The sequence below is a fragment of the Telluria sp. Soil_C_11 genome (assembly GCF_057657395.1).
In genome coordinates, this window is sequence record NZ_JBDGIN010000005.1 from 165,201 (window position 1) to 222,714 (window position 57,514).

Annotated in this window: 49 protein-coding genes and 1 tRNA gene (2 of these 50 only partly in view); 22 read left to right on the forward strand and 28 right to left on the reverse strand. The window is 63.2% G+C overall.

Features of this window, described 5'->3' with window-relative positions; all coding sequences use genetic code 11:
• Positions 1-394, forward strand: partial view of a cardiolipin synthase gene (gene cls, locus AC3A6M_RS11065; protein WP_487852772.1) — the end only. Its footprint begins 989 nt before the window's first position; the window shows 394 of its 1,383 coding nt (coding positions 990-1,383); its start codon lies beyond the left edge, outside the window; it ends in the stop codon at positions 392-394.
• Between the two features lie 147 nt (positions 395-541).
• Here the strand turns inward: cls and AC3A6M_RS11070 are convergent, their stop codons facing one another.
• From AC3A6M_RS11070 to AC3A6M_RS11080, 3 genes are read right to left on the reverse strand one after another with little or no spacing between them, the layout of a single operon-like run.
• Positions 542-1,378, reverse strand: coding sequence for a metallophosphoesterase family protein (locus AC3A6M_RS11070; protein WP_487852773.1), 837 nt, complete (start codon positions 1,376-1,378; stop codon positions 542-544).
• Positions 1,353-2,315 (reverse strand): diacylglycerol/lipid kinase family protein, encoded by a 963-nt coding sequence (locus AC3A6M_RS11075; RefSeq protein ID WP_487852774.1) that lies wholly within the window; start codon positions 2,313-2,315, stop codon positions 1,353-1,355. Before AC3A6M_RS11075 ends, AC3A6M_RS11070 begins: the two co-directional genes overlap by 26 nt.
• A complete protein-coding gene (locus tag AC3A6M_RS11080) occupies positions 2,312-3,043 on the reverse strand; it encodes a phosphatase PAP2 family protein (protein WP_487852775.1) in 732 nt (243 codons plus the stop codon). The genes AC3A6M_RS11075 and AC3A6M_RS11080 overlap by 4 nt, the downstream gene beginning before the upstream one ends.
• A gap of 150 nt (positions 3,044-3,193) precedes the next feature.
• Here AC3A6M_RS11080 and AC3A6M_RS11085 point away from each other — a divergent pair, with 150 nt between their 5' ends.
• From AC3A6M_RS11085 to AC3A6M_RS11100, 4 genes are all read left to right on the forward strand, one after another.
• Positions 3,194-3,406 carry a hypothetical protein gene (locus AC3A6M_RS11085; protein WP_230029527.1) on the forward strand — a complete coding sequence of 71 codons (213 nt, stop codon included), beginning with the start codon at positions 3,194-3,196 and terminating at the stop codon, positions 3,404-3,406.
• Positions 3,407-3,509: 103 nt separating this feature from the next.
• Positions 3,510-4,532: a sulfate ABC transporter substrate-binding protein gene (locus AC3A6M_RS11090; RefSeq protein WP_487852776.1), complete on the forward strand. Its 1,023-nt coding sequence runs from the start codon at positions 3,510-3,512 to the stop codon at positions 4,530-4,532.
• 319 nt (positions 4,533-4,851) lie between these two features.
• The gene (locus AC3A6M_RS11095; protein ID WP_487852777.1) at positions 4,852-5,886 is read left to right on the forward strand and encodes an SDR family oxidoreductase; all 1,035 of its coding nucleotides are present in this window, start codon (positions 4,852-4,854) and stop codon (positions 5,884-5,886) included.
• 28 nt (positions 5,887-5,914) lie between these two features.
• Positions 5,915-6,955: an SDR family oxidoreductase gene (locus AC3A6M_RS11100; RefSeq protein ID WP_487852778.1), complete on the forward strand. Its 1,041-nt coding sequence runs from the start codon at positions 5,915-5,917 to the stop codon at positions 6,953-6,955.
• 148 nt (positions 6,956-7,103) lie between these two features.
• Here the strand turns inward: AC3A6M_RS11100 and AC3A6M_RS11105 are convergent, their stop codons facing one another.
• Together AC3A6M_RS11105 and AC3A6M_RS11110 are read right to left on the reverse strand one after the other, a co-directional pair.
• Positions 7,104-7,541 carry a hypothetical protein gene (locus AC3A6M_RS11105; protein WP_487852779.1) on the reverse strand — a complete coding sequence of 146 codons (438 nt, stop codon included), beginning with the start codon at positions 7,539-7,541 and terminating at the stop codon, positions 7,104-7,106.
• Between the two features lie 49 nt (positions 7,542-7,590).
• The gene (locus AC3A6M_RS11110; RefSeq protein ID WP_487852780.1) at positions 7,591-8,541 is read right to left on the reverse strand and encodes a porin; all 951 of its coding nucleotides are present in this window, start codon (positions 8,539-8,541) and stop codon (positions 7,591-7,593) included.
• Positions 8,542-8,754: 213 nt separating this feature from the next.
• Here AC3A6M_RS11110 and AC3A6M_RS11115 point away from each other — a divergent pair, with 213 nt between their 5' ends.
• On the forward strand, positions 8,755-10,092 hold the full coding sequence (locus AC3A6M_RS11115; protein WP_487852781.1) for an alpha-amylase family glycosyl hydrolase: 1,338 nt from the start codon (positions 8,755-8,757) through the stop codon (positions 10,090-10,092).
• A gap of 15 nt (positions 10,093-10,107) precedes the next feature.
• Here AC3A6M_RS11115 and AC3A6M_RS11120 read toward each other — a convergent pair whose 3' ends face one another.
• The 3 genes from AC3A6M_RS11120 to AC3A6M_RS11130 are packed head-to-tail and all read right to left on the reverse strand — an operon-like array spanning position 10,108 to position 11,133.
• Complete coding sequence (locus AC3A6M_RS11120; protein ID WP_487852782.1) at positions 10,108-10,518, reverse strand: hypothetical protein; 411 nt, start codon at positions 10,516-10,518, stop codon at positions 10,108-10,110.
• 19 nt (positions 10,519-10,537) lie between these two features.
• The gene (locus tag AC3A6M_RS11125) at positions 10,538-10,795 is read right to left on the reverse strand and encodes a hypothetical protein (RefSeq protein WP_487852783.1); all 258 of its coding nucleotides are present in this window, start codon (positions 10,793-10,795) and stop codon (positions 10,538-10,540) included.
• A gap of 8 nt (positions 10,796-10,803) precedes the next feature.
• On the reverse strand, positions 10,804-11,133 hold the full coding sequence (locus AC3A6M_RS11130; RefSeq protein WP_487852784.1) for an ArsR/SmtB family transcription factor: 330 nt from the start codon (positions 11,131-11,133) through the stop codon (positions 10,804-10,806).
• Positions 11,134-11,271: 138 nt separating this feature from the next.
• On the opposite strand from AC3A6M_RS11130, the gene AC3A6M_RS11135 reads away from it, so the two are divergent.
• Positions 11,272-13,401: a TonB-dependent receptor plug domain-containing protein gene (locus tag AC3A6M_RS11135; RefSeq protein WP_487852785.1), complete on the forward strand. Its 2,130-nt coding sequence runs from the start codon at positions 11,272-11,274 to the stop codon at positions 13,399-13,401.
• Positions 13,402-13,407: 6 nt separating this feature from the next.
• Here AC3A6M_RS11135 and AC3A6M_RS11140 read toward each other — a convergent pair whose 3' ends face one another.
• Positions 13,408-14,139 carry a transcriptional regulator gene (locus AC3A6M_RS11140; RefSeq protein ID WP_487852786.1) on the reverse strand — a complete coding sequence of 244 codons (732 nt, stop codon included), beginning with the start codon at positions 14,137-14,139 and terminating at the stop codon, positions 13,408-13,410.
• Between the two features lie 66 nt (positions 14,140-14,205).
• On the opposite strand from AC3A6M_RS11140, the gene AC3A6M_RS11145 reads away from it, so the two are divergent.
• Positions 14,206-15,705 carry an amidase gene (locus AC3A6M_RS11145; protein WP_487852787.1) on the forward strand — a complete coding sequence of 500 codons (1,500 nt, stop codon included), beginning with the start codon at positions 14,206-14,208 and terminating at the stop codon, positions 15,703-15,705.
• A 24-nt stretch (positions 15,706-15,729) separates the two neighbouring features.
• Here AC3A6M_RS11145 and AC3A6M_RS11150 read toward each other — a convergent pair whose 3' ends face one another.
• Both AC3A6M_RS11150 and AC3A6M_RS11155 read right to left on the reverse strand, forming a co-directional pair.
• Entirely contained in the window at positions 15,730-16,167 is a 438-nt protein-coding gene (locus AC3A6M_RS11150) for a hypothetical protein (protein ID WP_487852788.1), read from the reverse strand.
• A complete protein-coding gene (locus AC3A6M_RS11155) occupies positions 16,164-16,670 on the reverse strand; it encodes a lysozyme (RefSeq protein WP_487852789.1) in 507 nt (168 codons plus the stop codon). The genes AC3A6M_RS11150 and AC3A6M_RS11155 overlap by 4 nt, the downstream gene beginning before the upstream one ends.
• A 146-nt stretch (positions 16,671-16,816) precedes the next feature.
• Here AC3A6M_RS11155 and AC3A6M_RS11160 point away from each other — a divergent pair, with 146 nt between their 5' ends.
• The 9 genes from AC3A6M_RS11160 (at position 16,817) to AC3A6M_RS11200 (ending at position 31,873) form a co-directional block, all read left to right on the forward strand.
• Positions 16,817-18,571 carry a class I SAM-dependent methyltransferase gene (locus AC3A6M_RS11160; RefSeq protein ID WP_487852790.1) on the forward strand — a complete coding sequence of 585 codons (1,755 nt, stop codon included), beginning with the start codon at positions 16,817-16,819 and terminating at the stop codon, positions 18,569-18,571.
• 10 nt (positions 18,572-18,581) lie between these two features.
• Positions 18,582-19,109, forward strand: coding sequence for a DUF2726 domain-containing protein (locus AC3A6M_RS11165; RefSeq protein ID WP_487852791.1), 528 nt, complete (start codon positions 18,582-18,584; stop codon positions 19,107-19,109).
• Positions 19,110-19,335: 226 nt separating this feature from the next.
• The gene (locus tag AC3A6M_RS11170; protein WP_487852792.1) at positions 19,336-20,580 is read left to right on the forward strand and encodes a tyrosine-type recombinase/integrase; all 1,245 of its coding nucleotides are present in this window, start codon (positions 19,336-19,338) and stop codon (positions 20,578-20,580) included.
• Between the two features lie 175 nt (positions 20,581-20,755).
• A complete protein-coding gene (gene cas3, locus AC3A6M_RS11175) occupies positions 20,756-23,221 on the forward strand; it encodes a CRISPR-associated helicase Cas3' (RefSeq protein ID WP_487852906.1) in 2,466 nt (821 codons plus the stop codon).
• Positions 23,222-23,246: 25 nt separating this feature from the next.
• Positions 23,247-23,960 (forward strand): type I-C CRISPR-associated protein Cas5c, encoded by a 714-nt coding sequence (gene cas5c / locus AC3A6M_RS11180; protein WP_487852793.1) that lies wholly within the window; start codon positions 23,247-23,249, stop codon positions 23,958-23,960.
• A 1-nt stretch (position 23,961) separates the two neighbouring features.
• Complete coding sequence (cas8c, locus tag AC3A6M_RS11185; RefSeq protein WP_487852794.1) at positions 23,962-25,872, forward strand: type I-C CRISPR-associated protein Cas8c/Csd1; 1,911 nt, start codon at positions 23,962-23,964, stop codon at positions 25,870-25,872.
• The gene (gene cas7c, locus AC3A6M_RS11190) at positions 25,872-26,747 is read left to right on the forward strand and encodes a type I-C CRISPR-associated protein Cas7/Csd2 (protein ID WP_487852795.1); all 876 of its coding nucleotides are present in this window, start codon (positions 25,872-25,874) and stop codon (positions 26,745-26,747) included. Before cas8c ends, cas7c begins: the two co-directional genes overlap by 1 nt.
• A gap of 2,921 nt (positions 26,748-29,668) precedes the next feature.
• Positions 29,669-30,676 (forward strand): hypothetical protein, encoded by a 1,008-nt coding sequence (locus AC3A6M_RS11195; RefSeq protein ID WP_487852796.1) that lies wholly within the window; start codon positions 29,669-29,671, stop codon positions 30,674-30,676.
• Positions 30,677-30,946: 270 nt separating this feature from the next.
• Positions 30,947-31,873 carry a hypothetical protein gene (locus AC3A6M_RS11200; RefSeq protein ID WP_487852797.1) on the forward strand — a complete coding sequence of 309 codons (927 nt, stop codon included), beginning with the start codon at positions 30,947-30,949 and terminating at the stop codon, positions 31,871-31,873.
• A gap of 3 nt (positions 31,874-31,876) precedes the next feature.
• Here the strand turns inward: AC3A6M_RS11200 and AC3A6M_RS11205 are convergent, their stop codons facing one another.
• From AC3A6M_RS11205 to AC3A6M_RS11250, 10 genes are all read right to left on the reverse strand, one after another.
• Positions 31,877-32,572 carry a hypothetical protein gene (locus tag AC3A6M_RS11205; RefSeq protein ID WP_487852798.1) on the reverse strand — a complete coding sequence of 232 codons (696 nt, stop codon included), beginning with the start codon at positions 32,570-32,572 and terminating at the stop codon, positions 31,877-31,879.
• Positions 32,573-32,939: 367 nt separating this feature from the next.
• Positions 32,940-35,105 carry a YfjI family protein gene (locus AC3A6M_RS11210; RefSeq protein ID WP_487852799.1) on the reverse strand — a complete coding sequence of 722 codons (2,166 nt, stop codon included), beginning with the start codon at positions 35,103-35,105 and terminating at the stop codon, positions 32,940-32,942.
• A gap of 3 nt (positions 35,106-35,108) precedes the next feature.
• Entirely contained in the window at positions 35,109-35,423 is a 315-nt protein-coding gene (locus AC3A6M_RS11215) for a CHC2 zinc finger domain-containing protein (RefSeq protein ID WP_487852800.1), read from the reverse strand.
• Complete coding sequence (locus AC3A6M_RS11220; protein ID WP_487852801.1) at positions 35,420-35,641, reverse strand: helix-turn-helix transcriptional regulator; 222 nt, start codon at positions 35,639-35,641, stop codon at positions 35,420-35,422. Before AC3A6M_RS11220 ends, AC3A6M_RS11215 begins: the two co-directional genes overlap by 4 nt.
• A gap of 245 nt (positions 35,642-35,886) precedes the next feature.
• Positions 35,887-36,594 (reverse strand): hypothetical protein, encoded by a 708-nt coding sequence (locus AC3A6M_RS11225; RefSeq protein WP_487852802.1) that lies wholly within the window; start codon positions 36,592-36,594, stop codon positions 35,887-35,889.
• Positions 36,595-36,719: 125 nt separating this feature from the next.
• Positions 36,720-36,809 (reverse strand) — tRNA-Ser (locus tag AC3A6M_RS11230).
• Between the two features lie 118 nt (positions 36,810-36,927).
• Positions 36,928-38,982 (reverse strand): putative bifunctional diguanylate cyclase/phosphodiesterase, encoded by a 2,055-nt coding sequence (locus tag AC3A6M_RS11235; RefSeq protein WP_487852803.1) that lies wholly within the window; start codon positions 38,980-38,982, stop codon positions 36,928-36,930.
• Entirely contained in the window at positions 38,975-40,159 is a 1,185-nt protein-coding gene (locus AC3A6M_RS11240; protein WP_487852804.1) for an HDOD domain-containing protein, read from the reverse strand. The genes AC3A6M_RS11235 and AC3A6M_RS11240 overlap by 8 nt, the downstream gene beginning before the upstream one ends.
• 102 nt (positions 40,160-40,261) lie before the next feature.
• A complete protein-coding gene (locus tag AC3A6M_RS11245) occupies positions 40,262-40,891 on the reverse strand; it encodes a response regulator transcription factor (protein WP_487852805.1) in 630 nt (209 codons plus the stop codon).
• Complete coding sequence (locus AC3A6M_RS11250) at positions 40,884-42,254, reverse strand: cache domain-containing protein (RefSeq protein WP_487852806.1); 1,371 nt, start codon at positions 42,252-42,254, stop codon at positions 40,884-40,886. Before AC3A6M_RS11250 ends, AC3A6M_RS11245 begins: the two co-directional genes overlap by 8 nt.
• Before the next feature lie 199 nt (positions 42,255-42,453).
• On the opposite strand from AC3A6M_RS11250, the gene AC3A6M_RS11255 reads away from it, so the two are divergent.
• From AC3A6M_RS11255 to AC3A6M_RS11270, 4 genes are all read left to right on the forward strand, one after another.
• Entirely contained in the window at positions 42,454-44,520 is a 2,067-nt protein-coding gene (locus AC3A6M_RS11255; protein WP_487852807.1) for a carbon starvation CstA family protein, read from the forward strand.
• Positions 44,521-44,522: 2 nt separating this feature from the next.
• Complete coding sequence (locus tag AC3A6M_RS11260) at positions 44,523-44,720, forward strand: YbdD/YjiX family protein (RefSeq protein ID WP_487852808.1); 198 nt, start codon at positions 44,523-44,525, stop codon at positions 44,718-44,720.
• A gap of 196 nt (positions 44,721-44,916) precedes the next feature.
• On the forward strand, positions 44,917-47,748 hold the full coding sequence (locus AC3A6M_RS11265; protein WP_487852809.1) for a hybrid sensor histidine kinase/response regulator: 2,832 nt from the start codon (positions 44,917-44,919) through the stop codon (positions 47,746-47,748).
• A gap of 1 nt (position 47,749) precedes the next feature.
• Positions 47,750-49,912, forward strand: coding sequence for a putative bifunctional diguanylate cyclase/phosphodiesterase (locus AC3A6M_RS11270; protein ID WP_487852810.1), 2,163 nt, complete (start codon positions 47,750-47,752; stop codon positions 49,910-49,912).
• Here the strand turns inward: AC3A6M_RS11270 and AC3A6M_RS11275 are convergent.
• Positions 49,875-52,310 (reverse strand): penicillin acylase family protein, encoded by a 2,436-nt coding sequence (locus AC3A6M_RS11275; protein WP_487852811.1) that lies wholly within the window; start codon positions 52,308-52,310, stop codon positions 49,875-49,877. The genes AC3A6M_RS11270 and AC3A6M_RS11275 overlap by 38 nt on opposite strands.
• A 170-nt stretch (positions 52,311-52,480) precedes the next feature.
• Between AC3A6M_RS11275 and AC3A6M_RS11280 the strand changes: the two genes are divergently transcribed.
• Positions 52,481-52,780, forward strand: a complete 300-nt coding sequence (locus tag AC3A6M_RS11280; RefSeq protein WP_487852812.1) for a hypothetical protein — start codon at positions 52,481-52,483, stop codon at positions 52,778-52,780.
• On the opposite strand, the gene AC3A6M_RS11285 is transcribed toward AC3A6M_RS11280, so the two are convergent.
• From AC3A6M_RS11285 to AC3A6M_RS11310, 6 genes are all read right to left on the reverse strand, one after another.
• Positions 52,692-53,567: a DUF2334 domain-containing protein gene (locus AC3A6M_RS11285; protein WP_487852813.1), complete on the reverse strand. Its 876-nt coding sequence runs from the start codon at positions 53,565-53,567 to the stop codon at positions 52,692-52,694. The genes AC3A6M_RS11280 and AC3A6M_RS11285 overlap by 89 nt on opposite strands.
• Entirely contained in the window at positions 53,554-54,705 is a 1,152-nt protein-coding gene (locus AC3A6M_RS11290) for a glycosyltransferase (protein ID WP_487852814.1), read from the reverse strand. Before AC3A6M_RS11290 ends, AC3A6M_RS11285 begins: the two co-directional genes overlap by 14 nt.
• A 136-nt stretch (positions 54,706-54,841) precedes the next feature.
• Positions 54,842-55,432 carry a recombination mediator RecR gene (gene recR, locus AC3A6M_RS11295; RefSeq protein ID WP_487852815.1) on the reverse strand — a complete coding sequence of 197 codons (591 nt, stop codon included), beginning with the start codon at positions 55,430-55,432 and terminating at the stop codon, positions 54,842-54,844.
• Positions 55,433-55,454: 22 nt separating this feature from the next.
• Complete coding sequence (locus AC3A6M_RS11300; RefSeq protein WP_487852816.1) at positions 55,455-55,745, reverse strand: YciI family protein; 291 nt, start codon at positions 55,743-55,745, stop codon at positions 55,455-55,457.
• Positions 55,745-56,071 carry a YbaB/EbfC family nucleoid-associated protein gene (locus tag AC3A6M_RS11305; protein ID WP_487852817.1) on the reverse strand — a complete coding sequence of 109 codons (327 nt, stop codon included), beginning with the start codon at positions 56,069-56,071 and terminating at the stop codon, positions 55,745-55,747. Before AC3A6M_RS11305 ends, AC3A6M_RS11300 begins: the two co-directional genes overlap by 1 nt.
• A gap of 40 nt (positions 56,072-56,111) precedes the next feature.
• Positions 56,112-57,514 carry the 3' portion of a DNA polymerase III subunit gamma/tau gene (locus tag AC3A6M_RS11310; RefSeq protein WP_487852818.1) on the reverse strand. 805 nt of this gene lie beyond the right edge of the window, so only the last 1,403 of its 2,208 coding nucleotides appear in the window; its start codon lies off the right edge, out of view; it ends in the stop codon at positions 56,112-56,114.

Below are 57,514 nucleotides of genomic sequence, written 5' to 3' on the forward strand. Positions count from 1 at the left end.
CGCCGCCAAACGCGGCGTGGACGTCAGGCTGGTGCTGCCGGGCGTGTCCGACCACAGCCTGATCCGCTACGCCGGCCAGGGCTTCTACGACCAGCTCCTGAAGGCCGGTGTGAAGATCTTCGAGCTGCAGGTCGCGGTGCTGCACGCGAAGACGGCGGTGATCGACGGCGCCTGGTCGACCATCGGCTCGGCCAACATCGACCGCCGCAGCTTCCTGCACAACTACGAACTGAACGTGGTGGTGATGGACCCGGCCTTCGGACGCGACATGGAGAGCGCCTTCAACGAGGACCTGCGCGATTCGAAGGAGGTCACCCTGGAGCGGTGGAAGCACCGGCCGTGGAAGGACAGGATCCGGGAGTGGGTGGCAAGGCTGGGGGAGTACTGGATTTAAGCCCGGTACCTTTGCTCCGTCGTCCCCGCGAAGGCGGGGACCCAAGTTTGCACGCGTTACGCCTGCTCGTGCAGCTTGGGTCCCCGCCTGCGCGGGGACGACGTTGAAGGCGCGGAGCGACGCCGGCGCGGAGCGACGCCGGCGCGGTTAAATCCCCGCCGCCAGCATCCCCTCGTTCACCTCGGCCCAGACATTCCCGCTCCGCATGAACTTCTCCGTCGCCAGCAGCTGGAACTGCTTGTGCACGGAATCCCAGCCGTAGCGGTCGACCTCGATCTTCTGCGACTCGATCCGGATCACGTTGAAGGAATTGACCTCGCCGCGGCCGCGGGTGGAGGTTGCGGTGCCGGCCTGCACCACCAGCGCCGCGTACTCGCTGATCTTGTAGCGCGCCTGGGTGTTGCCGGCGTGGCTCTGGTGCAGGTGGCCGGCCATCAGCAGGTCGACCCCGACGTCCGCGAACGCGTCCATCGCCATGTGCGCGCGGTCGACCAGGTCGTCCTCTTCGGCGCCCTTCGGCAGGTCGAAGGGATGGTGGGTGACCACCACGCGCGTGACTTCCTGCGGCAGGCCGGCCAGGGTCGCGCGGATCTTCTCGACCTGTTCCTTGTTGACCCGTCCGTCCTTCCAGGTCAGGGAGCGCGCCGTGTTCACGCCCAGCACCGCAATCTCGTCGTCGATGTAGACCGGATCGAGGTCCTCGGTGATGTAGCGCTTGTAGCGTTCGAGCGGCAGCACGAAGCGGCGGAACACGTTGTACAGCGAGATGTCGTGGTTGCCGGGGACGATGATCTGCGGGCCCGGCAAGGTGTCGAGCCAGGCCCGTGCTTCCTCGAACTGCTCGCTCTTCGCCCGTTGCGTCAGGTCGCCCGACACCACCACCACGGTCGGGGCGATCTTGTGGACCAGGTCGCGCAGCGGGCCGAGCAGCTCCGGATCGACGCGGCCGAAATGCAGGTCAGAGAGGTGAACGAGTGTGCGCATGGTTGTCCGTTTCCTTTTCCATTGTCGTTGTTGTGGTGTCGATTGTCGCAGCCGGCACCAGCACCGTCAGTGCGCCAGGCCGCACCCGGTAGCGCAGCGGCGGATTCATGAGCGTGACTTCGCCATCGGTGGCGACGTGCAGGTGCTTGTGGTGGGTGTCGATCTGGAAGCTGGCGGCTTCCAGCACGTCGAAGTCGCGCTCGCTGCCGAGCTTGCCGAGCAGGGCGTCGAAGGCGAAGCGCAGCAGGCCCAGGCGGGTCGGGTGCTGGGCCACGTAGAGGCTCAGCAGGCCATCGTCGAGACGGTCGCGCTCGCCGATCGCCAGGCCCTGCATGGTGTAGCGGTTGTTGCCGATGAAGACGAAGGGCGTGCGGCGCGCCAGCGTTTCGCCGCCCACCGTCAGGCGCATCGACAGGAAGGGATAGCGGCGCAGCGCGGCGACGGTCGCCCACAGCGCCGCCGGCCACTTGCCGCGCCCCAGGCGGCGCTGCTGCTTCTCGCGGTCGCGCACGATGTCCGGGTACAGGCCCAGGCTCGAATTGTTGAGGAAGACGCGGCCGTTGACCTCGCCGACATCGACCTGGCGCGGCCTGCCTTCGGCGAGGTTGCGCACCGCCTCGTCCAGGTCGAGCGGGATGCCGAGGTCCTTCGCGAAATGGTTCAGCGTACCGAGCGGCAGCACGCCGAAGCGCACCCCGCTGCCCGCCATCACGGAAGCGACGGCGTTGATGGTGCCATCCCCTCCCCCGGCCACCACCAGTTCGGCCCCGCCTTCCAGCGCGCGGCGGGCGGTGGCGATCATCTCCTCGCCGTCCTTGGCCAGCACCAGTTCGGCGTCCAGGCCGGCATGCGCCAGCTTGGCGCGCAGCTCGGCGGCGGCGCTGTCGTCGTGGCCCTGGCCGGCGCCGCCGTTGACGATCACGGTGACGGGCTTCATGCCGCTACCTCGCGCCCGCGCGCCCGCGCGATGCGGCGCCGCTGCAGGGTCGATATCGCCGTGATGCAGACCGCCAGCCAGGCCGCGCCTTCCGCGGCGGCGGCCAGTACGTCGGACAGATAGTGCACGCCCAGGTACATGCGCGACAGCGCCACCAGCATCACCATCAGGCAGCAGGCCGTGATGACGGCGGCGCGCCTCGGCCAGCCCGGCACGCGGCGCACCAGGTAGCAGGCGACGAGGCCGTAGAACACGGTCGCGGCCGCCGTGTGGCCGCTCGGGAAGCTATAGGTCGTCAGGGTCAGCAAAGGATCCTCCAGGGTGGGACGCGCGCGCCGGAACACGTGCTTGAGGGCGACATTCAGCAGCATCCCGCCGGGCACCGCCACCAATACCACGACCAGCCAGTAATGCGCCTTGCGGTACCAGAACCAGACCGCCAGCAGCGCGCCCATGATGCTGGAGCCGAGGATGCCGTTCCAGTGCGTGATGAACAGCATGGCGTCCGTGAAGCCGGCGCTGGCGTGGGCGCGGAACCAGTGGGCCAGGCGGACGTCGACCAGGGTGATGGTGTCGCCTTCGACCACGTCCTCGGCGATCTCGCCGAAGGCCCAGGCCGCGCACAGGATCAGGACCACCCCGATGGTGAAGTGGATGCCCATCTCGCCTTCCGGGGAGAAGCGGGCGGCAAGGAAGCGGTGCAATCGGTCCGGCAGGTGTTTCAGCATGCAGCTCCTTTGTGTGCGTTGGCGAAAAAACTACAGTTGCGAAATAGAACTGGTTTTTTGTACAGTAACTGTGGATTTATACAGTAGTTGTGATATTCTGAATGCACTTGAGCAAGACTTTGAATAACACCAATCGAAAAAGGGATCCTCATGACTACTCTGAACAGCTCCTTCGGCATGGAATACGCACCGACCCCGTTCCTGGTCCGTCTTGGCCGCCGCGAGATTCTCGTCACGCGTGATTTCCGCAAGCGTTTCTATGCAGTCAACCCCATCATCGAATTCGACACCGGCGTCGTGCCGGGCCACCTCGAAGTGCTGCTGTTCCGCCGCTGGTTGCTGATCCTGTCGAAGGCGCATTGAAAAGCGCTCCATTAAAAAGCGCATAAGGTTGTTCGTTTAAATTCGTTTTCTTTCGCTGGGCAGGACCCTACGCTAGGGCATCCTCACTGTTCGAAAGAAAACGATGTTCCATAAAAAAATCGCCACTGCGCTGGCCTTCGCGCTGTTTACCGGCCTTGCCCTGGGCCATTCCGCCGCCCTCGCCGCGGACATCACCCTGCTGAACGTGTCGTACGACCCGACCCGTGAGCTGTACCAGGATTTCAACCAGGCCTTCGCCCGCCAGTGGAAGGCGAAGACGGGCGACAACGTCACCGTCAAGCAGTCGCACGGCGGCTCCGGCAAGCAGGCGCGCTCGGTGATCGACGGCCTGTCCGCCGACGTCGTCACGCTGGCGTTGGCCTATGACATCGATGCTATCAGCGAACGTGGCTTGATCGCGCACAACTGGCAGCAGCGCCTTGCCCACCGCAGCGCGCCGTATGCCTCGACCATTGTGTTCCTGGTCCGCAAGGGCAACCCGAAGCAGATCCGCGACTGGGCCGACCTGGTCAAGCCGGGCGTGTCCGTGATCACGCCGAACCCGAAGACCTCGGGCGGCGCGCGCTGGAACCACCTGGCCGCCTACGGCTACGCCCTGCGCCTGCCGGGTGCGACCGAAGCGACGGCGCGCGATTATTTGGCCAAGCTGTACAGGAACGTGCCGGTGCTCGACTCCGGCGCGCGCGGCGCCACCACCACCTTCACCGAACGCGGCATCGGCGACGTCCTGCTGGCCTGGGAAAACGAAGCCCTGCTGGCGGTGAAGGAACTCGGCCCGGACAAATTCGAGATCATCGCGCCCTCGAGCAGCATCCTGGCCGAACCGCCGGTGGCCGTGGTCGACAAGGTGGTCGACAAGCGCGGCACCCGCGCCGTGGCCGAAGCCTACCTGCAATACCTGTACAGCGCCGAAGGCCAGCAGATCGCGGCCAGGCACTACTACCGCCCGGTGGTCGAGCCGTATGCCAAGCAGTACGCGGCACAATTCCCGGCCATCAAGCTGTTCACGATCGACGAGGTGGCGGGCGGATGGACCAAGGCGCAGAAGGCGCACTTTGCGGATGGTGGGGTGTTCGATCAGATCTATCAGCCGGGCAGGAAGTAAGAAACCCGGTCGCCCCCGCAACCTTTACCGTCGCCCCCGCAACCTTTACCGTCGCCCCCGCAACCTTTACCGTCGCCCCCGCAACCTTTACTGTCGCCCCCGCGACCTTTACCGTCGCCCCCGCGAAGGCGGGGGTCCAAGTTCTGCATGCGTTTCGTTAGCGCACACACCCTTGGATCCCCGCCTGCGCGGGGACGACGTATTTGAATCGCGGGGACGACGTATTTGAATCGCGGGGACGACGTCTTAAAAAAATGACTTGAAATCCCGGTTAGGAGCACGATTGTCGTGTTCACAAGCCAAACAAGAGGAGCAAGTCATGTCAGTGCAATTACGCAAGATCGACGAGCAGGTGATGGTCATCACCGGCGCCACCAGCGGCATCGGCCTGACCACCGCGCGCATGGCCGCCGAGCAAGGCGCGAAGCTGGTGCTGGCAGCCCGCAACGGCGAGGCGCTGGACACGCTGGCCAGCGAGCTGCGCCTCAAGGGCGGCAAGGTCGCCACCGTCACGGCGGACGTCGGCAAGCCGGAAGACGTCGAACGCATCGGCGCCACGGCGATGGAACGCTTCGGCCGCATCGACACCTGGGTCAACAATGCCGGCATCTCCATCTTCGGACGCAACGAGGACGTGGCGCTGGAAGACATGCAGCGCCTGTTCCAGACCAATTACTGGGGCGTGGTGCACGGCTCGCTCGAAGCCGTCAAGCACATGAAGACGCGCGGCGGCGGCGCCATCATCAACCTCGGCAGCGAACTGTCGGACCGCTCGATCCCGCTGCAGGGCCTGTACGCGGCCTCCAAGCATGCCGTGAAGGCCTTCACCGACGCCCTGCGCATGGAACTCGAGAAGGAAGGCGCGCCGCTGTCGGTCACCCTGATCAAGCCGGCCGCGATCGACACCATGTTCACCGTGCACGCGAAAAACTACATGGAGAAGGAGCCGGCCCTGCCGCCGCCGATCTACGCGCCGGAGATCGTCGCCCGCTCCATCCTGTACGCGGCCCAGCATCCGAAGCGCGACGTGTTCGTCGGCGGCGCCTCGAAGGCCATCTCGTCGGCCGGCTTCGCCATGCCGCGCGCGCTCGACAAGGTCATGAACGCGACGATGTTCAGGCAGCAGCAATCCGACCAGCCCAGCGCCCCCGACCGCCGCGACGCCCTGCACCAGCCCGACCCGCACAACGCGCTGCGCCAGCGCCAGGGCATGGACGCCCACGTGGCCGAGCACTGCCCCTACACCGCGGTCTCGCTGCGCGCGAACAAGATCATGCCCGCCCTGCTGGGCGCCGGCGCCCTGTTCGCCGCCTGGAAGCTGGCGCGCCGCCCCACCCTGCGCAGTGCCTACTGAATGCAAAAAGAATAGGAGAGAAGCAGCCATGTCAGTCAAACTCAAGAAACTGAACGAGCAAGTGATGGTCCTCACCGGCGCCACCAGCGGCATCGGCCTGGTGACGGCGCGGGCCGCGGCCGAAGCCGGCGCCAGGCTGGTGCTGGCGGCGCGCGACGGCGATGCGCTGGACACGCTGGCGCACGAGATGCGCCAGCGCGGCGTGGAGGCGGTCACGGTGGCGGCCGACGTCGGCAACCCGGCCGATGTCGAGCGCATCGGCCAGGCGGCGATCGAGCGCTTCGGCCGCATCGACACCTGGGTCAACAATGCCGGCATCGGCGTCTACGGCAGCCAGGAACAGACCTCGCTGCAAGACATGCAGCGCGTCATGGCGACCAATTTCTGGGGCGTGGTGCACGGCAGCCTGACGGCCGTGAAACTGATGAAGCAGCATGGCGGCGGCGCCATCATCAACGTCGGCAGCGAAGTGTCGGACCGCGCGGTGCCGCTGATGGGGACGTATGCGGCGTCGAAGCACGCGGTGAAGGCCTTCACCGAATCGCTGCGCATGGAACTGGAAAAGGACCAGGCGCCGCTCTCGCTGACCCTGGTCAAGCCGGCCAGCACCGATACCCCGTTCACGGCCCACGCGAAAAACTACATGGAACACGAGCCCGACCTGCCGCCGCCGGTCTATGCGCCGGAGCTGGTGGCGAAAGCCATCCTGCACGCGGCCGAGACGCCGGAACGCGACCTGTTCGTGGGCGGCCGCGCGAAGCTGGTATCGACGCTCGGCGCCGTGCTGCCGCGCCCGCTCGACGGCCTGATGCGGGCGACGGCGTTCCGCCAGCAACAGCAACCGGACCAGCCGAACCGCCCGGACCGGCGCGATGCCCTGTACGCGCCCGATCCGGCGCGCGAACTCCGTCAGCGCAACGACCTGCCGCACAAGACCGCCGAACGCAGCCTGTACCAGGCCTACCAGTTGCGCTCCACGCCCGTGAAGACAATGCTGGTGGGCGGGGCGCTGCTGGCGGCGTGGGGACTGATGCGGCGGCCGGCACCGCGGAACGTGTGGCACGCCTGATGGAACCGTGGGCACGAGGTGCCCACCCTACGCTTTACCGAACACGCGCCCCGTAAGGTGGGCACCACGTGCCCACGCGGACGTGCGCATTACGCCCACCAACGAAAACGGGCGGTTCGCACCGCCCGTTTTTTCGTCCTGCTCCCGCTTACTTGCCGGGCGCCGGTCCGCGCGGCGGCTGGCTGCCGAGAAAGTCCACGTCCTCGTCGGTCAGCGGCAGGTTCGGGATCGACTCGATGTGGTCGGTGTCGATGTCGTTGCCGTCCTTGACGCGCAGGTCGCGGCCGGCCGCGGCGCGCTCGCCGGTGCCGCCGAAGTCGCTGTCGCTCTCCAGGTTCGGATCGCCCATGTCGGCGCCGGCGCTGTCGTGGGCATAGCTTTCCTCGTTGTCCGAGGTCGTGCCCTTGTCCAGGTCCAGCATCTGGTCGGGGTCGAGGTTGGCCGCGAAGCCCGGGCCGCCGACGACGTCGCTGCCGCTGTCGGTCACGTCGCTCGGGCCAAGGGCATCGACGCCGTGGCCTTTGCCAAGGCTACGGTCTGGTGCGCCCGGGAAGTTATCCGGGTCAAGTGTGCTCGAGCCAGTCATATATCCTCCGATTCAATGCAATAAGTCATAAGGTCAGGCTACCCCAAATTCAAAACGCATGGCGCATGCCGACGTTCACTGCGGAACTTCCGCTGGGGTGCACGCCGCTGATCAGCAGGCCGTTGCCGTTGGTGGTCACGGTGCGCGAGATCGCCGCGTAGAAGTCGGTCTTGCGCGACACCACGTAGCTGGCGCCCACCGCGAACTGCCGGGCGTCGCGGTTGGCGGGGTCGCGGTCGTTCTTGCGGATGAAGGACGCCAGGAAGGTGGTCGAGCGCGTCATCGGCACCGCCACGCCCACCAGGGTGTCGCGGCTGTCGGTCGAGGACGTGCTGGCCACCCCGGCGCCGTAGGGGTTGTCCGGGTTGTACAGGGGCGAACTGCCCCAGCCGCGATTCGCCGCATAGGCCGCATAGGCGGTGCCCCAGCGCATGCGCAGGTTGGCGGCGATCAGCGAGTTCTTCGCATCCATGTTCGCGCCGGCCAGGTCGTACAGGTGGACCTGGGCCACGTGGCGGTTCTGGTGCGCGGCGCGCAGCGAGAAGGCGCCCATGTCGACGCCGACCGTCATGCCCCAGGCGCGGTCGGCCATCGGATCGCCGCCAAGGGTATCGACGGTCCAGGATGCGCCGGTCGAGAGCTGTCCGCTACGGCTGCTGTAATAGCGCACGTTGTCGTTGGCGCGCAGGCCGTTCGCCGCGACCAGGTTGCTGGCCTTGCCGGCCGTGCCGGTATGGAAGGGATCGCCGACATCGGCCACGCTCAGGTATTCCAGGTTGTACTGGCGGCCCAGCGTGAAACCCTCGACGTCCCCGAACGGGGACTGGAGGTCGAGCTGGCCGTAGGCGTGGCGTGGCGGCGTGGCCCAGTCCGCGCTGTGGTTGCGGCTGGGCACGCCGGTAAAGACGGCGATGTCGTGTCCTCCCCCGGCCGCGTCCTGTGCGAACGCGAACCGGGCGGCTCCACAGAATACGATGGCGATGATGGGCGGCGTCTTCATGGCTAATCCTCAGTACGCTTACACAGTAGCCCGTCTTTACTCCCCTGCTCTGTCCAAAATCGCACAAAGGGCGCAAGAACTTGGCTCGTGTCCTTGTCGGCGTATTCCGACGTGGCAACTTGCACCGGTGGCGCTCTCGTCCTAGGCATCGAGCCCTTTCCGGTATAGAATCGGCAAACCAGTATGTAACTAAACTACAGGAAAACGACGATAATGAGACAACTCACCCGTACTCTTGCTACAGCCACCCTGGCACTGAGCGGCGTCTTCGCCGCGTTCCCCGCCCTCGCCGCCGATGCGGCGGTGGCCCCGATGACCCACGTGGCCTGGTCGAGGAATGCCAACATCTACGAAGTCAACATCCGCCAGTACACGAAGGAAGGGACGTTCAAGGCCTTCGCCGCCCACCTGCCGCGGCTGAAAAAGATGGGCGTGGACATCCTGTGGCTGATGCCGATCCAGCCGATCGGCGAAAAGAACCGCAAGGGCACGCTGGGCAGTTACTACGCGGTGCGCGACTACACCGCCGTGAATCCGGAATTCGGCACCCTGGCCGACTTCAAGGACCTGGTGAAGCAGGCCCACGGCCTCGGCATGAAAGTGCTGATCGACTGGGTCGCCAACCACACGGCCTTCGACAACCCCTGGACGGTCGAGCACAAGGACTGGTACCTGCTGAACGAGAAAGGCGAGATCTTCCCCGTCACCTACACCGAGGGCGCGGAGCCGGAGTACTGGACCGACGTGACGGGCCTGGACTGGTCCAAACCCGGCTCGGGCCTGTGGAAAGGCATGACCGATGCGATGACTTACTGGGTGCGCGAGACCGACATCGACGGCTTCCGCTGCGACGTCGCGGGCAAGGTGCCGACGCCGTTCTGGAACCAGGCGCGCGACGCCCTCGACCGCATCAAGCCGGTCTTCATGCTGGCCGAAGCCGACAAGCCCGAACTGCACGAGCACGCCTTCGACATGACCTACGGCTGGGACACGAAGGACCTGTTCAAGGATATCGCCAAGGGCAAGAAGGATGCGCGCGCGCTGAAGGAATTCCTGGCGCACCCGCCGAAAGCTTTCCCGCCGGGCGCCTACCGCATGCGCTTCACTTCCAACCACGACGAGAATTCATGGGCGGGCAGCGACGTCGAACTGTACGGCCCGGCCTTCAAGGCGATGGCGGTGCTGGCCGCCACCCTGCCCGGCATGCCGCTGATCTACGGCGGCCAGGAAGCGGGGCTCGACAAGCGCATCGAGTTCTTCGAGAAGGACCCGATCCAGTGGAAGAGCTACCCCTACGCGCCCTTCTACGCCGGCCTGCTCAAGCTCAAGCACGACAACCCTGCGCTGTGGAACGGCCAGTACGGCGGCGCCGTCGAGGTGCTGGACACCGGCAACGACAAGGTCTTCGCCTTCCAGCGCAAGCGCGACGGCAACACGGTGAAGATCACCGTCAACCTGTCGGATGCGCCGCAGAAGTTTGCGCTGGCCGGCGGCAAGCAGCAGCTACTGCCTGCCTGGGATTACCGCATCGAACCCATCAAGGGACGCTGATCCCGTCCCGGCGGCTCAGGCGCTGGCGCGCCAGCGGTCGCCGGGTTTCATGAAATAGTGCGCGAACACATAGCGCCAAGGCACCACGAGCGGGATCAGCAGCGCGAAGGCGCAGGCGAAGGCATTCGCCTGCGTCGCCGCGTCCATCTGCCCGCTTTGCCAGGCCGGCAGCCCGACCGCCGCCAGCCACACCATCTTCCACACGAATTCCCACAGCAGCACGGGCAGCATCTGCAGCGGATAGCGCAGGCCGAACAGCGCCAGCGTCCAGAAGGCGACCAGCATGCAGTTGACCACGCCCTGCATCAATTCCCAGGGTCCCTGGTGGCGCAGGATCCCGGGCCAGATGAACATGCCGAAACCGGCGACGATGAACAGGTACATCGCGCGCAACAGGTACAGGCGGAACAGCGATACCTCGTTCATGACAGCCTCCTTGGATTGATCATTCGACCTGCTTCAGGATCTGCTCGACGCTCGCCGTGCGCGATTCCAGCCTGGCCAGCGTGGCGCTCATGGCGGCCAGTTGCGCCGCGGTCTCCGCCTGCGATTGCGCGGCCTGGGCCGCCAGCTGGCGATAGGCCTCGTCTTGCGCGGACTTCGCCCGGGCCTGCAGCACGGCCGAGACATGCCGGATGGCGACCACCAGCAGCACCGTCAGCAGCGGCAGGCACAGGGTCAGCAGATAAACGTCTTTGGACATGGCAACCTCTACTCTTCCTTGTTGTTCAGGGTCTTCACCGCTTCGGCGATGAGGCCGGGGGCCAGCGGCAGCGCGAAATCCGCCACCTCGAAATAATTCAGCGCCTTGCCGTCCGCCGACAGCTCCAGCTTGCTGGTGACCAGCCCGGCCTCCGCCAGCTTCTGCAGATGCAGGTGCAGCAGCGGGCGGCTCAGGCCGATGTCGCGCGCCAGCTGGCTCACGTAGTTGCGTCCGCCGGTCGCGAGCGCGGCGACGATGCGCAGCCGGTGCGGACTCGCCAGCGCGGCCAGCACGGCCAGCAGACGGTCGCCGTCGATGGATTCGTTTTCGTCTTTCACGTGTCAATAATTCCTTACACGTGAAAACAAGTCAAGCGAAATCGTGCCGTCACAGCTTGCCGGCGATTCGTCCCACGGGGCTTGCCCGGCGTACCAGCCGCGCCGCATAGTCTTGGCATCGAGCAAGATAAACATTCCATGACCACGACCCGCACCGCCATCGCCGCAGCCCTGCTGCTCGCCTTCCACGCCAGCGTCTTCGCGCAAACCGGGGCCATGCAAACGGTGACGGTCAGCGCCAGCGCCCTCCAGCAGCGCGCCCAATCGACCACCGCCGCCATCGTCGTCAGCCGCGACGAGATCGCGCGCCAGGGCGATGCGTCGCTGACCGAGGTGCTCAAGCGCCAGCCCGGCATCACCATCGACGGCGCGCCCGGCAAGCCGGCGATCCGCATGCGCGGACTGGGCAGCGGCTATGTGGCCATCCTCCTCAACGGCCTGCCCGCCCCTGCCGGCTTCGCGCTGGAGGAGATCAGCCCCGACCTGGTCGAACGCATCGAGATCCTGCGCGCACCGACCGCCGAAACCGGCGGCCAGGCGGTGGCCGGCGCCATCAACATCGTCCTGCGCAAGGCCGGCAAGAGCGGCGCGCCGCAGCTGGAGGTGAAGGCCGGCGGCGCCGTCGCCGACGGGCGCCTGGCGCCCAGCTTCAACGCCCAGCGCTCGGGCCGCACGGGCGCACTGGCCTACACGCTGGTGGCCACCCTCACGCGCCGGGCGGAAACCCATGCCGGCGTGGCGACCGAGGAGAGCCGCGCGCGTCCCCTGCTGCGCAGCACGGCCTGGGAAGACCGCCAGCGCGATGACCGGCTGGAACTGTCGCCGCGCCTGGACTGGCAGGCGAGCAGCCGCGACACGCTGTCCTCGCAGAGCTACGTGCGCTGGAAACGCATCGACAACACCAAGTCCGAGCGCGAAGACACGCGCATCGGCGCGCCGAGCAGCTTCCCGCACGGCAGCAGCAGCTACCGCGCCAACTCGCCGCCGCAGGGCTATGCCGACCTGTCCTGGACCCGCAAGCTGGACCAGGGCGCGCGCTTTTCCGCCAAGCTGTCCGTCTATGCGAAGTCGCTCGACGCCGACTTCCTCTACCGCGGCATGGACCCTGCCGCCACCCTGCTCGAGACCCACCACGTCGGTTCCGGCCAGTCCGAGCGCGGCCTGAGCCTCAACGGCAGCTATCGGCAGCCGATCTTCAAGACGCACGCGCTGGCCGTCGGCTGGGAACTCGGCCGCACGCGGCGCGGCGAATTCCGGCGCGAGCACCAGTTCGATGCGGGCGGCGCGCCGCTGCTGTCCTCCGATGAGGCTTACCGGGCCACGGTCCGCCGCACCGCCTTCTGGATCCAGGACGAGTGGGACCTGAACGAGGCCTGGTCGGCATACCTGGGCCTGCGCCGCGAAGACCTGCACACGAGCGGCGAAGGCAATGCGCATGCCCCGGTCGACGTCGACTCGGGCGTCTGGAGCCCGATCTTCAAGACCCTGTTCAAGCCCGCCGGACAGGAGGACGCCGGCAAGCGCGACCAGTTCCGCTTCGCCGTCAGCCGGACCTACAAGGCGCCGCAGATCTTCCAGCTCATGCCGCGCCGCTACACGGTGGACAACAACAACAGCGCCACCAACCCCGACCAGCAGGGCAACCCGAACCTGCGGCCGGAACTGGCGCTCGGCGCCGACCTGGCGTGGGAACACTATGTGGGCAAGGACGACATGCTCAGCGTCAGCGCCTTCGCCAAGCGCATCCGCGACATCACCCTGGACCGCGTGTTCCAGCAGGGCGGCGTCTGGATCGTCACCCCGGACAACGTCGGCTCCGCCACCGTGCGCGGGCTGGAGTTCGAGGCCAGGACCAAACGCGGTGCGCTGGCCGGCCGCCTGAACCTGGCCCGCAACTGGTCGCGCCTGGAAGCGGTGGCGGGACCGGACAACCGCATCGCCGGCCAGCCTTACTGGAGCGGGAATATCAGCCTCGACTACGCGGCAAGCGGCCAGCCGGTCGAGCTGGGAGGTACCTACAGCCATCGCAGCGGCTATGCGTCGCGCCAGAGTCCGCTGCTGGCCGACTACGGCGGCAGCAAGCGCCAGCTCGACCTGTACGCGGTGTGGAAGCGCTCGTCCAAGTCCAGGCTGCGCTTGTCGGTGTCCGACCTGCTGCACCGGGACTACCTCACCCGCAGCGTCTACGCCGGCGACGAAGACCTGACGAGCAATTACGTGCACCGCACCCGCGCGGTGTGGCGGGCGATGTGGGAGCAGAGCCTGTAGGAGCGCTTAACGTCGTAGAGCGGTAAAGGCCGCCGGCTCCCATTCGCGCAGGGCCAGCAGCAGGCCGCTGCCGCGGCGCTTGGGCAGCGGCGAAGCCAGGCTTTCCTGGTGCAGCTCGGCGAAGCGGGCGCGCAACTGGCGCAGCTCGGCCTGCATGCGCGCCAGCGCGCTCTCCGTCAGCATGCCGTGGGTGAAGGCTAGCGACTGTTCTGGCTTGTCGAAGCCGCAGTCGAGGAAATCGTTCAAACCCTCGGTGCGGAAGTACTGGCGGATCGGCCCATTGGGCAGCCAGTCGAAATCGCGCGCCACGTTCAGGCGGATCCGATTCCCGGGCATCAGGGCGATCAGGTGCAGGCGGTCCAGGTGCAGCAGCTTCTGGAGGCACTCCGCTTCGGTCAGTTTGTAGACGGCCAGGATGTCCTGCAACGTCCAGTGGTTCAATGCGCACACGGCCACCAGCAGCAGGCGCGTGTCCGACACCAGCTCCTTTTCCTGCGCCGCGCTCAGGGTGCTGAGCCGGCTTGCGGTGACCGCCGCCTCCTGGGCCAGTTCGGCCAAAGTGAAACCGAGCAGATTGCTGATCTCGACCAGGCGATCGACGCCCAGGGTATCGGAGGTCAGCAGGCGCTTGACGCTGGCCTCCGACAGCTGCAGCGACGCGGCGACGTCGCGGTAGGTCTTGCCCTGCAGCTTGAGCTGGCGCTTGATCGTGGTGAGGAGTTGGGAAACTTCGGACATTGCGGTCGGGTTTCTTCTATGACAATATATGGTGTCAGATTACACCATAACAACATAGGGATGCCAATGCAGCTTGCCGACTACCTTGCCAGCGACGCCACCGCCCTCGCCCACTCTGTCGCGCGCGGCGACGTACGCCCGGCCGAACTGCTGGACCTGGCGCTGGGCCAGCATCGGCGCGTGCATGGCAGCGTGAACGCGATCGTGCGGCTGATGGAGGACGAGGCGCGTGCGCAGCTTTTGTCCGGTGCGGCCGTCGGGCCATTCGGCGGCGTGCCTTTCCTGATCAAGGATGGCGTGCAGGATTATGCCGGCATCCCGACCAGCTACGGCAGCCGTTCGATGGCGGGCGTCGTCCCTTCTCGCCATGCCCACGTGGTCGAGCGCTACCTGAAGGCCGGCCTGGTCATTTTCGGCAAGACCAACCTGCCCGAATTCGCGATCCGCGCCGTGACCGACCCCGAGCTGTTCGGCCGCACGAACAATCCCTGGGACCTGACGCGCACGCCGGGCGGCTCGAGCGGCGGCGCGGCGGCGGCGGTCGCGGCGGGCATCGTGCCGATGGCGGCCGGGAACGACGGCGGCGGCTCGCTGCGCATCCCGGCGGCCTGCTGCGGCCTGTTCTCCCTGCGCCCGTCGCGGGGCCGCGTGTCGTCCGGGCCGGGTATCGGCGAGGTCTGGTTCGGGGCATCGAGCGAAGGCGTCATCTCGCGCAGCGTGCGCGATTCGGCCCTGGCGCTGGATGTGCTGCAGGGTGCGGAGCCCGGGGATCCGTTCGTGATCGCGCCGCCCGCCGAGCCGTATGCCGAGGCGATGCGGCGGGAGCCGGGGCGCTTGCGGATCGGGTTCACTACTGTTTCACCGATCGGGACCGAGGTGCATCCGGAGGCGGTTCGTGCGGTTGAGCGTTCTGCGCGCTTGCTCGAGTCGCTCGGTCATCATGTCGAGGAAGCGGCGCCGCAGATCGATGGTGCCGCGCTGGCGCAGAGCTATCTGCACATGTACTTCGGGCAGATCCCGGCTGCGGTGTCTCGCGCTAAATCGCTTGGGGCGCGCGAACGTGACCTGGAGCTGATGAACCGGATTCTCGTTACCCTCGGGTCGAGCGTGTCGGCGGTGGAGTTGACGACGCAGCTGAATCGCTGGAACGAGTTTTCGCGTGCGCTTGCCGCCTTCCATGCGCAGTATGACTTGCTGCTGACGCCGACCCTGGCTGCGCCGCCGATCACGCATGGCACCGGCGATCCTTCGGGCTTGGAAAAGGGCTTGCTGGGCTTCCTGCACGGGACCGGGGTGCTGGGCGTGCTGGCGCGGCTTGGGCTGCTCGATTCGACGGTGCAGAAGATCGCTACCGATAATCTGCGCTATGTGCCGTTTACCCAGCTGTCGAATCTGACCGGGACGCCGTCGATGAGCGTGCCGCTGTATTGGACGCCGGATGGGTTGCCGCTGGGGGTGCAGTTTGTGGGGCCGTTTGGGAGTGAGGATAGGCTGCTGCAATTGGCGCGGCAGTTGGAGGAGGCGCAGCCTTGGTTCGAACGCTTGCCGGGGTTGGCGCGGGGGTGATGAGCCGCCGCGCCGCGCTCTGATTTAGTGAGATCGTGAAGGTTTCATTCTGGCGGCCTCGAAAAACACCCCCTTCTCCGCCACCATCAGCTTGCCGTTCTTCAGTGGATACAGGGTATTGCAACCGGTATCGATGACCGTCACCGGATCGGGAAGCGGAATATCCTTTACCGCCGTATTCCATTCCCGCTCGAAGTGGCCGACTGTATCTTCGACGGTTTCTTCATAACTCGTGTCGGTGCAGGGCTGGCCGTTGAAAATGAAGCGCTTTGCTTTGACCGTGAAAGTTTTGCCGATCAATTGCCGGGCTTCACTGTCCGACATGCTGCTGACTGCGCCGCCTCCGATGATGGCGCGGATTTTCCAGGTACCATAGAGATCGGCGAGCGGATCTTTCGCGTATGCCAGTGAAGAGATGGCAAACAGCATGGCCAGACATAGGTAACCGAAAAGCGTTTTCATTTCGCAGCCCTCCTCGTTTCGTTCTCGCCGCCTTCCCGAAATGGCGCGCTCTCCTGCTTGCGCCGGGCGACCAGACCGCTCATCAGGACAAGTACTTTCTTGCCTTGCTTCTTTTGAGTGGAATAGACCATCCGGGATATCAGGTCGGCGGCTTCCTTCATTTTTCCGGCATTGACCAGCTTGTAGACGTCACGCGATCCGTGAGCGCCGGCGTTATAGGTCAGGCTCACGAGCGCATCGAACTGCTGCTGGCTCAGCGTTACCTTGACGCGCCGTTCGACCGCCTGCTCGGCCTCTCTCAAGTGGCCTTCGAACGAGGTTTTCACCATGTCGTCGGTTACTTTGGTTTTCAGTTCTTCGGGTGTGCACGGCCCTTTATGCACCAAGGTTCCGAAACCGTAGCTGCAATGGCCGACACCTGGACGACCACCGTCGTCGTAGAACTTCATGACCAGCTTTTCGCGCTGATGCAGATTGGCGCGGCCTTCGGTACTCATGCGCATGCCTTACCTCCAATGTGAGAGCAAATTGGCAGTGTTGGGCCAGCGCTGGGAACTCATGTTGGAAAAGATCAAGTGTAGATGTTGAACAGTTCCAGATTACAATATTCAATAGTCTGTAGCTCAACAGCAATACACCAACGGTCGATATGTCTATCCCTCATTACGAACAGCACGCCAAGCGATTGGTCACCCAGTACGAGTCGCTGTCCTTCCAGGATGTTCACGCGGGGCTGTTGGACATGCTTCCCGCACCTGGCGGAACGGTACTCGATGTCGGTGCTGGTTCGGGCCGTGATGCGGCCTGGTTCGCTGCGAATGGATACGATGTGGTTGCCGTCGAGCCATCCGACGCCATGCTCGCTCATGCTCGGGAACTCCACCCGTCAAGCCGGATACATTGGCTGTCCGACAGCTTGCCGGACCTCGCGAACGTTCGACGCCTTGGCCTGAGCTTTGATCTCATCCACTTGTCTGCCGTCTGGATGCACGTTCCGCCGGCAGCGCGCCAGCGCTCCTTGAGACAGCTGGTAACACTGCTGGCGCCAAAAGGCCGCATTGCGATCAGCCTCCGGCTTGGGCCGCCCGACACCGAGCGCGCCATGTATGAAGTGTCCTTGCCGGAACTGTCGAGCCTTGCCACACAATTCGGCCTGCGTGTGGTTCACACGACCGACAGCGACGATAAGCTTGGCCGGAGCGAGGTGTCGTGGACGAACGTCGTGCTGGGGCTTCCCGACGACGGTCTTGGTGCTCTACCCTTGCTGCGGCATCTGATCCTGGTTGACGAGAAGTCGTCGACTTACAAGATCGCGCTCCTCCGCGTACTGGCCCGGATCGCCGATACCGCAGCGGGATTGGCCCGTTATGAACCGGACTCCGTGGTCGTGCCACTCGGTCTCGTATCGCTCTTCTGGATGCGCATGTACAAGCCGCTGATCGAAAACGCGCTGCCGCAAATGCCTGTATCACGCTTTGGACTCGGCCCTGGTTTCGTCACAGACAACTTCCTTGCGCTGAGGCCTATCACTGCCGTCGAGTTGCGGGTCGGCTCCATGTTCAGCGGGCAGACTGCAAAGCATCTGCATCGTAGCCTTTCGGAGATTTCGCAGGTGATACGCAACATGCCTGCAACTTACCTGCGTTGGCCATCCAGCGACAACCCCATCTTCGAGGTCACGCGACGCAGAATGGTCTCCACGCCCACCCAGATCCAGATCGATGAAGCCTTTCTATGGAGTCTCGGTGACTTCCGCATACCGCTCGACATCTGGCAGGCGCTGACCCACTACAACGTATGGATCGAGCCCGTATTGGTGTCGGAATGGGTCAGGCTGATCGAATTGTATGGCGCCGACGGAAGACCCGACGTCCGTACTCTGGCGCACTCACTACTGACCTGGGTGGACCCCGCGCGAGACACGAGTTTCGCCAGGGCGGCGGTCGATCGTATTCGAACTGCCGGCAAACCGGTGTACTGCGTATGGTCGGGCGCTCGCCTGCGGGACGAGTACGACGTGGACCACTGCTTCCCCTTTGCCGCATGGCCCTGCGGAGACGCATGGAACCTGATGCCGGCCGCACGGCAGATCAATATCCAGAAGTCGAATCGTCTGGTCACCCAGGCTGCGCTGGAGCGCGCCAGCTCCACCATCAGCGACTGGTGGAGCGACGCCTTCCTAAACCAGAGCGAGGGTATGCGCCGGCAGTTCTTCCTCGAAGCTTCACAGACCCTGCCTATTCTCGTAACCAATCCGGAGCCCGCGGACGTCCTTGATGCGATGAAGGTGCATCGCATCAGGCTGAGCAAGGATCAGGGCCTGCGGCCTTGGGAGCCATCCAACGCCAGCATCCGCAATCGAACCGAGGCTGGCAGCTCCCTGCCCCAGCCGAGTATTAATTGAACTCACTGACATGAAAATCTCTCTTTTCCTCATACTCGTCGTACTGGCAGCATGCTTCATCGTAGCGCTGTTGAAGAATACGAAAGGCAAAGGCCGAACCGGGACGTACAAGCAGCGCAAGTTTATGACCGATAACGAGGCGGAGTTTTTCGGCAGGCTCGTCGTTGCGCTTCCCGAGCACTACATTTTTCCTCAAGTTGCCATGTCGGCCTTGCTCGACGCGGCGAGCGGCGACAAGAAGATCGCGCATAGCGACAGACTGCGGATTGCCCAGCAGCGGGTGGATTACGTTGTTTGCACCAGGAGCTGCGAGGTTGTCGCCGTCGTCGAACTGGACGACAAAACGCATTCGCGCGCCAAGGATCAACTGCGGGATGCTCGGCTGCAGCAGGCGGGAATTCGGACGATCAGGTTTCAGTCACGCGACAAACCTAAAGTCGACGCAATCCGGGCGCTGGTCCTCGAGCCTACGATACCTGAGGCGAGAAACAGTCGGACTGAGCCGTCGCTTGCTCCTGTAAAGGCATCGGCTTTATGAGAAGACGAAAAAAGCCCCAGCTCGTGGGGCTCTTGTTCAGTATGCTTGGCGGAAGCGGTGTCTTCCCAACAGGTCGGATCATGTCGTCTTACTTTGTGTTGTCCAAGCCCGGCTTCTCTCTATGAAGAGAGCCAGCACTTTGTCCTTGCTGGATTAACGTGAGTCACGTAGGATTACCGAATCGCACAAAAAATTTGTAACCTTTTCGTAGCCTTCCAAACAAGCCATGACGAAGCCAGCTTTAACAGCACTTCAGATTAAAAAACTTTCAAAGCCGGGAACCTATGCGGTAGGTAAGCCCCCAGGCTTGGTACTGCGCGTGCGCGAGGGTAGTTCAGCCCAGCCGGACGATGGCATCTTGAAGCAGTGGGCACTACGGTACATGCTCGACGGTAAGGCAAGGATGATGGGGCTCGGCAGTTATCCGGACGTATCTCTGGAAGATGCTCGCCGGCGTGCACAGGAAATCCGGACCCAGAAGATCAAGCTGCTCGGGATCGACCCACTCGCCGAAAAGGCAGCGCGCAAGGAACAAGCACGACACCTCGAACGAAAGAATGCTCGTCGCAAGACATTCGACCTATGCGCCGCCGAGTACATTGCGACGCACGGTGTCTCTTGGAAGAATGCCAAACACCGAGCGCAATGGGAAAACACGTTACGCACCTATGCATCACCGGTCTTCGGCGACTTACCGATTGATTTGGTAACGAAGGCGCACGTCCTCGACGTACTGAGGCCGATCTGGCAAACCAAGAACGAGACCGCGATGCGGGTTCGCGGGCGCATCGAGTCGATCTTCCACTGGGCACAGGCGCAGGGAATGATGCAGGGCGACAATCCAGCGACCTGGGCTGGGAATCTCAAGGAACTACTCCCGGCCATATCGCGGAAACGCCGCATTCGGCATCACCCAGCACTGCCCTATTCCGAGGTCGCTGGATTCTACGCGGACCTTGCGGTTCAAGATGGCTCTGCAGCAAAAGCCCTGCAGTTCTTGATCTTGACAGCCAGCAGGACGGGCGAAGTCATTGGCGCTACTTGGGACGAAATCGATCTGAACAGCAGCCAATGGACGATCCCTGCGGGTCGAATGAAAGCCGGGAAAGAACATCGCGTACCGCTATCAGCCCCCGCTGTCGAATTGCTGCGAAGCCTGAACCACCGAGACGGCCCACTCTTTCGATCGCCTAGGGGTAAGGCACTATCGGGCATGGCCATGCTCGCCCTGCTAAAACGAATGGGCCGATCGGACCTGACCACGCACGGATTCCGATCAACCTTCCGAGACTGGGCTGGCGAGTGCACGCATCATTTCCGTGAGGTCATAGAGCACGCTTTAGCCCACGGTTTGAAGGATCAAACCGAAGCGGCCTACGCGCGTGGCACCCTAATGTTAAAAAGACGAGATTTGATGTGCGACTGGAGCAATTTCTGTTGTGAATGGCCTGCAAAAACGCCTTCTGAATAGCCAGCGGACAACCTTTTCATTCAAACATTCTTTCGAACTTCTGTATCGCGTCCTTACTCGACCGAACGGATACAAAATACTTCATTAGAACTAGAAGCCGTGCTAAGCTTGATCACACGAATTAACTTTTCGACAATTTTTACCTTTTGCAATAATGAACCCATCGCTCAGCTTGGTGAAGTTCATCGCGCATCGCCGCCAGACTGATGGCGAAGTCCATTCATTGCAAGAGCATCTCAGGGCAGTAGGGCTGCTGTCAGCTCGAAATGCCTCGAAAATCCACTTTGGTGAAAAAAAAGACGAGAAATCGGTAAGCCTTGCTGCAGCAGGCGAACTGATTGGCCTGCTGCACGACTTTGGTAAGTACAGCAAGGCTTTTCAAGACTACCTCGGCTCGGCCGTCGGTCTCATAGACCAGGATGCGGATAATTTCGTCGAGGCCAAGCACTTGCACGGTCAAATCGACCACTCTACGGCCGGCGCGCAACTCATCTGGCAGACCCTATCGAACCGGGGCACTATGAGCACGTTGTGCGCACAAATCTTGGCTCTGTGCGTAGCCTCCCATCACTCTGGCCTGATCGACTGCATTGCCCCAGATGGAAAAGACGTTTTTACGCGCCGCATGAGCAAAGCGGAGGTGGATACGCACCTGCATGAGTGTTTATGCCATGTCGATGCCTCTGTCATGGCCCGGGTTGCAGAACTGTTTGAGGACGCAGAACTAGTCAATAGCCTGCAGGCGGCACTGCATAACATCATGCGCCAGGAGCAACAAGACGGCGCTAGCAAGCCCATACTTCATTTCAAGATGGGAATGTTGTTGCGCTTCTTGTTCAGTTGCCTCATCGACGCTGATCGGATCGATACTGCCGACTTCGAATTTCCTCCTGCACAGCATACTAGGTACTTGGGGCAATACGCCGAATGGCCTGAACTGATTAGACGACTGGAGAGTCATCTCGACAGTTTGACGGGGACCAGCCCAATCGATCAGCTTCGTCGTGATGTTGCGAGACATTGCCGTGAGGCCGCTGAGCGAAAACAAGGGTTTTTCACGTTAACGGTGCCGACAGGTGGTGGAAAAACACTTGCCAGTCTGAGATTCGGGTTGCAGCATGCAAACAAACACGGTCTCGACCGAGTAATTTTCGTAATCCCCTTTACGTCGATCATTGACCAGAACGCAGACGTCGCGCGGCGTGTACTGGAACCTGCTCACGAAAGTATTAAGGCAGGAAGCGTAGTGCTGGAGCATCACTCCAATCTCACGCCAGAAAAGCAGACCTGGCGCGCGAAGGTGTTGTCGGAAAACTGGGACGCCCCGGTCGTCTACACTACGAGCGTCCAGTTACTAGAAGCGCTATTTGGAGCTGGCACCCGCGACGCCAGGCGCATGCATCAGCTGGCCAATGCGGTCATTGTCTTTGATGAGGTCCAGACGTTGCCGGTGCGCTGCGTCCATCTGTTCAACAATGCAATGAATTTCTTGGTCGAGCAATGCGGTAGCAGTGTGGTGTTCTGCACGGCCACTCAGCCCCTTCTCAACGTGGTCGATTCGAAAAAGGGCGCAGCGAGATTTTCATCGCGTGACGAAATCATTCCGAATGTTAGCGAGCTATTCGATGCGCTCAAACGCACCGATCTCTTACCACATTACAGACCAGGTGGCTGGGCCGACGACGAGGTCGCAGAACTCGCTGCTGCGGAGGTCAAAGAGAGTGGTAGCTGCCTTGCCATCGTCAACACCCGCAAGGCGGCGCTCTCGCTGTATCTGACGTGCAAGCAGACAGCCGAGTATCCGGTTTATCACCTGAGCACATCGATGTGTCCGGCCCATCGACGCCAAATCTTGGCCGAGATCCGCCTCCGACTGGATCAAGGAGCGGCGATGCTTTGCATCAGCACTCAGTTAATCGAAGCTGGTGTGGACGTTGACTTCGGCTCGGTAATCCGACATGTCGCCGGCCTTGATTCAATCGCCCAGGCCGCGGGCCGATGCAACCGCAATGGATGTCGCCCCACCGGTCGAGTACATGTGATCAATCCGGCGCAAGAGCAGATCGAGAAACTCACAGATATCCGCGTCGGCCGGGATGTTACCTTACGGCTCTTGGCAGAGTTCGAGGAAAACCCAGCGGAGTTCGGTGGTGATTTACTCACCCCTGTCGCCATGGAAACGTACTTCAGCCATTATTTCTTCCAGCGTACCGGCGAGATGGCGTATGCAGTACCGCCGGAGGATGCCTTACGCGATGACACGCTGTTGAACTTACTTGCAGAAAATTTACTTGCAGTAGGTGCCTATGGCGATAACCAAGGCACGTCGCCGCCACTAGTGCTGCGACAAGCGTTCATGACGGCCGCGAACGCATTCCGCGCTATGGATGCACCGACTCAGGGGGTAATCGTGCCCTATGGGGACGAAGGCAATGAACTCATAAGCAATCTGCGCGACAACGGCGATACCACAAGCCGACTTGTATTTCTGCGATGCGCGCAACAGTTCTCGATCAATTTATTTCCGCACGAATTTGCTAGGCTTTCGCGCGACGGTGCGATTGAAGAAATTGTCGACGGCACAGGTATTTTCTCCTTGCGTCCAGAATATTACAGCATGGAGTTTGGCCTGACGGCGTAACCTGCCATTTCAATGGAGGGGAAATATGCTTGAACCGAAGAATTCCTGCATTGAATTTCGAACTTGGAGCCGGTATGCGCTATTCACCGATCCCGTCAGTCGTGTCGGCGGCGAGAAATGCTCCTATCACATCCCGACATATGAAGCGCTCAAAGGCATCACCAAGTCCATCTATTGGAAGCCTACGCTAGTGTGGGTCATCGACGAGGTCCGGGTGATGAAGCGTATCCGCACCCAGACCAAGGGAATGAAACCGCTGAAGATCCGCGGCGGCAATTCATTGTCGATCTACACTTTCCTCGCCGATGTCGAGTACCAGGTACGCGCCCACTTTGAGTGGAACACTGTGCGAGCTGAACTGGCTCAAGACCGGATCGAGGCCAAGCATGCAGCAATTGTACGGCGCATGCTCGAACGCGGCGGCCGCCAAGACATCTTCCTCGGGACACGCGACTGCCAGGGCTACGTAGAACCTTGCGAGTTCGGTACCGGAGCGGGCGCATACGACGATGCCGGCGAACTCGGGTTTGGCCTTATGTTCCACGGCTTCGACTACCCGGATGAAAGCGGCCGCAACGAGTTACGGAGCCGGTTCTGGATGCCCAAGATGGAAAACGGCGTGATCCGGTTCGCACGACCCAGCGAATGCAAGGTCACAAAATTTGTTCGCGAAATGCAGCCGAAGAATTTTCATCTGTCGCGCAACCAGCTACGCATTACCGAAGAGAGCGAGGACTAAGATGGCGTGGCTCCAACAACTGATCAATACCTACGATGCCTGCGATGGGGCCGAGCAATTCGCTGCAGCCCCACTGCCACCGATTAGCCATACCCCACAGCAAGCACACATCGAAATCACCGTCGATCAGCACGGTGTGTTTCGACGGGCCCAAGTCATTCAAAAGGAGGAGACGCTGGTGCCTGCGACCGAGAAATCGGCAGCCCGTACAGGCACTGATCCTCCGCCCCATCCACTGTGCGACAAGATTCAGTATGTCGCCGGCGACTATCCCGAATTCGGCGGATTGAAGCCATCATTCTATGCTCAATACCGTGCGCAGCTCGAAGACTGGTGTGCATCACCGTTCACGCATCCAAAGGTCAAGGCTGTTCTCACTTACGTGCTGCAGGGAAGCGTTATCGCCGATTTGGTGCGCTCGAAGATACTGCATCTCGACTCGACCGGTCGGTTGCTCACGAAATGGGATGACGCTGGCCAGAGGCCTGAGATTTTCCAGGTCATCCAGGGTACGAGCGGCAAATTTGACCAGGGCAGTGCCTTCGTGCGTTGGAACGTCGAGATCCCTGGAGACTTACAGCCGGCTGTGTGGAAAGACGCTCAACTGCAGCAAGCATGGATCCAGTTTAACGCCTCGCGAATGAGCCGAACGGGGCTATGCATGGCCACTGGCGACATGAATGTCCCACTGGCCTCCAGTCATCCCAAACGGTTGCGCCATCCTGGGGATGGTGCCAAGCTGATCAGCTCGAACGATGCTACCGGGTTTACTTTCCGTGGCCGATTTACTGACACCACCGGGGACCAGGCCTGCAGCGTTGGCTATATTGCATCGCAAAAGGCGCACCTCGCGCTGCGCTGGTTGATTGAACGTCAAGCGTTCCGAAACGGTGACCAGGTAGTTGTATCTTGGGCGGTTAAGGGAGAACCGATCCCCGATCCGCTGGCGGACACCTTCGCTTTGCTTGGCGGGGCCTCCGAGCAGGGACAAGCCACTTACCAAGGCGACGTAGGTCAGGCTTATGCACTAGCACTGAGAAAAAAACTAGCCGGGTATCGCGCAGTGCTCGTCCCAGCGGCGAATGTGGTGATCATGGCAATGGACGCAGCAACAGACGGTCGCATGGCTATCACATATTACCGTGAGTTCGAAGCTACCGAATTTCTGGACCGCATCGAAAAATGGCATGAGCATTTTGCCTGGCTGCACAACTTCGGCAAAGACCGCAAGTTTGTCGGTGCCCCGGCGCCCCGCGATATCGTTGAGGCGGCATATGGTCTGAAGGCAGACGAACGTTTGCGCCGGGCATGCATCAATCGTTTGCTACCGTGCATTGCCGATGGCCAGCTGATACCCCGCGACCTTGTGGACTCGACTTGCCGGCGCGCAGCACAGCGTCATTCGCTAAAAAATTGGGAATGGGAAAAGACGTTGGGCATCGCCTGCGCACTCTTCCGAGGATATCGTCATCAACTCAACGAAGGAAACTATCCCATGGCGCTGGAACGTGAACGTAAAACCCGTGACTATCTATTTGGCCGGTTGCTCGCTATTGCGGACCACTTGGAGCAGCGAGCCCTCTTCTACGCGAAAGAGTCGCGCGACACACACGCGGCCAAATCGATGCAACGCTTCGCCATGCATCCGAGCTCGACCTGGCGCCAGATCGAACTTGCGCTCGGTCCGTCAAAATCGCGCTTCAAGGGAGGCCGCCGAGGCTACTTACACCTGCTCGAACAAGAGATCGATGAGGTTATGGCCCAGTTTGAGGCCAACGATTTCACCGATGACCGAAAGCTCGGCAACGAATTTCTGCTTGCCTATCATTGCCAACGAACCGTGCTGATGGCGCGCAAAGTTTCCGTAAACACCACGGAGGAAGACCAACAACCTGAACTGGAGGAAATCTGATGGCTACCTCGACTACCCTGCAACACAAGATCGACTTCGCACTGGTTCTGCGCGTGACAAACGCCAACCCCAACGGCGATCCTCTCAACGGTAACCGACCTCGCATCAATTTCGATAGCGTCGGCGAGATTACCGATGTGTGCCTCAAGCGCAAGCTACGTGACCGCCTGCAAGAAAGCGGGCACAAGATCTTCGTCCAGGCCGACGACCGCCGAAACGACAAATATCGCAGCCTTTTAGAGCGCGCCAAAGGGACATTAAAGGATGCTCTGGGTGGTCCGCAAACCGCCGCGCTGGCGTGCAAGGAATGGTTTGACGTCCGCTCCTTTGGTCAGCTCTTCGCCATCAAGACTGGGAAGAAGACTAAAAGGGCTGCTGATGAGGCACGCGAAGCTGGCGGTGACGGAGATGATACCGGGGTGTCGATTGGAATCCGCGGCCCGGTAACGATCCAGTCGGCCTTCAGCGTGGAACCCGTCGAGGTAACAAGCAACCAGATCACAAAGAGTGTTAATGGCCAGGGTGATGGTAGCAAGCGCACATCCGATACCATGGGCATGAAGCACCGCATTGACCGAGGTATCTATGTCTGTTTCGGCAGCATGAACCCACAACTGGCCGAGCGCACCGGTTTTAGCGATCAAGATGCGGAAGCGATTAAGGCGGTATTGCCCAGACTGTTCGAGAACGATGCGTCGTCAGGCCGACCAGAAGGTAGCATGGAAGTGATGAACGTCGTGTGGTGGAAGCATCCCAGCAAGGCCGGAGTATGTTCTTCTGCCAAAGTGCACCGCTCGCTGAGCGTTTCGGCTGACGGTACCGTGTTGGTTTCGAAAACTGACGGCCTGTCAGAGGAAATTATTCCTGGGTTTTGACGAAATCATAGCTAACGCGCTTATCACCTGAGCGCGAGCCCGCATCGGCGGCGAGCACCCGAAGGATTCGCGGAGTGCAAATACCAATTATATTGAATCTGATTTTTTGCATGCGGACTGATTCCCGCTTTCGTCGGCTTCGCCCAAATCGGTTCGCGGGAAGTATAAAATTTTCTTTCGCCGCAATATGTTGCGAATGTAAAGTGTCACTCGGACTTCGGGTCGGGTGTGGATTGAAACGATTGCATGCGTCGCGGCGCGCGCCTAGCGTGTGTGTCAATCGGCCTTCGGGTCCGGCGTAGATTGAAATATCTTCGACCGTAACCGCAACTGCGAGGTGGCAACCGTGCCGTCCTTTCTTCAGGTCTTCAGGTCGATGTGGATTGAAACGACGAGCACAAGGTCATGCTGGGCTTCGACACGATGTGCGTCGCCCGACCTTAGGTCGGGTGTGGATTGAAACATCGGTACCCCCTAGGCGTACAACTTCCTATACGAGGTGTCGCCCGGCCTTCCCGTCGGGTGTAGATTGAAACTTTCGCACGTTGGCGCATGCGGCCGAGCGCTCGGGCGCCGCGTGGCCTTCGGACCGGGCGTGGATTGAAACGACGTATGGACGCAAAAAGCCGATGGCACCCCGCAGGTGTCGCCCAGCCTTGGAGCAGGCGTGGATTGAAACTGCGAGGCATTCTGACTGTGCTTTTCAGGACAGGCTGTCGCTCGGCCTTCAAGTCGAGCTTGGATTGCAACAAGATCGAAGACGGCAAGGCTGTTGCCTACGAAGGCGTCGACCGACCTCCATCTCAGGCCTTCGGGTCGGCGTGGATTGAAACTTGGCCGTGAAAGGGTAAGTGAGGTACTCTTCGAAGAGTCGCCTGGCCTTCAGGTCGGGCGTGGATTGAAAAATGTATTTCGGCGGTGGTCGAGGCATGAACGAGGATAACGCCCGGCCTTCGGGTCGGCGCAGATTGAAACATGTTGCGCAGGCAATTGTCCGTGCGCTCATATTTGTATCTCTCAACTTGCAGGTTGAGCGTGGATTGAAACTACCTTACGGATAACGACCTGATGCAGGCGATAAAGGCATCGCCCGACCTTCGGGTTGGGCGTGGATTGAAATTACGTGCCAATACACTTCATGAACGACTACATCAATTTGTATCGCCCGGCCGCAGGTTGGGTGTGAATTGAAACGTCCGTGCGACGCGAGTCAAGATCAAGACCGTCGGTGTCGCCCGGCCTTCGGGCCGGGTGTAGATTGAAACTGCATGCGCTTTGCGGCCACCTGTAAGCACTTGTGCGTGTCGTCCAGCCTATAGGTTGGGCGCGGATTGAAAAATTGCGACACCTGCGGAGCTAAAGTCAACCGCAAGTGTCGCACGGCCTAGTGTCGAGCGTGGATTGAAACGTGACCGTGATGAATCTGTGGGCACGCTAGATCAGTGCCGGCAAGCCTTAGGGTTAAGTGTGGATTGAAACATTGGCACGCCCAAGACGTACAACTTCCTTTATCGTGTCGTCCGATCTTCGATCGGGCGTGGATTGAAACCAATACACGTTCGCAAATGAGTTTATGCGGCGGAAGTGTCGCCTGGCCTTCGGGTCGGGTGTGGATTGAAGCAGGAGTATGCCGCGGAACGGCACAATCGTATGTATGCATCGCCCGGTCTTAGGTCGGGTATGGATTAAAACGATAGTGTCCGCGATGTCTGCGTGTCGGCGTCCGTGTGTGTCGCCCGGCTTCAAGTCGGGTGTGGATTGAAACAACATCGGCATTCAATCGGAAGCGTAAGCGATGGCGTCTGTCGCCCGGCCTCAGGTCGGGTGTGGATTGAAACGTGGAGACCTGGGTGGATCCGGTGCTGCGGCAGATGTGTCACCCGACCTCAGAGTCGGGTGTGGATTTAAACTTGCTTTTGACCGGAACTGGACGTTAGAACATAAATATCCCGCCCGGCCTCAGGGTCGCGCATGGATTGAAATAACCTGCTGCAGGGCAAGCCTTTTATGGGTGACGTACCGTCCAGCCCCTGCGTTGGGCCTGGATTAAAACATGAACGTGCTGCGTCGTGCGAAGATGGTCCAGGTGTCGTTCGGCCTTCGGGTTAGCCGCGGCTTGAAGCCAAACACTGAAGGAATCAGCACGTATGGTCGGCCGTTTCGTATGATCTTCGAGTGGGGTGGATTGAAACATGTTCAGCAGGTCCGATATGCCCGATACCTCGCATGTCGTCCAGCCACCGTAGGAATTGGCGCTCCCCATATCTAGTGCGGCCGCGGTACCAGTTCTAAAAGCTCGGTGGCCGACTTTCCCCGACTTTCACATCTTCCTTGCCAGTCGAAGTCAATTGTCGCCAGCGCTGTCGCTAGTAGCCGAAGCACTTCGCTATCAACGCTGATCAGAACCGGTACTTTACGGTCAGTAGTCGACTTCTTTAAACTGTCAAAGGGGCTGCTATGGGTCAGCCCCGGTCATTAATGACGCTTCATGAAATCTTTTTCTCGACAAGATGCTATGCTGGCTTGAGCGACTGGGAACGGCCGGGCGCGGTCGTTAGCTGGTCGGGCTTTTCATCGGCGAACACACTGGAAAACGCGTTATGGGTGATGCAGAAATCGTAGTTAAGTGGCATAGCAAGATCATTGAAACCTGTGAGGAGAAACTTGGGCGGCCTCTCTCTTCCAAGGAACGGCAATCCATTACGCACCACAACGGCTTTCTAACACTCAAAATGATTGAGGACACGGTAAGTCACGCGAAGCCAAGTAGACCAACGTCTGCAATGGGTTGATAGCGAAGGTTCAGAACGGCTCAGTGTACGCGGGCGTTACCTCCAGAGCAACACTAGGGTTTTATTAGGCACTCTAGCCTTCATTATGAAGATTTAGCTAAAAAATAAATTAAGATTGCGAGAAGACTCATGGCTTGCTTTGGATTTTTTATTCCTTATTCTGCACGGGCATGGTGTGGGGGCGCTCCACAGGGAGCCCACTTCGGTGGCGATCCGGGAAATGCGGAGCTATTTGATATTACGTCTTTAGCTGAGACTGTCTTCGAAGAATCCTTCGAATCGGGGCTGACGGTCCGAGTATCTTGTGATGGTCTAGTCTTATTAAAATTTGTAGGCGTTACAGGGTATGCGGAAGAGGCAATTCCACCCAATATGCCCAATCCGACATCGGATGACTATGCTGCCGAAGCAGTAAAGCACCGGGCGCCTTATGTCGAGGCTATGAACGCTTTTATTGCCTGCTTGGGAGGGGCGCTGCATGCTCGCGGACTAGCCTTGAATCTCGGCCATATGACAATGAATCGTGTTCAGGAAGCAAACAACGATTTTTCCCTCGGCACGACAAGGTCATGGGCAACTGCTAGGCATATTACGGCAAGGCAGTTGGACTCCTCGACATTCCCTCCTTATATGAGAAATGAGAATCTCCGATCTCATGTAATTTCGGTCGAAGTTTTGAAAAATGCTGCAGAGAACTTAAATGCATTAGTCAAAGATTCAAATGCTGACGCGCTCAAACTTGCTGCTATGTTTACTTTGGCAGTTTCTTCACATGAGGATGGGGATTATTCGAGAAGCTTAATTACCTCTTGGGCGGTTATCGAAAATATGCTGAGTATCTTATGGAAAAAACTAATGGATAAAAATGACCCGCAGATTACTGGGGAGAGAAAGAGGAAGTGGAGCGGAAATTCCTTCACCGCGGCCATAAAAACCGAAATGTTAGCGGTTACGAAAATGCTGACCCAAGACGAATATAAGCGAATAGAGGCAGCAAGGCGGGCGCGGAACAACTGGATGCATGAACTAAGCGACATTAAATTCAAGGCTGCAATTGATTCGGCTTATGTAACTTCACTCTTATTCGAAAGAATATTTAATATACCATTGGTGAAGCGTTTTCCAGCTTGGCTTTAGATGATACTAACAGCGCCTAACAATACCTGTTATTGTTGCCAAGGACATAAGGGCATGCACTGAGCCGTTCCGGACATCTCCAATCGGCAGAATCGGTCGTTTCAATTCATTAGGCAAAAAATATGCGATATACGATTTTTTGCCAGAGCGCATTCAAATTTTTCACATCGGCGACTTTGGGTACAGTGCCCCAACAATGCATTCAAGCCAACGCCTCCGGCGCGGCTAAAGTTTGAAGTTTGGCTACTCGAAATCACAGCTACTCAATTCATGCGCAAGAATCCGACACCTGCCGAAGACGCGAGCATTGCCGCGTTAGTGAAAGCATTTCAAAATGACGGACATGCCGCCAACCGAGTCCCGCGTACTGTTGAGGACAAGCCCGATGCGCTTCTAGAAGTTGGTGGCGTTCGCATTGCATGCGAATGCATTCAAATTCCGCCTGAGTACATCTATAAGTCCAATCACACTTTGTATCAGCCGAGCGCATGGGAGGGCAAAGAGATACTCTCTTTCATGTGGCCTAATGAACCCCATCAATGGGTTGCAGAGGCAGTTAGTAAAAAGGCGCGCCTTTGGCCGAGCTATCGCGCCTCCACAGGTGCACAGTTGCCATGGTTACTATTGCATTCCCCATTCGAACCCAGACAATTCTTCCTTGACGGGTCGAAGGAATGGATTCTCTCGGCCCTCCGACATGGCGCCAAGATGGTGGAACACCCTTTTGAGCAGATATTTTTGTGGACACCACAGATTGGAATTCAAACTGTATTTGTGGCTGGCAGAGATAAGGAAACCCACTCAGAACTCGGGATTGCGTTCTCCGAAGGATACCCGACACTCTGCGTAAATCGCTTCACTTTACCCTTCTCAACGTTAAGCATTGAAAGCAGCATCCCTGATCGAAGATCCATTGTCGCCCGAACGTCAAAACAGGTAATTGTGCGGCCACGCGACAAAGAGTATTCCCTCCATGCTCCAGCCAAGCGGAACGTTGTGTACGTCTGCGAGGTGAGCACTTGGGCAACGCGAGCCGAAGTTTTAACGACTGTGCACTTCGAAGACGAAGATGACCCGGTTCCACTTGGAGTTCAGAAAGCGGATAACCTGCTTCCCAATACAACGTATTACGGGCACTACCTCCACGAATTTCTGTCTCCAAAGTCATTGAAGACTTGGCATGTCATTCTAAAATAGCGATCAAGACAGGCTGCGGCTACGTGTTTGATGTTCTGCCGCAACAAAGTCAATAAACTTTCCTGCGTGGCCAACAACCTTGTTGTCTGTCCGATTCACCCTAACGGTGTATACGTCTAAGCGGAAATGTTGGACTCCAGCCGGTATGAGCTTTTCCTGAGACTCAACTTCACGAACAGCTTCTTCAGCAACATGTGACCCGAACTTTTCTTGCATTGCAATTTCAATGTTGGAAATTACCGAGTACACGGCCTCCGCAAATTCCAGAGCTTCTGTTTCGCGGATTATCTTTCCACGATGTACAACCTTATTGCGTGTCTCGGTAATAACTGAATCAAGCTTAAAAGAGCGATGATTATCGCAAAGATACAAAAAGCAAAACGCGCCGTACTGTCGTTCAGATTGGGCCGATATAGTTTTCCAAGCCGAAGTTACGAGATCCTGCTCGATCCCTTTTGCCCGGCATGAAACTCGGATATAAAACTCGTACATTCTCTCTAAAGCTGAGGACATTACTGCTACGACTTCGTTTGTATAGCCGTCCAGGAAAGCACTCGCCGCTGATCGAACTAGAACTTCGTACCTGCGAGCGTTATACACAACCATGCCGTGATGGCCTTTGCCGCAATCTACGTGAATGCTTCCGTTGTCGTCCAACTCGCCTTCGATAGGCCGAAATTCTGGCTGTTTTCTGCTCATGGACTGTTCTGACATACATACTGGACACGCAGCGACCGTTCGCATGAGAACTCCCTTCTTTGATTGACTACGAGAATCATCGGTGAGAAAACATAACCTACAGCCAACATCTTATCGCGCAGTAGCGCTGTCAGGTGAGTTCAGATGATGAGTAATCAAGAATTCGCCATCTGCAGCGACACCGGTGTACCCCCGGGACTTTGTATAAGCGTGAAATAAAGTAAGAGCGACACGGACGTTGCTGGCTTCCCCGAGCAAGCGAACGTCCGGAATTTTTACTGGAAGGGTTCAAACGGTACTGCCAATACTGACGAAATTAAATTTCGGCAGTATTGGCAGTACGTGAAACGCGGCTGGTCACGCTGACTCATCCATCTGTTCGCGTGTTCGTCACCTGGGGATTGATTAGATATCGTGCTGTGTTTCGACCGACACCTGCCTGAACAGCGCTCTGATCGACGCGCAGCCATCCATCATCCTCCAGCCAGTCCAACGCTGCATCCACAGCATCAGCAGTCGTCAGGAAGCGCCATTGGTTGCGCCGCACGTCCCGTGCGGTGAATCCATCTTTCAGCTTTCCCTGCCGCAGTTTGTCAGCCAGTGCCTTCGCCGCACGCAACCCATCATCAGCCAGCAGGCCGTAGCACCGGCGTGCGTGTATCTCAAGATACTTGCACCATCCGATTGCACGCATGACCGCGTCCGTCCCAACCGGACCTCGCTGGCCCGAAGCTGCGCAGGTCACCAAGTGAAAGAGTAACGCCAGCGCCGGCAGCAGCTTGTCGAATTTCGCCAAGTGCTGGGCAACCAGAGGCTGATCCTCATACGGCAGGATTTCGCGGTGCAGGCCTGTCGACCACTTGATAAACAAATCTTGGGCTTCTTCGTCAAAGCGGAAATACGGGATCTTCGCGTTCTCGTCTGCCGGCTGCGCGCCCCATTCATCCGGCGTGAACTCGGCCAGTTTGTCGAAGACGTCCATGACCATCTGCCTCGCCCCCTTATCGTGCTCTTGGTCGCGCCATTCCCACGGCATGTGGTCGGGATATACCAGCATTTGGAATCGCTGGAACATGCCGTCGTTCGCCAATGCGCCTGCAGCCTGCTCCAGGAGTCCCGTCAGCTTGTCCGGCTGGATGCCCCCGAAAACAGACAGGCACAGGTTCGGGATGAAAATCGAGCCACGGCCGATACGATCGGTGTCGAAGCTGGCAGTTCCGTTCCACGCTTCCAGGTAAAAACTCCGGTCCCCTTCGCGGCCTTGGTGCTCCCAGGATGCTAGCAACCCGACCAGTTCGTCCCTGAAAACCAGCATGCCGGCTGGGTTGTCCCGTAGCAATTCACCCAGCTTTTCCACTGTCGAGTCATTCGACTTGTATCGCCGCATTATTGGCGGCCGTGGGGAGGCGTGCTGGTGACGTTGGAATTCTTGAGCGAGGCTGTCCAGGTCGCCGTTCTTTTTCGCCGCCGACTTCATTTGGGTTTCAATGGCGTCGCTCTTTGCCTTGAACACCATTTCCGCCGCCGAGAAATCGCGCTTTTCGCCTTCATAGGTTTCACGCGCACGGGCAATCAACCGTTCGAGTGGTCTAAGGGCAGTGGCAACTGCCGGCGATTTTTTGGCAGACGGGGAACCAACAATCCCTCCCCACAGGTTTGGAACAACCAGCCAGGAGTCGTGCGCCTTCGGTTTGATGGCACAACGTGCGCCAACGACGGCCCCCAGCGCAACAAGTGCGGCTACCGCAACGAAGTCCGGGGGGCACGGCATCCGGTGCGCCTCGTCCATGACCCAGCGTCGCAAAGCCTCGGGCAACAGGCTCGCGTCGAACGGCAGGACAGGCAGCAATGGGGCTTCGATCGGCCTTGGCATGGACCATTCCGCCCCCCGTGCCGTGACACTCGTCCCGTACGAGGTTTTCACGCCGAGGTAGTCGCCCGCGTCGATGGTCGGCAGTGCGGCCACGTCGACCGCAGTAGCGAGCGGATTGAGCTCGTACCAATCCACCACGTCACCGCCGGGAGGCAGCGCGAGGGTCGCCACGTCCACGATACGCACCGTGCAGCCCATCGACAGCAGCACCGTCGCCACATCCTCGGCATACCTGCGGCCTGCTGGATCATTGTCGGGCCAGATCGTAACAGTCTGACCGTGCAAAGTGCCCCAATCGGCACCAGCAGCGGAATTTGCGCCGCCACTGGTGGTCGAAACAATCCTCATCTTGGTCAGCACATCGACGCACAGTTCCCCTTCGCAGATCCATACCGTTTCGCCGGGGCTGTTCATCAGGACATCAAGGCGGTATAGCGGTTTCCCGCCCGGATGCGAGGGTTCACCCAGGACGTATCCCGATTCGGCCCGCCACATGGGGCGGATCCACTTTTCGCCGGTCGTCCGGTTTTTCAAGCGGATTACGGCATGCGACATTTGACCGCCCTGATCGGTGTACTTATGCAGCGCCTGCGGCGAAAATCCCATGTCGAGGGCGCGAGCAGACAGGCGACGGGCAGCGGCTACGAGAGTTTCGTCCATCTATTACGCTCCCCAGGCACCCAGGTCCACTGCGGCCTCGACGAAAGTCATGCCGTATCTGAGGCGATGGAAGTCGAGAACATCACCGCCATGCGCGCCGCAGGCCATGCAGCGAAAGGCTCCCGTTTCGACCCGGACGCGAAGACTGGGCTTGGTATCGTTGTGGAACGGGCAGATAGCGGAGCGCCATGCACCGCGATCGACGAACTTGAGGCCCTCGGCCGTGTAATAACTGGTCGGCGTGGGCAGACGATCGCGCTGGAAGCGCAGTTCGGGACGACGTGGCACACGACGTCCGATCGAGATAGGAGTCTTCACTCGCCCTCCTTTGCCCGGCTGGCGATGAAAGCGTCGATGTCTGCTGCGTCCCATACCGTTACGGATTTGCCGAGCTTGAACGGCTTTGGGAAACGGCCCTCGCGAACCCAGCGCCAGATCGTAGCGGGGCTCACTGCGAGCAGGCCCTTGCGAGCCGGTTTGGTTGATGTGGCCGGCACACTGGCCAGATCATGGATCCTGACGACTTTACGCGACATTCCGCACTCCTCGAAAATGTGCCGTAGCACGACGAAGACATGCTGCCGCGTTAGCGCAATTCTGTTTAGGCGCGGAAGGGTGCGGAAGGGTGCGGAAGGGTGCGACCCATTTGGTGAAAGGGTCGCACCCTTGTCTCGACAAAAGTTACTTGCTCCCCTTTGCCGATTTTTCGGCTTCTCGTCGGCCTGCGTACAGCCCGGCAGCCGTGTCGCCGGCAGATTTCATCCAGTCGCTCTGGTTCCAATCAGCGGCGCCCGCTTGGAATACCTTCGGGACGAAGTATTGTGGCCATCGCCTCCGCGATTCGCTTGGTGACACCCTCAGCAACGAGCCATGCGATAACCTGCTCGTTAGTGACTGCGGTGCTTGGATCTTCCGGGTCATACAGTGCCCAGAACTTCCGGCTCGCGGCGACCAGCTTCCGAAGCAAGCGCGTCTGGTGTCTTCCGAACGCAATTTCAGCACTCAAGTCCGTTTTAGGAGTCTCGACGGCCGCTTGGGTGCTTTGCACGTCCCGATCGGTGCTACCGCCCTGGAAATCGAAGGCACTCTTCAGTCCGATGTTAGCTATCCAGCTTGCGAAAGTATGCGAGGAAAAGCGTTGGTTGTGGAAGGATGACTCATCCTCATCATTCAACCAATCCTTGATTTTGTCGCTACCCTTTTCCAATGCATAGAGCAACGCTTCCAGCTTGAGGCTTCGCAATGGCGCGAAGCCTGCGTCGGGAGCATAGTCCGGGCACCAGGCTGGCAGATCCTCATTGTCGGGTACGCCCCATACTTCCCATATGACCTGACCTAGCGTGATTGCGTATGCTTTTTCCATCCTGCGCATGAGGAGCAGGACTCGCGAATCCTCGGGGTTGTTAACTGGGTCTAACCCGACAGTTAGACAAGCTGCCTCGAACGGGGTGAAATCGTCCGCATACGACCACTTCGACAAATCCTGCATGCTTCTCCATTACCTACATAACGTCGAACAGAACAAGACAAGGAACTTTGGTTTGCGACCTTTTTGTTACCTTAGGCGCAGAGATAAGTGAAAACCTATAAAAATCAAGTGGTTATCACTTTATTTGGCGGAAGCGGTGAGATTCGAACTCACGAACGGGTTCCCCCGTCGGCAGTTTTCAAGACTGCTGCCTTCAACCACTCGGCCACGCTTCCTGGGGAACCGCATTATACATAAATCGTTGCCTCACAGGCAGGATCGGTACAACGATGCGTCGTCAGCGTTCAAGCAAGCTTGGGCTCCCGCCTGCGCGGGAACGACGGTTCAACAGCTTCAGGCCACCAGCAGCCAATTCTCCCGCAGCGCCTTCTCGAACTCATACTCCGGCAGCGGCTTCCCATACAAATACCCCTGCACCTCGTCGCACCCGGCCTGCCGCAGGAACTCCATCTGCTCCACGGTCTCGACGCCCTCGGCGATGACGCGGTGCCCCAGCTTGCGTCCCATGCTGATGATGGTGCTGGCGATCGCGCAGTCGCTCACGTCGGAGGGGATGCCGGTGGTGAAGGAGCGGTCGATCTTCAATGTATCGATCGGAAAGCGCTTCAGGTAACTCAGTGAAGAATAGCCGGTACCGAAATCGTCCAGCGACAGCGCCACGCCCAGCGCGTTGATGCGGTCCATGATGCCGATCACGTAGTCGATGTCGTGCATCAGCGTGCTCTCGGTGATCTCCAGTTCCAGCCACGACGCGTCGATGCGGTAGCGCTTCAAGGTATCGGCCACGCGGCCAGGCAGCGAGGACGTGAACTCGCGTGCCGACACGTTCACCGCCAGCCGGAGCGGCGGCAGGCCGGCGCGCTGCCAGATCGCGGCCTGGGCGCAGGCCTGTTCCAGCACCCACTCCCCCACCTGCACGATCAAACCGGTGGTCTCGGCCAATGGAATGAATTCGGAAGGCGGCACCATGCCGCGCTGCGGATGCATCCAGCGCACCAAGGCTTCGGCGCCGACCACGCGGCCGGTCGCGATCTCGAATTTCGGCTGGTAGTGCAGCAGCAGCTGGCCGTGGCCGAGCGCGTGGCGCAGGCCGGACTCGATCTGCATGCGCTGCTGCATGCCCTCGTTCATGTCGAGGCGGTAGAAGGCGACGTTCTGGTCCGAATTCTCGACGCGTTCCTTGGCGCGCTGCATCGCGATGTCGGCCATGCGCAGCAGGGTCTCGGCGTCGGCGCCGTCCTGCGGATACACGCTGATGCCGATGCTGGCGCCCATGCGCAGGTCGTGGCCGCCGATCAGGAACGGCGCTTCCAGCACCGCCTGCAGTTTCTGCGCCACCGTGGTCGCCTCGAAGTGCTGGCGCACGTCGAACAGGCCGATCGCGAATTCGTCGGCGGCCAGGTGCGACACCACGTCCTCGTCGCGCAGCGCGCCGCGGAAGCGCTGGGCGACCTGGCGGAGCAGCTCGTCGCCGACCGTGCGGCCCAGGGTGCCGTTGATCAGCTTGAAGCGGTTCAGGTCGATGTACAGCACGCAGGCCGTGCCCTCGTTGCGCTGGGCGGACATGAGTCCCTGGTCGACCAGGCGCGCGAACAGCGTGCGGTTCGGCAGGCCGGTCAGCTCCTGGTAATAGGCCAGGTGGTGAAGGCGGTCCTCGGCCAGCTTGCGCTCGGTGATGTCGGTCAGGTAGGCGATCAGGCCGATCGGGTTGTCCTCGAGGTCGCGCAGCGGCGACAGCGACAGGCTGGCCCAGAACACCTCGCCCGACTTCTTGCGGCGCCGGACTTCCATCATGCGCCCGCCCTGCTCGGCGAAGGCGTCCGGGAAGTCCGGGCCCTCTTCCGGGCTGTCGTCGACGTACAGGAACAGGATGTGGCGGCCGACCGCTTCCACCGCGGAGTAGCCGAACAGCTGCTCGGCGCCGCGGTTCCAGCTGGTGATGTAGCCCATGCGGTCGGTGGTCAGCACCGATTCGTGGATCTGGTCCAGGATCTGCGACTGGTGCGCCAGCTGGGCCTCGACCTGGGCGTAGGCGTGCGTGGTGCGCTGGGCCAGGCCGTGCATCTGCAGCAGGGTCGCGGTGAGCGTCGCCAGCGCGTCCAGCTGGCGCCGGTCCCCGTCGCCGAAGGTGCGTCCGCGCAGTTCGTAGCGGCCCAGCGCGTCGCTGTCGGGTCCCACTGGCGCGATCAGCACATCCTTGGCATCGGCAACCGCCGCCGCAGGCGCCGGCCCGGCCACGAACACAGCCACCGGGCATGCGAGCAGTCCGCCGGCGATGCGTCCCAGCTCGGCATGCAGGGCGTAGCCGCGCAGCCCGAGGACGGCCTGGCACACGGCAGCGCTGCTGCCGGACAGGTCGCTCGGGACGACAGCCGTCGGCTCAGACATTGCGTGCCACCTGGATGGCCCAGTGATAGGCGTGGAGCTGGGCCTGCCACCAGGACAGGCTGTCGACGCCGGCGGCTTCCAGCATCGCGCCGTCCGGGCCCGGCGCCTCGCACAGGCGCAGACGGTGGCCGAGCCGGCCGCCGCGCGCCAGCAGGGCCGCTTCGACTTCGTCCGGCAGATGGAGGTCGCGCACCAGCACCGCCATCGGCATATGGAACAGCCGGTCGAGCAGCGAGAACACGCCGGTCATGAAGGCCAGGTCCTGTTCGTCGCGGTCGCCGCCTTCGCGCTTGCACAGCGCTTCCAGCAAGGCGGCGCGGCGCGCGGCGACCGGCAGCAGCAGGTTCGACGGACCGTCCGGATGCTGGCGCGCGTACAGCAGCAGTTGCAGCCAGCGCTGCAGCTGGCGCCGGCCGATGCGGCTGATGGCCTGGCCGAAGCTGGTGATCTGGGTGCCGACCGAGAACGCCGCCGAATTCACCAGCTTGAGCAGGTGGTAGGACAAGCCCGGATCCTGCTTCAGCTGGGCTTCGAGTTCGCGCGAATCGGCGTCGCGGGCCAGCAGCGCGAGCATGGTCATCAGGCGCCGGCGCGTGGTGCCGTCGTCCTGCCGGCCCGGGTCCCTGGATGCGTCTTCGTCAGCGTCGAGCGCATAGGTGCCGGAAAACCAGCCGAAGCCCGCGTTCTCGCAGGCGCGCAGGCAATCCAGCGAATCCACGCCGCGCGCCAGGTGCGGGCCGAACAGGGCCGGCAGCGAGGCCGGGGCCAGCGACGCGTAGTCGACGCCGATCTCGCGCGAGACGCCGCGCAGCGCCACCGGCCGCTGCACGCCGTCCGGCAGCGGGCCGTCGAGCAGCACGCGGTAGCCGTCGACCTGCAGGTCGGCCAGGCGGCGCGCGGCGCCCTCGCCCGCCAGGGCCTGGGCGCGGACCGCCAGCACGACGCGGTTCGGCGCCAGCAGTTTCAATACGGGAGGTGTCAGGGCCGCCGGGGAATCCAGCAGCACGATGCAATCCAGGGGCGCCACGGCCGCCAGCAGGTCGGGCGCGCCGAACATGGCCTGCAGGGTGGCGTCATCGAGACCGCCTTCGGTTGCGCGCAGCAGCAACGCAACCCACTCGTTCTGCGCGTTGGCGACGGAACGGATCTCAACCAACGGGAAAGTGGCGGCGGCCATTTGTCGAAGTGGATTAGTGATTATGCATGATTGGTTGTTTCACTAATAGTAGTGCAGGCATTATCGGAAAGCAACTTAATTTGTTTCCTTATGGATACATTTTCAGGAGGCGTGCTGGACCGCGAATCTGATCAGCTCGGCCTGCCCTTCGATGCCGAGTTTGCGCTTGATGTTCAGGCGATGGGTTTCGACGGTGCGCACCGACAGGTCGAGCGCGCGCGCGATCTGCTTGTTCGACTCGCCGTTGGCGATATGGCGCAGCACTTCCTGCTCGCGCGAGGTCAGCTGGTTGTCCGGCATGGCCGGCCTGGCCAGCTGGCGCGCCACCGGGGCGCTGTAGTAGATGCCGCCGGCCATCACGGTATCGATCGCCAGCACGATGTCCTTGCCGGGCGCATCCTTGAGCACGTAGCCGCGCGCGCCGGCCTGCATGGCCTGGCTCACGTATTCGAGCTTGTCGTGCATGGACAGGATCAGCACGGCGATATCCGGGTGGCTGCGGTTCAGCTGGGCGGTGGCTTCGATGCCGCTGCCGTCGCGCATGGTGATGTCCATCAGCACCAGGTCGACCCGGGCGCCGCCGAGCAGCTGCAGGGCTTCGGCGCCGGATCCGGCTTCGGCCACCACGCGGAAATGCGGCACCGCTTCCAGGCGCGCGCGCAGGCCGTCGCGCACCAGCGGATGGTCGTCCACCAGCATGATGTGGACCGGTCGTTGGTTCGTGTCAGTCATGGTTCCAGTGGCTCAGGTCGACGATCGCGCGCACCGTGGTGCCGGCCGCCGAGGAGGTGATCTGGAGCGTGCCGCCGATCGCGTCCAGCCGCTCCATCATGTTGCGCAGGCCGATGCCGCGCTGCGGGTGCACGGCCACGTCTTCGGTGTCGAAGCCGGCGCCGTCGTCCTCGATGGCGAGCGCCAGTTCGTGGCGCCGCCGCTCGAGCGACAGCGAGATCCTGTGCGCGCCGGCATGCCGTTCGATGTTCGTCAGCGCTTCCTGGGCGATGCGGAACAGCACCGTGCCGACCACCTGCGGCAGGCGCTCGACCTTGCCGCGCGATGCGAACGCGACCGGCGTGCCGCTGTGCTGGCTGAATTCCCCGGCCAGGTGCTCGAGCGCGGCGGCCAGGCCCAAATCGTCCAATAAGGTCGGCCGCAGGTCGTGCGAGATGCGCCGCACTTCGCCCAGCACCTTGTTGAGTTCCTCGGCGGTGCGCTCGAAGCTGGCGCGCGCCTGCTGCTGCTGCTCGGGGTTGCCGGCCAGGCGGATCACGCCGGCCTCGATCTGCAGCTTGATCGACACCAGCCACTGGCTGATGCCGTCGTGCAGGTCGCGCGACAGGCGCGCGCGCTCGGCTTCCTGCGAATCGACCACGCGCTGGGCCAGCACCTTCAGCTTGGCGTCGGCGACCCGCGATTCGCTGACGTTCAGCGCCAGCCCGGACACGCCGATCACCAGCGCCGACAGGATCGCCAGGCCGGCGATCCACCACATCGTGGTCTGGATGTTGCGCGACTGCTGGGCATCGACCTTTTCGAGGGCGGCGTCGACGTCGTCCAGGTACAGGCCGCTGCCCATCATCCAGCCCCAGTCCGGAATCAGGACCACATAGCCGAGCTTGGGCGCGGAGACGCCGCTCGACGGCTTGGCCCAGTTGTAGCGCACCATGCCGCCGCCCTTCCTGGCCACCGCGATCAGGTTCTGGATCGTCGGCGCGCCGAACTGGTCGTGCAGGTTCCACAGATTGCGCCCGATCAGCTCGGGCTGACGCGGATGCATCAGGTTGCGGCCGTTGAGGTCATACACGAAGAAGTAGCCGTCGTTGCCGAAGCTGAGCGAGGCCAGCAGGCGCTTGGCCTCTTCCAGCGTGGCAGGGTCCTTGCGGCCCGACGCGGTCAGGTGGGCGATCGCGTGCGAAGCCAACTCCACGTAGTGCTGGAGCTCGGCCTGCTTGGTGGACAGGTAGGCTTGCTGGATGGTGGCGCGCTGCTGCTGGGCCAGGGTAACGGCCTGCTGGCGGATGAACAGGGCGATCGCGCACAGGGCCACGATCAGCGGGGCGATCGCGAGAAAGATGAACTTCTGCCGTAACTTCATTCCGTGCACATGGATTTCGTCGTAACATGAAATTGTACGCCTGATCACGCGGACACCCCTACGTAATACTACGCATGCGTCTCCGTAATCATGCGCTTGTTGATTGCGATGTCGTGGAAGATACTGATTGGTAGCTTGCCAGGAATGTAAGCAAGAATAGCTTTCATAGAATAAGCAGTCACTGCTTGGAGGAGTCACCATGAATCGTCTTACAAGCCGGCTCGGTTGGGCCGCGCTTTCGCTGGCGGGCGCCATCGCGCTCGCTTACGTCGCACTGAACCGCGGCGAAACCATCAACGCGGTCTGGGTCGTGGTCGCCGCCGTGTGCGTCTACCTGATCGCCTACCGCTTCTACAGCCTGTACATCGCCGACAAGGTGATGGGCCTCGACGCCAAGCGCCAGACCCCGGCCTACAAATTCAACGACGGCCTCGACTTCGTGCCGACCAACCGCTACGTGCTGTTCGGCCACCATTTTGCCGCGATCGCCGGCGCAGGGCCGCTCGTCGGGCCGGTGCTGGCCGCCCAGATGGGCTACCTGCCGGGCATGCTGTGGATCCTGGCCGGCGTCGTGTTCGCCGGCGCCGTGCAGGACTTCATGGTGCTGTTCATGTCGATGCGCCGCGACGGCCGCTCGCTGGGCGACCTGATCAAGTCCGAAATGGGCGAAATCCCGGGCGTCATCGCGCTGTTCGGCACCTTCATGATCATGGTGATCATCCTCGCCGTGCTGGCCCTGATCGTCGTGAAGGCGCTGACCGGCTCGCCGTGGGGTTCCTTCACCGTGATGGCGACCATCCCGATCGCGCTGTTCATGGGCATCTACTCGCGCTTCATTCGCGTCGGCCGCATCGGCGAAGTCTCGCTGATCGGTTTCGTGCTGCTGATGCTGGCGATTATTGGCGGCCAGGCCGTGCACGATTCGCCGACCTGGGGCCCGATGTTCACCTTCACCGGCGTCCAGCTGACCTGGATGCTGATCGGCTATGGCTTCATCGCGTCCGTGATTCCCGTGTGGCTGCTGCTGGCCCCGCGCGACTACCTGTCGACCTTCCTGAAGATCGGCACCATCGTCGCGCTGGCGCTGGGCATCGTGTTCGTCGCGCCGATGATGCAGATGCCGTCGATCACCCGCTTCATCGACGGCACCGGCCCGGCCTGGGCAGGCAAGCTGTTCCCGTTCCTGTTCATCACCATCGCCTGCGGCGCCGTGTCCGGCTTCCACGCGCTGATCTCGTCGGGCACCACGCCGAAGATGATCGAGAACGAACGCCACGCCCGCTTCATCGGCTATGGCGGCATGCTGATGGAATCCTTCGTCGCTATCATGGCCCTGGTGGCCGCCTCGACCATCGATCCGGGCGTCTACTTCGCGATGAACAGCCCGGCCGCCCTGCTCGGCACCACCGCCCAGAGCGCCGCCGCCGCGGTGTCGAACCTCGGCTTCGTGATCACGCCTGAGCAGCTGACCCAGATCGCCAAGGACGTCGGCGAGAACACCATCATTTCGCGCGCCGGCGGCGCCCCGACCCTGGCGGTCGGCATGGCCCACATCCTGTCGAACGTGATCGGCGGCAAGGCGATGATGGCCTTCTGGTACCACTTCGCGATCCTGTTCGAGGCACTGTTCATCCTGACCGCGGTCGATGCGGGCACCCGCGCGGGCCGCTTCATGCTGCAGGACCTGATGGGCGCCTTCGTCCCGGCCTTCAAGAAAACCGAGTCGCTGCCGGCCAACCTGATCGCCACCGGCCTGTGCGTGGCGGCCTGGGGCTACTTCCTGTACCAGGGCGTGGTCGATCCGCTGGGCGGCATCAACACCCTGTGGCCGCTGTTCGGCATCGCCAACCAGATGCTGGCCGGTATCGCGCTGACCCTGGGCACCGTCGTGCTGTTCAAGATGAAGCGCAGCCAGTACGCCTGGGTCACCATCGTGCCGACCATCTGGCTGCTGATCTGCACCCTGACCGCTGGCTGGCAGAAGATCTTCGACGCCAACGTCAAGGTCGGCTTCGTTGCGCACGCCCGGAAATTCCAGGCTGCCCTCGACCAGGGCCAGGTGCTGGCCCCGGCCAAGAGCCTCGACCAGATGAGCCGCGTGATCTTCAACGACTATGTCGACGCCACCCTGTGCGGCTTCTTCATGTTCGTGGTCGTCGCCGTGCTGGTCTACGGCATCCGTACCGCCCTGCAGGCGAACAAGGAAGCCCGTCCGAGCGCCAAGGAAACCCCCTACGTGCCGGTCGAGCCGGCGGTCGAGGCCTGATCATGTTCAGCACGCTCGCACAGGCGGGACGCTATCTGGGGCAAAGCATGCGCCTGATGGTCGGCCTGCCGGAATACGACACCTATGTGGCGCACATGGAAAAGACCCATCCGGATCAACCCATCATGAGCTACGAGGAGTTCTTCCGCGAGCGCCAGCAGGCCCGCTACGGCAACGGCAAACGCGGCGGCTGCTGCTGAGTTTTCCGCGTATCGCCATCAAGGGACGCCTCGTGCGTCCCTTTTTCATTCCCCGCCCGCCTCTCAGCCCCGCGGTCTTGACATAAGACAAACGCGGCGCACACCCGCTCACCTATATTGCCTTCTTGCGGGAAACTTCTTTCCTGCATGGTGGGCCATGCCTGACGGCCTGATTGCAGCCGGATTTGCCCCGACTATGCCGACATTCGAGCGTTCCAGCCTGAGCCAGAAACTGACGATCATGTGCCTGATGTCGGCCGCCAGCGCGCTGCTGGTCGTCTATGCCACGTTCGTGACGGCCTCCGTGGCCGAGCACCGGCGCAACGAAGCCGCCGAGCTGAGTGCGCTGGCCCAGGTGCTGGCGCGCAGCAGCCAGGATGCCCTGCAGTTCAACGACCGCAAGCTGGCGGTCCAGATCCTGTCGGCGGCCTCGGCGCGGCCGGGGCTGGTGGCGACCGTGCTGTACGACCCCAGGGGCCGTCCGTTCGCCGCCTGGCGCGCGGAGGGCAGCGAGCGCCTCGAACTGGCTTCCCTGCCCGACCTTGGCGAAGATGCGCTGGAGGAAGCGACGCGCGCCGCCAGCCGCTTCTGGCTGCCGAGCATGCGCGTCTACCGCCAGGTCGCGCCCGACGCCGGCGGCCAGCCTGCGGGCGTGGTCATGGTCGAGGCCGACCAGCGCCCGGTCTGGCTGCGCCTCGCGCGCGCGATGGGCGTGATGGCGGCCGCGCTGGCCTGCGCCATGCTGATGGCCTGGCTGCAGGCCCGGCGCATCCGGCGCAGCATCGCCGACCCGATCGGCAAGCTGATCAACACTGCGCAAAAGGTCGCGGCCAGCCAGAACTACACGCTGCGCATCGCCCACCAGCGCAACGATGAGCTCGGCACGCTGATCGACAGCTTCAACAATATGCTGGCCCAGGTCGAGGGCCGTGGCCAGGCCCTGACCCACCACCGCGACGAACTGGAGCGCCAGGTGTCGGTGCGCACCGAGCAGCTGGAAAAGGCCAAGAACGCGGCCGAAGCGGCCAGCCGCGCGAAGAGCGCCTTCCTGGCCACCATGAGCCACGAGATCCGCACCCCGATGAACGGCGTGCTGGGGATGGCGGAAATGCTGCTCGGGACCGAGCTGACCGAGACCCAGCGCAACTACACCCAGCTGGTCAAGCAGTCTGGCGAGCACCTGCTGGTGATCATCAACGACATCCTGGACTTCTCGAAGATCGAGGCTGGCAAGCTCACCGTCGAGTACATCAACTTCAACCTGTGGGACCTGCTGGACGACATCCACACCGTCTACACGCCGCAGGCCGAGGCCAAGGGCATCCAGATGCACTTCGAGATTGCCAACGACATCCCGGTGGCGATCTGCGGCGACCCGAACCGGCTGCGCCAGATCATGGCCAACCTGCTGGGCAATGCGATCAAGTTCACCAACGAGGGGCGGATCCTGGCCAGAGTGCGCATCGCCAGCGAGGACAACCAGGCCGTGATGCTGCGCTTCGAGGTGCACGACACCGGCATCGGCATCTCGCGGGAAGCGCGCGGGCGCATCTTCGAAGCCTTTTCCCAGGCCGACGATTCGACCACCCGCAAGTACGGCGGCACCGGGCTCGGACTGGCGATCTCGAAGCAGCTGGTCGAGCTGATGGGCGGCGCCATCGGGGTCGACAACGCCCGCAGCCAGGGCTCGGTGTTCTGGTTCACGGTGGCGTTCGACAAGCGCCGCGTCGATCCGGACGCCCCGGGCGACCACCAGCACACCATCGATGGCCTGCGCGTGCTGGTGGTCGACGAAAACGAGACCGGCCGCGTCGGCCTGGAGCGCCACCTGGCCACCTGGCGCGTCGAATGCGACGGCGCCGACTCGGCCGACGAAGCGCTGGAGCGCTTGCACGAGGCGGCGCATGCGGGCCGGCCCTACGACGCCGCCATCCTCGACATGGAACTGGAACAGGGCGGCGGCCTGCTGCTGGCGGCCGGCATCAAGGCCGACCCCGCCACGCGCGCGACGCGTGTGATCCTGCTGTCCCCCGAGAAGCTGGCGGCCGACCCGGTGCAGCGCCGCGAAGCCGGGGTGGCCTACCAGCTGGTCAAGCCGGCCCGCGCGGCCGACCTGTTTGCCTGCCTGGCGACCCGCCCGCGCGGCCAGGTGGCGCCGGCGCCGCGCTTCGTGCCGCCCCGGCCGCTGCGCCACGAATCCGGCAAGGCGCGCGCCCGCCGCGTGCTGCTGGCCGAGGACAATCCGGTGAACGTCGAAGTCGCCAGGGCGATGCTGGAAAGCCTCGACTTGCGGGTCGACTGCGCCCGCAACGGCATGGAAGCCCTGAACGCGGTACGGGCGGGAGACACCGCCGGGCAGTACGACTGCGTGCTGATGGATTGCCAGATGCCGGTGATGGACGGCTTCGCGGCCACCGCCACCATCCGCCGCGACGAGCGCGAGGCCGGGCGCGGACGGACGCTCCCGATCATCGCGATCACCGCCAACGCGCTGCAGGGCGACCGCGAAGCCTGCCTGGCCGCCGGCATGGACGACTACCTGTCCAAGCCCTTCTCGCAGCAGGACCTGGCCGCCGTGATCGGGCGCTGGATCGCGCTGCCGCTGGCGGCCACGGTGCACCACGACGACGAGCCGCCGCGCCTGCCGCGCGAATCGGTCGAGGTGATCCAGCGCGACGTCATCAACCGGGTGGCGCTGGAAAAGATCCGCATGCTGTCGCGCGAGCGCGGCGACGCCCTGGTGCAGAAGGTGATCGCGGCCTACGTCGACGACACCCCGCAGCAGCTGAGCACCCTGCGCCGCGCGATCGACGGCATGGACACCGGCAACGTGCGCCGCATCGCCCACACCCTGAAATCCGCCAGCGCCAACGTCGGCGCCGACGCCCTCGCCGCCCTGTGCAAGGAGATGGAGCACCTCGGCCGCGCAGACACCACCGAAGGCGCGGACTCCCTCCTGACGAACATGGAACAGGAATTCCAGGCCGTCCGCGATTCGCTCACCGCCATCCTTGAGAAGGAAACCTGACATGCCAGCCCCCTGCTCCGCCAAACGCGCCGGCCAACGCGGCGTCGTGCTGGTCGCCGATGACGATCCGGTGATGCGCCTGCTGATGCTCGAGATGCTGGAGGGCGTCAACCTCGACGCCATCGAGGCCGAGGACGGCGTGCAAGCCGTCCGGTTCGCGCGCGAGTGCTGCCCCGACCTGATCCTGATGGACGTCGAGATGCCACGCATGGACGGCTTTGCCGCCTGCCGCGCGATCCGCGATTCGGAAAACGGCGCCACCGTGCCGATCGTGATGGTCACCGGCGGCGACGACCTGGAAGCGGTCACCAACGCCTACGAGGCCGGCGCCACCGACTTCGTCTCGAAACCGATCAACTGGCCGATCCTGGGCCACCGGGTGCTGTACGTGCTGCGCGCCAGCGACGCCATCGTGCGCCTGCGCATCGCCGACGCCCAGAACCGCGCGGTGCTGGCGGCGATCCCTGACACCTTCTTCCGCATGAACGCCGGCGGCATCTACCTCGACTATGAACCCGGCCGTGAGCAACCGGACCAGGACCGTCGCGGCATGCGCGAAGCCTTCCCCGCCGACGAATGCGTGGGCAAGCACGTGAGCGAGGTGCTGCCGTGCGAGATCGCCGAGCGCATGCTGGAGCAGGTCGAGGTGGCCCTGCGGATCCAGCAGGTGCGCTCGGTCGAGTATGAACTGATCCGCTTCGGCCAGGCCCAGCACTTCGAGGCGCGCCTGGTCGCCACCGGCCCCTCCGAAGTGCTGGGCCTGGTGCGCGACATCAGCGAGCGCAAGCGCGCCGAAGACCAGATCCGGCGCCTGGCCTACTGCGACAGCCTGACCGGCATCCCGAACCGCCAGGCCTTCCTGGAGATGCTGGAACGCGAGCTGCAGCGCTCGAAGATCGGCAACAAGAAGTTCGCCGTGCTGTTCATGGACCTGGACGCCTTCAAGCGCATCAACGACACCCTCGGCCACGACGTCGGCGACCAGCTGCTCAGGCAAGTCTCGGACCGCCTGCGCGAGACGATCCGCCCGAGCGACCTGCTGTCGCGCGGCGACTCCTTCACGCGCGACGGCGGCGATGCGAACCAGGGCACCAACCTGGCGCGCCTGGGCGGCGACGAATTCACGATTCTGATCCCGGACCTCGACCGTGTCGAGCACGCCCTGAACGTCGCGCACCGCGTGAAGGATGCGATGCGCCGCCCCTTCCTCATCGAGGGCAACGAGATCTTCGTCACCGCCAGCATCGGCATCTCGCTGTTCCCGGAGGACGGCGACGACTGCACCTCGCTGCTGAAATACGCCGACACCGCGATGTACCACGCGAAGAACTGCGGCAAGAACAACGCCAAGCTGTACTCGTCGTCGCTGACCATGCAGATCATGAGCCACGTGAAGCTCGAAGTCGGCTTGCGCAAGGCCCTGCAGAACGACGAGCTCTACCTGCTGTACCAGCCGCAGCTCGACGTGCGCTCGTCCGAAATCGTCGGCGTCGAAGCACTGGTGCGCTGGCGCCACGCCGAGCGCGGCATCGTCTCGCCCACCGAGTTCATCCCGCTGGCCGAAGAGACCGGCCTGATCGTGCCGATCGGCGAGTGGGTGCTGCGCACCGCCTGCAGCCAGGCGCGCACCTGGCAGAAGCAGACCCGCCGCCCGGTGCGCATGGCGGTGAACCTGTCGGCCAAGCAGTTCAAGGACGAGAACCTGAGCCAGATCGTGCTGTCGGCCCTGCACGATACCGGTCTCGATCCGCGCCTGCTGGAACTCGAGCTGACCGAGGGCACGCTGATGGACGACGCCAAGGCGACCATGGCCACCCTGGAACAGCTGCGCGGGATCGGCGTCTACCTGTCGATCGACGACTTCGGCACCGGCTACTCGTCGATGAACTACCTGAAGCGCTTCGACGTGCGCGCGCTGAAGATCGACCGCAGCTTCATCAGCGGCCTGCCGCAGGATTCCGAGAACGCGGCGATCACGCGCGCCATCATCGCGATGGCGCACGGGCTGAAGATGGTGGTGGTGGCCGAAGGCGTCGAGACCGGCGAGCAGCTGGTGCTGCTGGAAGAATACGGCTGCGACCTGGTGCAGGGCTTCTACCTGGGCCGCCCGGCGCCGGCGGATGCCGTTACCGGGATGCTGCAGCAGCTTTGGGTGCCGAACTGAAAAGCAGCGTGTGCTCCGGCGCCCCCGGCAACAGCGGCGTCGGGCGGCCCTTCACCCAGTCCTCGTGCCCGCGCAGGAACCAGGGCGACAGCGGATGGCCGCTCTGCCCGCCCGGCATGTCGAACAGTCCCTCCTCTTCCCTTCCCGGCGACACCGTCAGCCGCTCCGACTGGCCGAACTTCGGCCCCGCCACGCGCGGCATGTTGGCGTCGCCCGGCAACTGGTCCGGCGGCACGGCCAGCCAGCGCTTCAGGAACGGCAGCGCCATGCTGATCGGATGCGCGATCTGCGCCGTGTTGCGCAGCCCCCAGGTGGCTTGCGCCAGCGGCGTGCCGTCCCTGGTCAGCTCGGCGACGGCGCGGTCGACCGCGGCCAGCTGCAGCTCTTGCCAGTTCGCGTAGCCGGGAGGCAGCCAGGCCGCGGGACGCTCGTCCAGCAGTCGCACCAGCGCGACCGGCCAGCGCGAGGTGGCGACCGCCATGTTCGCCTTCGGATCCAGCTTTTCCATCTCGGCGTTGGCGCCGGCGAACAGCAGCTCGTACAGCGCCCAGCGGAACTGCTGCGCCAGGCGGTAGCCGACCGACCCCGTACTGGCGTGGCCGTCCCAGCTTTCCTGCAGCAGGCGCCGGGCTTCCGCGCGTTCCGCATGGCCGGCCACGGCATGCTCGTCGAGCGCCGCCAGCGCGCGCGCACGCCACTCCTGCACGTACAGGGCGCGGTCGTCGAGCGCGACGCGGAACACTGCGGGCACCTCGGCCCTGTCGCCCAGTTGGCGCAGGCCCTGGCCAAGCTGGCGCGCGCGCGCGCCCAGGTCGAAGCCGCCGTCGCCCAGCAGCTGCGCGTCCGGTCCCGCCAGCTGGCGGTTGTTGGCGGTGACCAGCTGGCCGCCCGGCGGGTTGACCACGCGCGGATGCTCGCCCGGCAGCAGCAGCGCGCGCCAGGTCGGCGCGGCGCCGTCCTCCTCCAGCGGGAACGTCAGCGCCAGGCCGCCGGCGCCGGCCTCGCGGCGCGGCAGTGCGCCGGCCACGGTCCAGCCGATGTTGCCATGGTCGTCGCCGGCCACGATGTTCTGCGCCGGGATACCGTCGGTCGCGGCCACCGCCAAGGCTTCGTCCAGCGTGCCGGCAGTCTCCAGCTTCAGGTGCTCGAGGTTCAGCGCCAGCGGCGAATGCGCGACCCAGTGCACGGCGTACAGCTCGCCGCCGGCCTCGCGGATCGGGCCGAGGCTGGTCTCGCGCACGACCAGGCGGTCGGGCGCCTGGCCTTTCACCAGGATGGTTTCGAGATGCTCGCTAGGCGTCTCCCAGCCCGACGGCAGCTTCACCTGGCCGGCGTGGGCGGCGTCCCTGCCCAGGCGCTGCAGGTCGAGCGTGTCGGCATAGCTGTTGGTGAAGGACCAGGCCACATGGCCGTTGCTGCCGACGATGACCAGCGGCGGCGCGCCCGGCAAGCTGACCCCGGCCACGCGCCGCTGCGCGCGATGCGCATCGGGGAAGCGCAGCGCCAGCCGGTACCAGATGTTCGGCAGCTGCAGGCCGAGGTGCATGTCGTCCGAGACGATCGCCGCGCCGCTGGCGGTGCGCGTGCCGGCCAGCGCATAGTTGTTGCTGCCGACCGAATCGGCGAAATGCACGCCCGCCACCTGGCGCGGCGGCACTGCATCCTTGCGGCCCCACCAGGCCGGCGCGGCGGCGGGAATCGGGGCCTGCGCCAGCGCCACCGCGGGCGCGTCGAGCGGCGCATCCCACTGGCTGGCCTCGGGCAGCAGGAAGGCGCGCTGGGCCGGGTCGAGGTGACGCGCCAGCCAGCCGCGCGCCAGCTCGTGCGGTTCCTGGTTGCCCTGCAGGTCGAGGTACATGGCCCACACCACCAGCATCGAGTCGGCCGGGGTCCAGGGCCGCGGCGCGGCGCCGGTCAGGGCATATTCGAAAGGCCGCGCGCCCAGCGCGGCCAGGCCATCGTTGACGCCGGCCGCGTAGCGTTCGACGAACTGGCGCTGCTCCGGATTCAGGCGCGCCAGCACCTCGGCGGCGCGGGCCCGGAAGCGGTGCAGGCGGTGCGCACGGTCGAGCGGCAGGGCCTTCGGGCCGAACAGTTCGGCGAGTTCGCCGGCCGCGCTGCGGCGCAGCAGGTCCATCTGGAAGAAGCGCTCCTGGCCATGCACGAAGCCGGTCGCATACGCGAGGTCGAGGCGGTTCGCGCCGCTGATGGTGGGCACGCCGTTGCCGTCGCGCGCCACGGTCACCGTGCCGGACAGCAGCGGCGAGGTGCGCTTGCCGTCGAGCTGAGGCAGGCTTGCGCGCAGGAACAGCCAGGCGCCGAGCACGGCCAGCGCCAGCAGCGCCGCCAGCAGCAGCAAAATGCGCCGGCTCCATATCCGCCATGCCCGTCGCGCCATCCCCGTCTCCCTCTGGAAAAGCGAGCATCTTGCCAGAAAAACCAGCCGGCAGCGAGTTCGTTCCTGTCCAGTGCCCGGGCGCCCGCGCCCGATTGGGCGGCGCTGGACGCCTCCCGCCGGCCTGCGCTATGCTGAATCCAGGCGCACAGCGCCGTTGACATGGAGGCCTTATGTCCTTCCCTTCACTCCACCTGCCATCCCCTGCCGCCGCCGGCGCCCTGCTGTTGCTGGCGCTGGCGACCGCCGCCTGCAGCACGCCGCAGGAACGCGCCGCCCAGAAACAGGCCGAGATGGCGAACACGATGGCGATCTACGGCCCGGCCTGTTCACGGCTGGGCTATGCCGTCGACTCCGACCAGTGGCGCAGCTGTATCCTGAGCCTCAGCGCGAAGGACGAGATGCAACGCTATGGGCCGGCTCCGGGCTACTATCCGGGCTACTGGCGCGGCGGCTACTGGGGCCGCTGGTGACCGGGTCCGCGCCGGCCAGCCGCCGTGCGCACTCGGCCTTGGTGACGGCGCTGCGGCGCGCCAGCAGGCGCTCCAGCACCCGCTGGGTATGCCGCACCAGCTCGGGGTAGCGCGCGTCCGGCGGATGCAGGCTGAAGCGCACCAGCGGGGAATCCGCCAGCATCGCGGCGGTGAAGTCGGCCACGCGCGGCGACAGCCAGCGGCCGGCGCGGTTGCGCGCCGCGTACACCATCGACGGCGACTTCAAGGGTTTGACCGCCCCCGATCCGCCGCCCAGGCAGTGGAAATGGCTGAAAGTGGTCGTGTAGGAAAACGGCGATTCGCGCAGCGCCTGCCAGGCGCCCTCGCCCAGCAGCCAGGCCGGCGGCACGAAGCCGGTCGGCGTCCAGCCGCGTTCGGAAAACCATGCCAGCCCGAGTTCGAGCCGGCGCCGCGCCTCGTCATGGCTCAGCGCCGCGAACTCGCCCTCGCGCTGCGTGTAGACGTTGCGCAGGAAGCGCGCGCGCAGTCCGCCGCCATTCCTTTCCGTATCGAGGTGGCTGTAGCCGTGCAGCGCCAGTTCGTCGCCGCGCGCCAGCGCCGCGTCGAGGCCCGCCTCCATCGCCGCCGAGCGTTCCGGGCGGAAGTGGTAATGCGGCACCACCAGCCAGGTCAGCGGAATGTCCGCCACCGCGCGGATCGCCTGCACGAGGCGCAGGCAGTCGGGCCAGGTGGCGGGCGCGACGTCGTGGATCGACACGCACAGCATGCCCGGCGCCGCCTCGCCCTGACGTTCAATCGGTGACACAGATACGCTCCGGTTCGCGCTGGACGGGCTGGTAGCCGCCCAGCAGCAGATCGTAACGGCCCAGCACCTGGGGCAGGATCTCGTTCCAGTCGTAGCGCTCGGCCGCCTTGCGGCGCGCGGCCTGGCCCATGCGCGCCATGTCGCGGAAATAGATCGCTTCGATCGCCCCGGCCAGGCTGTCGACATTGTCCGGCTCGGCCAGGATCCCGGTCTCGCGGTCGACCAGCTCGGCCACGCCGCCGCGGTTGGTGCCGACGACCGGCAGGCCGCAGGCCATGGCCTCGAGCACGATCAGGCCGAAGGTTTCGCAATCGCCCGGATGGACCAGCACGTCGCAGCTGGCCAGCAGGCGCGCCAGCTGGCGCTGGTCGCGCTCGAAGGGGACGATGGTGACGTTGGGCGCCTGCGGCAGCGGGTCGCCGGCGCCGACCAGGATCAGGTGGTAGCGCCGGCCCAGCTTGCGCGCCGCCTCGATCAGCACGTGCAGCTTCTTTTCCGGCGTAAAGCGCCCGGCATAGACCAGCAGGCGGGTATCGGGATCGAGCCCGAGGTGTTCGCGCAGGGTCTCGCCCAGCCGTTCGTCTTCCGCCGCGGGCTGGAACACCCGCGAGTCGATCCCCAGCGGCTGCTGCACGGCGCCATGCACGCCGATGTCGTGCAACAGCTCGACCATCACGCGGCTGGGCGCCAGCACCAGGTCGAACTGGCGGTACAGGTTGGCAAGGTAATGGCAGGTGCCGCGCGCGATCCAGCGCCCGAGGCGCGGACGCACCAGGCGCGGCAAGTCGGAATGGTAGAAGGCGACGGCGGGGATGTCGTAGCGCTTGCGCATCCGCAGCGCAGCCCAGGCGCAGTGGCCGGCGTCGCCCGCCTCGACCAGGTCCGGGCCGACCGATTCCAGCAGCCGCGCGGGGGCGGAAACCGACAGCGGCATCCGGAAGCCGTGGAAGCCCGGCAGGTTGGCGGCGGGAATCCGCACCAGGGCCGGCACCGCCTCGCCGCAGGTTTCGACATTGGGGCTCAGGATGGTGTGCTGGATACGGCTGCGGCCTGCCAGCCAGTGCGCCTTGGCATTCAGGTAAGTGCTGACGCCGCCACCTTCGGCCGCGTAAAACATCGTGATGTCGACAAGGTGCATGGTCGATTCCGGTCAAAGTGTGGCCCACGATAGCAGCGGACCCAGTACGCTGTTTGCGTACCGTCAACCGTAACCCGCTACCTCAAAGGTTCCGCGACCTCATGCATTGGCCGGGAAACCCTTGTGGGGAGGCCCATTATGCACTTCGCCTGTCGAGCATGGCGCGCGCAATCGTGCCCGCGTCCACATACTCGAGTTCGCCTCCGACGGGAACGCCGCGCGCCAGGCGGCTGACCTTCAGCCCGCGCGCCTTCAGCATCTCGCTGATGTAATGGGCGGTGGCTTCGCCCTCGTTGGTGAAATTGGTGGCCAGCACGACCTCGCTCACGATGCCGTCGGCCGCACGGTTGACCAGCTTGTCGAGGTGCAGGTCGCGCGGGCCGATACCGTCCAGCGGCGACAGCCTGCCCATCAGCACGAAATATAGGCCCTTGTAGGTCAGGGTCTGCTCGATCATCAGCTGGTCGGCCGGGGTCTCGACCACGCACAGCAGCGCATGGTCGCGCTCCGGGTCCGCGCACAGCTCGCAGACCTCGAGCTCCGAAAAGGTATTGCACATCGCGCAGTGATGCACCGCCTCGACCGCCTGGTAGAGGGCGCGCGACAGCATGGCCGCGCCTTCGCGGTCGTGCTGCAGCAGGTGGAAGGCCATGCGCTGCGCCGACTTCGGCCCGACGCCCGGCAGGCGGCGCAAGGCCTCGGTCAGGAAGTCGAGCGATTTGGACATGATGGTTCCGTGTGGTCGGCGTTCATTCGGCGCGCCAGGCGGCGAGCGCTTCGGCCGTCATGGTGGGCACGAATTCGGTGATGTCGTAGCGCGCCACGCCGGCCTGGTGGAAGGGATCGTCGCGCAGCACGGCATCGAGTTCGGCGCGGCTGGCGGCATGGGCGATGATGATGCCGCCGTCGCGCGGCTCCTTGCGCCCCGACATCAGGAACAGGCCGCGCGCATACTGTTCTTCCAGGAAGGCGCGGTGCGCCGGGAGGAAAGCGTCGATGCGCGCCAGCGGCGCCGTATAAGTCAGGGCGACAACGAACATCAGAACGGCATCTTGAAGCCCGGCGGGATCGGCAGGCCGGCGGTCAGGCCGCTCATCTTTTCCTGGCTGGTGGCTTCGGCCTTGCGGATCGCATCGTTGAAGGCGGCCGCGACCAGGTCTTCCAGCATGTCCTTGTCGTCGCCCAGCAGCGACGGGTCGATCGAGACGCGCTTGACGTCGTTCTTGCAGGTCATGACCACCTTGACCAGGCCGGCGCCCGACTGGCCTTCGACTTCGATCTGAGCCAGCTGCTCCTGCGCCTTCTTCATGTTGTCCTGCATGGCCTGGACCTGCTTCATCATGCCTGCGAGCTGGTTTTTCATCATGGTGGGGTTCTCCAATAAAGTCGGGTGAAACGAAAAAGTGTCAGGTGCCGATCGGGCGCACCGAGCCCGGCACCACGAAGGCGTCGAAAGTCTGCTCCAGCGCCTGGATGAAGGGATCGGCGGCCACGGTTTCCTCGGCTTCGCGCTGCAGCTGTTCGCGGCGCGCCCGGGCCTCGGCGCTGGCGGTGTACCAGACCGGCCCGATCTCGGTGTCGATGTTGACGCGCACCGCCGGGAAGCGTTCCTGCAGGGCCGCGCACAGCTTTTCGCTGTTGCCGCTGGCGCGCAGGGTATCGACCGGCACGCGCAGGCGGAAGGTGGCGGACGAGCCGTCCGAGGTACAGCCGACCAGTTCGGTCTGGAAGGCCAGCTGCTGGGCCACGCCGCGCAGCGGCAGCGAAGCCGCCAGCGCCGGCCAGTTGCCGTCCCAGCCGATCGCCGGTACCGGCGTGATCACATACGGATGCGCCGGCTTGCTCGGTGCCGGGGCGCGCGCGGCCGGCGGCGCGCTCGCCAATGCCGGCGCCTCGGCGGCGACGGCGGTGTCGTGGGAAAACTCGGTGACCCAGGCCGGCGGCTCGTCGTCGGCCACCGCCTGGTCATACCCCTGGCCTTGCTCGGCGGCGCGGGCCATCGGCTGCTGCTGGGCCACGGCCTGCGGCTGCGGACGCGCGGCCGGCTGGTCCCATGGCGCCGGAGCGGACGGACGCGCGGCCGGCGCGGGTGCGGCGCTGGCCATCGGCGCCGGGCCGGGCGCAGGCGCTGCCGGGGCCGGAGCGGGTGCCGGTGCGGCCGGCTGGGCCGCAGCCGCGGCCGCGGCCGGCGCTTCGGACGGTCCCGGCGGACGGCGGCCACCGCCGCCCGTGGTCATGCGCGCGGCGGCGCGGGCCGCTTCCAGCGCGGCATTGATGGCGGCGCGGGCCGGGCTCAGGGCCGCGGCGGCGCCGGATGCCTGGGGCGCCGGTGCGGCCGGCGCCTGGGGGGCGGACGGCGCAGTGGCGGCCGGCGCGGCGCCCGGCTGCGGCGCCGGCGCGCGGGCCGGCGCGGCGGCGGCAGAAGCAGCGGCGGCCGGACGCGCGGCCGGAGCCTGCGGCAGCGGACGCGCCAGCGCGGCCGGGGCCGGGCTGGCCGCCTGCTCGGCTCCGCCCTGTCCCGGACGGAAGGCCAGCATGCGCAGCAGGGTCATCGTGAAGCCGGCGTACTCGTCCGGCGCCAGGCCGATCTCGTTACGGCCATGCACCGCGATCTGGTAATACAGCTGCACCTCCTGCGGATCGAACACGGTCGCCAGGCGCTGGATGTCGGCCAGCTCGGGCAGGTCTTCCGGCACCGCGGTCGGCACGGTCTGGGCCAGCGCGATCCGGTGCAGCAGGGTGCCGAGGTCCTGCAGCGCGCCGTTGTACGACAGGCTGCGGCTGGCCATCTCGTCGGCCACCGCCATCA

Coding starts and splice junctions, on each gene's coding strand:
- AC3A6M_RS11120 (WP_487852782.1), bottom strand. CDS start 10,518: ATGAACGAGGTATCGCTGTTCCGCCTGTACCTGTTGCGCGCGATGTAC.
- AC3A6M_RS11170 (WP_487852792.1), top strand. CDS start 19,336: ATGACGAAGCCAGCTTTAACAGCACTTCAGATTAAAAAACTTTCAAAG.
- AC3A6M_RS11210 (WP_487852799.1), bottom strand. CDS start 35,105: ATGGACGAAACTCTCGTAGCCGCTGCCCGTCGCCTGTCTGCTCGCGCC.
- cas8c (WP_487852794.1), top strand. CDS start 23,962: ATGGCGTGGCTCCAACAACTGATCAATACCTACGATGCCTGCGATGGG.
- AC3A6M_RS11070 (WP_487852773.1), bottom strand. CDS start 1,378: ATGCGCACACTCGTTCACCTCTCTGACCTGCATTTCGGCCGCGTCGAT.
- AC3A6M_RS11135 (WP_487852785.1), top strand. CDS start 11,272: ATGACCACGACCCGCACCGCCATCGCCGCAGCCCTGCTGCTCGCCTTC.
- AC3A6M_RS11145 (WP_487852787.1), top strand. CDS start 14,206: ATGCAGCTTGCCGACTACCTTGCCAGCGACGCCACCGCCCTCGCCCAC.
- AC3A6M_RS11125 (WP_487852783.1), bottom strand. CDS start 10,795: ATGTCCAAAGACGTTTATCTGCTGACCCTGTGCCTGCCGCTGCTGACG.
- AC3A6M_RS11240 (WP_487852804.1), bottom strand. CDS start 40,159: ATGGCCGCCGCCACTTTCCCGTTGGTTGAGATCCGTTCCGTCGCCAAC.
- AC3A6M_RS11105 (WP_487852779.1), bottom strand. CDS start 7,541: ATGACTGGCTCGAGCACACTTGACCCGGATAACTTCCCGGGCGCACCA.
- AC3A6M_RS11275 (WP_487852811.1), bottom strand. CDS start 52,310: ATGGCGCGACGGGCATGGCGGATATGGAGCCGGCGCATTTTGCTGCTG.
- AC3A6M_RS11075 (WP_487852774.1), bottom strand. CDS start 2,315: ATGAAGCCCGTCACCGTGATCGTCAACGGCGGCGCCGGCCAGGGCCAC.
- AC3A6M_RS11110 (WP_487852780.1), bottom strand. CDS start 8,541: ATGAAGACGCCGCCCATCATCGCCATCGTATTCTGTGGAGCCGCCCGG.
- recR (WP_487852815.1), bottom strand. CDS start 55,432: ATGTCCAAATCGCTCGACTTCCTGACCGAGGCCTTGCGCCGCCTGCCG.
- AC3A6M_RS11080 (WP_487852775.1), bottom strand. CDS start 3,043: ATGCTGAAACACCTGCCGGACCGATTGCACCGCTTCCTTGCCGCCCGC.
- AC3A6M_RS11160 (WP_487852790.1), top strand. CDS start 16,817: ATGTCTATCCCTCATTACGAACAGCACGCCAAGCGATTGGTCACCCAG.
- AC3A6M_RS11100 (WP_487852778.1), top strand. CDS start 5,915: ATGTCAGTCAAACTCAAGAAACTGAACGAGCAAGTGATGGTCCTCACC.
- AC3A6M_RS11165 (WP_487852791.1), top strand. CDS start 18,582: ATGAAAATCTCTCTTTTCCTCATACTCGTCGTACTGGCAGCATGCTTC.
- AC3A6M_RS11205 (WP_487852798.1), bottom strand. CDS start 32,572: ATGAGCAGAAAACAGCCAGAATTTCGGCCTATCGAAGGCGAGTTGGAC.
- AC3A6M_RS11225 (WP_487852802.1), bottom strand. CDS start 36,594: ATGCAGGATTTGTCGAAGTGGTCGTATGCGGACGATTTCACCCCGTTC.
- AC3A6M_RS11255 (WP_487852807.1), top strand. CDS start 42,454: ATGAATCGTCTTACAAGCCGGCTCGGTTGGGCCGCGCTTTCGCTGGCG.
- AC3A6M_RS11260 (WP_487852808.1), top strand. CDS start 44,523: ATGTTCAGCACGCTCGCACAGGCGGGACGCTATCTGGGGCAAAGCATG.
- AC3A6M_RS11090 (WP_487852776.1), top strand. CDS start 3,510: ATGTTCCATAAAAAAATCGCCACTGCGCTGGCCTTCGCGCTGTTTACC.
- AC3A6M_RS11220 (WP_487852801.1), bottom strand. CDS start 35,641: ATGTCGCGTAAAGTCGTCAGGATCCATGATCTGGCCAGTGTGCCGGCC.
- AC3A6M_RS11250 (WP_487852806.1), bottom strand. CDS start 42,254: ATGAAGTTACGGCAGAAGTTCATCTTTCTCGCGATCGCCCCGCTGATC.
- AC3A6M_RS11115 (WP_487852781.1), top strand. CDS start 8,755: ATGAGACAACTCACCCGTACTCTTGCTACAGCCACCCTGGCACTGAGC.
- AC3A6M_RS11280 (WP_487852812.1), top strand. CDS start 52,481: ATGTCCTTCCCTTCACTCCACCTGCCATCCCCTGCCGCCGCCGGCGCC.
- AC3A6M_RS11265 (WP_487852809.1), top strand. CDS start 44,917: ATGCCGACATTCGAGCGTTCCAGCCTGAGCCAGAAACTGACGATCATG.
- AC3A6M_RS11150 (WP_487852788.1), bottom strand. CDS start 16,167: ATGAAAACGCTTTTCGGTTACCTATGTCTGGCCATGCTGTTTGCCATC.
- AC3A6M_RS11155 (WP_487852789.1), bottom strand. CDS start 16,670: ATGCGCATGAGTACCGAAGGCCGCGCCAATCTGCATCAGCGCGAAAAG.
- AC3A6M_RS11245 (WP_487852805.1), bottom strand. CDS start 40,891: ATGACTGACACGAACCAACGACCGGTCCACATCATGCTGGTGGACGAC.
- AC3A6M_RS11195 (WP_487852796.1), top strand. CDS start 29,669: ATGGCTTGCTTTGGATTTTTTATTCCTTATTCTGCACGGGCATGGTGT.
- AC3A6M_RS11290 (WP_487852814.1), bottom strand. CDS start 54,705: ATGCACCTTGTCGACATCACGATGTTTTACGCGGCCGAAGGTGGCGGC.
- AC3A6M_RS11305 (WP_487852817.1), bottom strand. CDS start 56,071: ATGATGAAAAACCAGCTCGCAGGCATGATGAAGCAGGTCCAGGCCATG.
- cas5c (WP_487852793.1), top strand. CDS start 23,247: ATGCTTGAACCGAAGAATTCCTGCATTGAATTTCGAACTTGGAGCCGG.
- AC3A6M_RS11095 (WP_487852777.1), top strand. CDS start 4,852: ATGTCAGTGCAATTACGCAAGATCGACGAGCAGGTGATGGTCATCACC.
- AC3A6M_RS11085 (WP_230029527.1), top strand. CDS start 3,194: ATGACTACTCTGAACAGCTCCTTCGGCATGGAATACGCACCGACCCCG.
- AC3A6M_RS11235 (WP_487852803.1), bottom strand. CDS start 38,982: ATGTCTGAGCCGACGGCTGTCGTCCCGAGCGACCTGTCCGGCAGCAGC.
- AC3A6M_RS11270 (WP_487852810.1), top strand. CDS start 47,750: ATGCCAGCCCCCTGCTCCGCCAAACGCGCCGGCCAACGCGGCGTCGTG.
- AC3A6M_RS11140 (WP_487852786.1), bottom strand. CDS start 14,139: ATGTCCGAAGTTTCCCAACTCCTCACCACGATCAAGCGCCAGCTCAAG.
- AC3A6M_RS11200 (WP_487852797.1), top strand. CDS start 30,947: ATGCGCAAGAATCCGACACCTGCCGAAGACGCGAGCATTGCCGCGTTA.
- cas7c (WP_487852795.1), top strand. CDS start 25,872: ATGGCTACCTCGACTACCCTGCAACACAAGATCGACTTCGCACTGGTT.
- AC3A6M_RS11300 (WP_487852816.1), bottom strand. CDS start 55,745: ATGTTCGTTGTCGCCCTGACTTATACGGCGCCGCTGGCGCGCATCGAC.